General features: G+C 42.6%; 47 protein-coding genes and 2 riboswitches (1 of these 49 running past the window's edge). Of the genes, 30 read left to right on the forward strand and 17 right to left on the reverse strand.

What is annotated here, in order from left to right:
* The 4 genes from B3S92_RS00325 to B3S92_RS00340 form a co-directional block, all read left to right on the forward strand.
* Positions 1–2783: ComEC/Rec2 family competence protein (locus B3S92_RS00325; RefSeq protein WP_296201758.1), on the forward strand; the 2783-nt coding region annotated here is incomplete at its 5' end.
* A 295-nt stretch (positions 2784–3078) separates the two neighbouring features.
* The gene (gene sppA / locus B3S92_RS00330) at positions 3079–4152 is read left to right on the forward strand and encodes a signal peptide peptidase SppA (protein ID WP_296201759.1); all 1074 of its coding nucleotides are present in this window, start codon (positions 3079–3081) and stop codon (positions 4150–4152) included.
* Positions 4153–4182: 30 nt separating this feature from the next.
* The gene (locus B3S92_RS00335) at positions 4183–5037 is read left to right on the forward strand and encodes an alpha/beta fold hydrolase (protein WP_414706972.1); all 855 of its coding nucleotides are present in this window, start codon (positions 4183–4185) and stop codon (positions 5035–5037) included.
* 25 nt (positions 5038–5062) lie between these two features.
* Positions 5063–5893, forward strand: a complete 831-nt coding sequence (locus B3S92_RS00340) for a CPBP family intramembrane glutamic endopeptidase (protein WP_296201762.1) — start codon at positions 5063–5065, stop codon at positions 5891–5893.
* 97 nt (positions 5894–5990) lie between these two features.
* On the opposite strand, the gene dusA is transcribed toward B3S92_RS00340, so the two are convergent.
* From dusA to B3S92_RS00360, 4 genes are all read right to left on the reverse strand, one after another.
* Positions 5991–6992, reverse strand: coding sequence for a tRNA dihydrouridine(20/20a) synthase DusA (gene dusA / locus B3S92_RS00345; RefSeq protein WP_296201764.1), 1002 nt, complete (start codon positions 6990–6992; stop codon positions 5991–5993).
* 42 nt (positions 6993–7034) lie between these two features.
* On the reverse strand, positions 7035–8342 hold the full coding sequence (locus B3S92_RS00350) for an MFS transporter (RefSeq protein ID WP_296201765.1): 1308 nt from the start codon (positions 8340–8342) through the stop codon (positions 7035–7037).
* An 89-nt stretch (positions 8343–8431) separates the two neighbouring features.
* Complete coding sequence (locus B3S92_RS00355; protein WP_414706973.1) at positions 8432–10120, reverse strand: phospholipase D family protein; 1689 nt, start codon at positions 10118–10120, stop codon at positions 8432–8434.
* 459 nt (positions 10121–10579) lie between these two features.
* Complete coding sequence (locus B3S92_RS00360; protein ID WP_296201768.1) at positions 10580–11527, reverse strand: NAD(P)-dependent oxidoreductase; 948 nt, start codon at positions 11525–11527, stop codon at positions 10580–10582.
* Between the two features lie 187 nt (positions 11528–11714).
* Here B3S92_RS00360 and B3S92_RS00365 point away from each other — a divergent pair, with 187 nt between their 5' ends.
* The 4 genes from B3S92_RS00365 to B3S92_RS00380 all read left to right on the forward strand — a co-directional run bounded on the left by B3S92_RS00365 (position 11715) and on the right by B3S92_RS00380 (position 15583).
* The gene (locus B3S92_RS00365; RefSeq protein ID WP_296201770.1) at positions 11715–13013 is read left to right on the forward strand and encodes an O-succinylhomoserine sulfhydrylase; all 1299 of its coding nucleotides are present in this window, start codon (positions 11715–11717) and stop codon (positions 13011–13013) included.
* Between the two features lie 107 nt (positions 13014–13120).
* Positions 13121–13453, forward strand: coding sequence for a YbaB/EbfC family nucleoid-associated protein (locus B3S92_RS00370; protein WP_296201772.1), 333 nt, complete (start codon positions 13121–13123; stop codon positions 13451–13453).
* Between the two features lie 164 nt (positions 13454–13617).
* Positions 13618–14205 carry a recombination mediator RecR gene (gene recR / locus B3S92_RS00375; RefSeq protein ID WP_296201774.1) on the forward strand — a complete coding sequence of 196 codons (588 nt, stop codon included), beginning with the start codon at positions 13618–13620 and terminating at the stop codon, positions 14203–14205.
* 79 nt (positions 14206–14284) lie between these two features.
* Complete coding sequence (locus B3S92_RS00380) at positions 14285–15583, forward strand: ribonuclease D (RefSeq protein WP_296201776.1); 1299 nt, start codon at positions 14285–14287, stop codon at positions 15581–15583.
* Between the two features lie 10 nt (positions 15584–15593).
* Here the strand turns inward: B3S92_RS00380 and B3S92_RS00385 are convergent, their stop codons facing one another.
* The 8 genes from B3S92_RS00385 to gcvT form a co-directional block, all read right to left on the reverse strand.
* Entirely contained in the window at positions 15594–16322 is a 729-nt protein-coding gene (locus tag B3S92_RS00385; protein ID WP_296201777.1) for a serine aminopeptidase domain-containing protein, read from the reverse strand.
* A gap of 217 nt (positions 16323–16539) precedes the next feature.
* Entirely contained in the window at positions 16540–19434 is a 2895-nt protein-coding gene (gene gcvP, locus B3S92_RS00390; RefSeq protein WP_296201778.1) for an aminomethyl-transferring glycine dehydrogenase, read from the reverse strand.
* A 125-nt stretch (positions 19435–19559) separates the two neighbouring features.
* Entirely contained in the window at positions 19560–20366 is an 807-nt protein-coding gene (locus tag B3S92_RS00395) for a hypothetical protein (protein WP_296201779.1), read from the reverse strand.
* A gap of 58 nt (positions 20367–20424) precedes the next feature.
* Positions 20425–21210, reverse strand: a complete 786-nt coding sequence (locus B3S92_RS00400; RefSeq protein ID WP_296201780.1) for a nitroreductase family protein — start codon at positions 21208–21210, stop codon at positions 20425–20427.
* An 86-nt stretch (positions 21211–21296) separates the two neighbouring features.
* A complete protein-coding gene (locus tag B3S92_RS00405; protein WP_414706964.1) occupies positions 21297–22091 on the reverse strand; it encodes a nitroreductase family protein in 795 nt (264 codons plus the stop codon).
* 109 nt (positions 22092–22200) lie between these two features.
* Positions 22201–22581 (reverse strand): glycine cleavage system protein GcvH, encoded by a 381-nt coding sequence (gcvH, locus tag B3S92_RS00410; protein WP_077451230.1) that lies wholly within the window; start codon positions 22579–22581, stop codon positions 22201–22203.
* A 24-nt stretch (positions 22582–22605) separates the two neighbouring features.
* Positions 22606–23223 (reverse strand): hypothetical protein, encoded by a 618-nt coding sequence (locus B3S92_RS00415; RefSeq protein ID WP_296201782.1) that lies wholly within the window; start codon positions 23221–23223, stop codon positions 22606–22608.
* Between the two features lie 33 nt (positions 23224–23256).
* The gene (gene gcvT, locus B3S92_RS00420; protein ID WP_296201783.1) at positions 23257–24402 is read right to left on the reverse strand and encodes a glycine cleavage system aminomethyltransferase GcvT; all 1146 of its coding nucleotides are present in this window, start codon (positions 24400–24402) and stop codon (positions 23257–23259) included.
* A gap of 230 nt (positions 24403–24632) precedes the next feature.
* Positions 24633–24744: riboswitch (glycine riboswitch) on the reverse strand.
* Between the two features lie 99 nt (positions 24745–24843).
* A riboswitch (glycine riboswitch) is annotated at positions 24844–24975 on the reverse strand.
* A gap of 401 nt (positions 24976–25376) precedes the next feature.
* On the opposite strand from gcvT, the gene B3S92_RS00425 reads away from it, so the two are divergent.
* The 8 genes from B3S92_RS00425 to B3S92_RS00460 all read left to right on the forward strand — a co-directional run bounded on the left by B3S92_RS00425 (position 25377) and on the right by B3S92_RS00460 (position 33494).
* Complete coding sequence (locus B3S92_RS00425) at positions 25377–25697, forward strand: YcgL domain-containing protein (protein WP_296201784.1); 321 nt, start codon at positions 25377–25379, stop codon at positions 25695–25697.
* A 254-nt stretch (positions 25698–25951) separates the two neighbouring features.
* On the forward strand, positions 25952–26665 hold the full coding sequence (locus B3S92_RS00430) for a hypothetical protein (RefSeq protein ID WP_296201785.1): 714 nt from the start codon (positions 25952–25954) through the stop codon (positions 26663–26665).
* Between the two features lie 287 nt (positions 26666–26952).
* Entirely contained in the window at positions 26953–27828 is an 876-nt protein-coding gene (locus B3S92_RS00435) for an AAA family ATPase (RefSeq protein ID WP_077451226.1), read from the forward strand.
* Between the two features lie 99 nt (positions 27829–27927).
* A complete protein-coding gene (locus B3S92_RS00440; RefSeq protein WP_296201790.1) occupies positions 27928–29160 on the forward strand; it encodes a vWA domain-containing protein in 1233 nt (410 codons plus the stop codon).
* Positions 29161–29173: 13 nt separating this feature from the next.
* Entirely contained in the window at positions 29174–29692 is a 519-nt protein-coding gene (locus B3S92_RS00445; RefSeq protein WP_296201792.1) for a septum formation family protein, read from the forward strand.
* Positions 29693–29964: 272 nt separating this feature from the next.
* A complete protein-coding gene (nspC, locus tag B3S92_RS00450; protein WP_296202114.1) occupies positions 29965–31104 on the forward strand; it encodes a carboxynorspermidine decarboxylase in 1140 nt (379 codons plus the stop codon).
* 443 nt (positions 31105–31547) lie between these two features.
* Positions 31548–32816 carry a saccharopine dehydrogenase family protein gene (locus tag B3S92_RS00455; protein WP_296201794.1) on the forward strand — a complete coding sequence of 423 codons (1269 nt, stop codon included), beginning with the start codon at positions 31548–31550 and terminating at the stop codon, positions 32814–32816.
* Between the two features lie 150 nt (positions 32817–32966).
* A complete protein-coding gene (locus B3S92_RS00460) occupies positions 32967–33494 on the forward strand; it encodes a DUF302 domain-containing protein (RefSeq protein ID WP_296201796.1) in 528 nt (175 codons plus the stop codon).
* A gap of 264 nt (positions 33495–33758) precedes the next feature.
* Here the strand turns inward: B3S92_RS00460 and B3S92_RS00465 are convergent, their stop codons facing one another.
* The 5 genes from B3S92_RS00465 to metG form a co-directional block, all read right to left on the reverse strand.
* Positions 33759–34553 carry an ABC transporter ATP-binding protein gene (locus B3S92_RS00465; protein WP_296201798.1) on the reverse strand — a complete coding sequence of 265 codons (795 nt, stop codon included), beginning with the start codon at positions 34551–34553 and terminating at the stop codon, positions 33759–33761.
* Positions 34554–34606: 53 nt separating this feature from the next.
* Positions 34607–35503, reverse strand: coding sequence for an ABC transporter permease (locus B3S92_RS00470; RefSeq protein WP_296201800.1), 897 nt, complete (start codon positions 35501–35503; stop codon positions 34607–34609).
* 290 nt (positions 35504–35793) lie between these two features.
* Positions 35794–36822, reverse strand: coding sequence for an ABC transporter substrate-binding protein (locus tag B3S92_RS00475; RefSeq protein ID WP_296201802.1), 1029 nt, complete (start codon positions 36820–36822; stop codon positions 35794–35796).
* A gap of 69 nt (positions 36823–36891) precedes the next feature.
* Complete coding sequence (locus B3S92_RS00480) at positions 36892–37908, reverse strand: ABC transporter substrate-binding protein (protein WP_296202116.1); 1017 nt, start codon at positions 37906–37908, stop codon at positions 36892–36894.
* Between the two features lie 281 nt (positions 37909–38189).
* A complete protein-coding gene (gene metG / locus B3S92_RS00485) occupies positions 38190–40283 on the reverse strand; it encodes a methionine--tRNA ligase (RefSeq protein WP_296201804.1) in 2094 nt (697 codons plus the stop codon).
* 289 nt (positions 40284–40572) lie between these two features.
* On the opposite strand from metG, the gene B3S92_RS00490 reads away from it, so the two are divergent.
* The 14 genes from B3S92_RS00490 to nuoH all read left to right on the forward strand — a co-directional run.
* Positions 40573–41913, forward strand: a complete 1341-nt coding sequence (locus B3S92_RS00490; protein ID WP_296201806.1) for a short-chain fatty acid transporter — start codon at positions 40573–40575, stop codon at positions 41911–41913.
* A gap of 128 nt (positions 41914–42041) precedes the next feature.
* Positions 42042–42743, forward strand: a complete 702-nt coding sequence (locus tag B3S92_RS00495) for a CoA transferase subunit A (protein ID WP_296201807.1) — start codon at positions 42042–42044, stop codon at positions 42741–42743.
* A 97-nt stretch (positions 42744–42840) separates the two neighbouring features.
* On the forward strand, positions 42841–43470 hold the full coding sequence (locus B3S92_RS00500; protein WP_296201809.1) for a CoA transferase subunit B: 630 nt from the start codon (positions 42841–42843) through the stop codon (positions 43468–43470).
* Positions 43471–43820: 350 nt separating this feature from the next.
* On the forward strand, positions 43821–45158 hold the full coding sequence (gene mgtE, locus B3S92_RS00505; RefSeq protein ID WP_296201812.1) for a magnesium transporter: 1338 nt from the start codon (positions 43821–43823) through the stop codon (positions 45156–45158).
* A gap of 281 nt (positions 45159–45439) precedes the next feature.
* Complete coding sequence (apbC, locus tag B3S92_RS00510; protein ID WP_296201814.1) at positions 45440–46690, forward strand: iron-sulfur cluster carrier protein ApbC; 1251 nt, start codon at positions 45440–45442, stop codon at positions 46688–46690.
* Positions 46690–47790, forward strand: a complete 1101-nt coding sequence (locus tag B3S92_RS00515) for a DUF2804 domain-containing protein (protein WP_296201816.1) — start codon at positions 46690–46692, stop codon at positions 47788–47790. Before apbC ends, B3S92_RS00515 begins: the two co-directional genes overlap by 1 nt.
* Positions 47791–48047: 257 nt before the next feature.
* Positions 48048–48623: a dCTP deaminase gene (gene dcd, locus B3S92_RS00520; protein ID WP_077450098.1), complete on the forward strand. Its 576-nt coding sequence runs from the start codon at positions 48048–48050 to the stop codon at positions 48621–48623.
* 287 nt (positions 48624–48910) lie between these two features.
* Complete coding sequence (gene ndhC, locus B3S92_RS00525; protein ID WP_296201820.1) at positions 48911–49546, forward strand: NADH-quinone oxidoreductase subunit A; 636 nt, start codon at positions 48911–48913, stop codon at positions 49544–49546.
* Between the two features lie 10 nt (positions 49547–49556).
* Entirely contained in the window at positions 49557–50225 is a 669-nt protein-coding gene (locus B3S92_RS00530; RefSeq protein ID WP_296201821.1) for a NuoB/complex I 20 kDa subunit family protein, read from the forward strand.
* Between the two features lie 184 nt (positions 50226–50409).
* Complete coding sequence (gene nuoC, locus B3S92_RS00535; protein ID WP_296201822.1) at positions 50410–52197, forward strand: NADH-quinone oxidoreductase subunit C/D; 1788 nt, start codon at positions 50410–50412, stop codon at positions 52195–52197.
* 108 nt (positions 52198–52305) lie between these two features.
* On the forward strand, positions 52306–52815 hold the full coding sequence (gene nuoE, locus B3S92_RS00540) for an NADH-quinone oxidoreductase subunit NuoE (RefSeq protein ID WP_028858113.1): 510 nt from the start codon (positions 52306–52308) through the stop codon (positions 52813–52815).
* The gene (nuoF, locus tag B3S92_RS00545; protein ID WP_296201823.1) at positions 52812–54416 is read left to right on the forward strand and encodes an NADH-quinone oxidoreductase subunit NuoF; all 1605 of its coding nucleotides are present in this window, start codon (positions 52812–52814) and stop codon (positions 54414–54416) included. The genes nuoE and nuoF overlap by 4 nt, the downstream gene beginning before the upstream one ends.
* Before the next feature lie 16 nt (positions 54417–54432).
* A complete protein-coding gene (nuoG, locus tag B3S92_RS00550) occupies positions 54433–57450 on the forward strand; it encodes an NADH-quinone oxidoreductase subunit NuoG (protein WP_296201824.1) in 3018 nt (1005 codons plus the stop codon).
* Position 57451: 1 nt separating this feature from the next.
* Positions 57452–57671: the 5' portion of an NADH-quinone oxidoreductase subunit NuoH gene (gene nuoH, locus B3S92_RS00555; RefSeq protein WP_296201825.1), read on the forward strand. Its footprint extends 827 nt past the window's final position; the window shows 220 of its 1047 coding nt (coding positions 1–220); it begins with the start codon at positions 57452–57454; the stop codon falls past the right edge of the window.

The following is a 57671-nucleotide window of genomic DNA, read 5'->3' on the forward strand; positions in this document are numbered from 1 at the left end:
TTTATGGGGCTATGACTATAGCAGGGATTTTAGCAATTGCTTTAATGTTGGCCATTTTAGAGCTGGACCCGAGCCAGCTCTATGCTCTTAGCAACATCCCCCACCAAGTAGGCAGTGATCGTTGGCAGGTAGTCGCTTATGTATTACTGACGTTAATAGTCTTGTTGTGCTCCCTGTCTTATCTGACTCCATTGCTCTTAAAAAGATTAAAATCAAACGCTTCACCTCCTATAGCGTCGTCTAAAATCATCACTCAGATCTATCTTAACCCTTATGCCCAGATGCGGCAGCAAGGGTTTTTTAAGCCCCTCGTTAAGCTGGCTACGTTGCTGCTGTTGTTACTGGCCGTACTCTGTAATAGTGTCGCACAGCGCTTAGCTTTTATAGAAGCCTCTCCTCAAAAGCCCCTGTATTTAGAAGCTACGGTCAGCCCAGTGGGGTTAAGCGATAAGCGCCTAGCAGTTGAAGAGGGCGAGGTACTGCAAGGCTATCGGCAATTGGTTCAGTTGTCCGATATTCAGGTGGACTCTTTATACGATAATAAATCAGTAGCGGACTTATCTGGTCTAAGTAATCTACCAGTGACAATGAAGGTTATGCTGCAAAGCTATCAAAATAAGGACCGCGAGCTTAATCAGTTGGCTCCCAATCAACAGCTGAGAATGAAGCTGGTTTTACAGCCACTTGAATTAAAAGACAAAGCCAATGCTGATGAGTTTGATGAATACCGCTGGTTAAGTAGCCGCCATGCCACGGCAAAGGCTTTTATTGTGGAAGCGCACTATCCCTCTATAAAGCTTGCGACTGAGTTAACTCTGCAGCAAAAGATAGATGTGATGCGCTATAAGTTTCGTGAGCATTTTTTGCAGTTGATGCTTAAGCGCTCACAGCAGGCAAGTGAGGCAAATTCTCAAATCAAAAACAGCCAAGATGAAGTCGCAGTGACTTTGAGTTTACTGACCGGTGATCGCAGCTTAATTAGCGACGACATGACGGCTTTATATCAATTTGGAGGCATATCCCATCTATTGGCTATCTCTGGTACCCATGTTCTATTTTTAAGCTTATTGTGTGCCGCCTTGGTAACGGGTTTGATTAATCGATTTAGACCCAGTATTTACTACTGGTTACCGCGCTGGCAATGCGCTTTTATCATTGCTGCCATAACTGCTTTTGGCTATGCACTTTTTGCAGGATTCGATGTACCTGCATTGCGAACGGCTTGTATGCTGCTATTAGTAGGAGTAATGCGTTATTTTTTAGCTGTGCCTGCTATTTTCAAAATGTTACTGGTATTGGCAGTGGCTATGGCGTGGGCCGATGTATTTGTACTATGGCAGGCAGGATTTTGGTTGTCTTTTGTGGCGGTAGCAGTCTTGGTCGCTTATAGTCAGCGCTGGCAGCGAGTAGATAGGCAGCCGGAAAGTTTAGCAGATAAGGTTAAGCAGCAATTGATAGCTTTATTTAAAATTCAGCTTTGGATGTCGGTCGCCTTATTGCCTATTAGCTTATGGCTGTTCGGTAAAGTATCGCTTTGGGGATTTGTGATTAATTTATTTGCCATAGGCTTGTTTGGCTCAATTATAGTGCCTATCAACCTTTTGGCCAGTGTACTGTTTGTCATGAATCCAACCAATGCTTTGTCGGCTGCTCTGTGGTCCCTGCTGTTTTGGATACTAGATCAGCTACATAAACTGCTGCAGCTGTTACAGCAGACCTTTCAACAAAGTGGCTGGCTGTATAGCGAGATGAGTTTGCCAGTAATGGGGCTTTTATTTCTCATGGCATTGCCTTGGATGCTCCCTAAGTCTATGTTGAGTCGAGCGCTTTCCGCTGTGCCACTGCTGGCCATTACTGCAATGGTGTATGCCAGTGAGGAGTTACCCAAAGACTCGGTGCATATCACAGTGTTAAATCCAAAAAACTTTAATTATGCTGCCAATTTAATACAACATAAAAAGCAAGCTTGGCTGCTACTTTCAAGCTATGAAAAGCAGTATAAAACAGTAAATGAGGATTTAGCTCTGAAACAGCAGAAACAACTTTCTCAAGATTTATATGATCAGTTAAAACAGAAAAATGTTAAGCAATTAACGGGAGTCATTGTCCAAACGGCAACGACTAGCTTGGCACCAGTAGTGGCTAGCCTTAATCAATCTTTGCCTATCTCCTACTATTGGCAGGCAGGGCTTTCAGCTCATAAGCTAAGTATTGAGAAGGCTTTGGCTGGCTCCTCGCTACAAGCTCAGAGTTGTCAGATGACTAAGCGTTGGCCTAAATATTCAGAAGCTAGACCGCTGAGTGCAGAGGCACAGCTTGTCCCGCTATCACTAAGGGCGCTTACAGGTTGGGAGCAAGTAGAGGACAATAGGGTTTGGGACTGCGCGATACAGATAGCTAGCAGTCAAGCCATTTATCTTACTGAACAAGGTGAGACTGAAAAGCTGTTTGACGCTAGTGAGAGGAGAGGTAAAGACAGCATAGAGGATATAGACACTGATGTCCAAGAGCTTAATCCACTGAATAAAGCTGTGATTTATAGTAGTAGCAAGTCGCAACTGGCTCAGCTTTGGCAATTAATGTGCGACTCTGGGGAACAATTGAAGAGCAGCGAGCTTGAGTCATTAAATGTAGATAAGGGAAGTTACTGGCTAACCCCCTCGCAGTCTGTGGTACAAAAATCAATGGTAGATAACTTTGCTCCTCAGCAATGGAGAATTATAGGGGAAAGTCAGGCCTCAGCCACATTGCCCTTAAAAGAAAGTTATTTGTATTGGCAGTAGCCTTAGGGCTCTTAAGCAGATTTATAGGGTTTTTCAGTCATACCCTAAACCCTCGACTAAATAAAATTAAGATATGAATTAATATTTTACAGAATTACCGGTGACAAACTATGACCAGGTCAGGTATGGTATTAAGCTTCTAATTGACTGAGGCTTTAGGGCTTAAGAATAGGTCGAAAATTAATTTAATTTTCGACTTGGTATTTATCCAAAAGGCTTGAAAAGCTTTAACTTAAAAAAAGTAAGTCAATTAGTCAATAAACACATCAATCGATAAGTAGGATTCACATTTTATATGTCAAACTGGCCACCAGATCCCAATAAAGCTCCTGAAAACAATTCGGCTCCAAATAATTCCAATAATAAATCACCACAGACATCACGACCATTACCTGTAAGCTCTGGCGGTCGTGAGTGGCATTTATTAGAAAAAACGCTAATGGCCAGCATTGAAGAGCAGCGTCGTGCTCGTCGATGGCGTGTGATTTCTAAGGTGCTTAGTTTACTTACTTTGCTACTGCTATTTTTTATGCTCAGTCGTGGCTGTGCCCCCACTGAAAGCATTAGTAGTGTAGATGTGACTAAGCCACACCTTGCAGTGGTGGATATTAAAGGGGTTATCGGGCCTGATGACGTTGCTAATTCATACGATATCAGTGCTGCTTTAACAGAAGCCTTTAAGTCTAAGGGCTCAAAAGCCGTAGTTTTAAATATCAACTCTCCGGGTGGTTCGCCCGTTCAGTCTGATGAGATATGGCAAACTATGATGGAGCTGCGTAAAGAGTATCCAAAGAAAAAGCTATATGCGGTTATCGGTGATATGGGAGCTTCTGGCGCTTATTATATCGCTTCTGCTGCCGATGAAATCTATGTTAACCCTTCAAGCTTAGTGGGCTCTATTGGGGTTATCATGCCAGGTTATAACGTCGAAGGTCTTATGGACAAATTAGGTGTTAAAGACACCACTTTGACAGCGGGCGAATATAAAGATATTTTAAGTGTAAGCCGTAAGTTAAGCGACTACGAACAACAACACGTCGAGGGTGTTTTAAATAATACTCATAAGCACTTCATCAATGCCGTTAAGCAAGGTCGTGGCGATAAGCTAAAAGACCCAGAGCAAAACAAACTTTTCACCGGCCTATTTTGGACGGGTGAGCAAGCCATTGACTTAGGCTTAGCTGATAAAAAGGGAAGTTTAATGACGTTAGAGAAAGAGCTTAAATTAGATAATGTTGTTGATTACACTCCTGTAGATCCGATGAGAATGTTCTTAAATAACTTCGCGCTGCAATTAGGGTCTGGTATTGGCTCATCAGTGGAGTTGAAGCTATTACCAGAAGAACAAACTTCAGCTGAGATGAGATAAATGTCAACAACTTCAAATGTGTCATTAAATATGGATTTTTCAAGGCTACCCGTTTCAAAAGTGACGGGTAAGCCGGTGATTCATTTTGCCCATGCGAATGGTATGCCAAGCCGAGTTTATCAACCTATATTTGAAGTGCTACAACAGCACTTCACGGTTGAGTATATTCCAGTTTTAGGTTTTGATGAGCAAGGACAGCCTACGCACGCTATTGATAATCACTGGAAGAGTTTAACCAATCAAGTAATCGATAGTGTGCAGCAGTTGGTTAAAAAGCATAAGGTACCTGTGATAGGTTTAGGCCACTCTTTAGGGGCCTTATGTACCTTACAGGCCATTTATCGTAAACCCAAGCTATTTGTTCAGGCGGTATTGATGGATCCGCCCCTTATTTATGGTAAAGATAATTTCTTGTGGCACGCTGCTAAATCACTGTCACAAAAAACAGCCGACAAAATGTCTCCTGCTGGTATTTCTAAAAACCGCCGAGATGTTTGGGACAGTCGTGAGCAAGCTCATGAGTTGTTACGTCCAAAGAGTTTTTTCAAAAACTTTGACGACCGCACCTTTGAAGGTTATTTACAACATGGGCTACGAGATCAACAAGACGGCACAGTGACTTTAACCATTCCTAAAGAAGCTGAAGTGGCGGTATTTCGTACCAATCCCTCCCTGTATTGGCTCAAACCTAATAAGCCGCCTAAGAAACCAGTGACTTTGTTAATAGGCGATGGCAGTCGATTCTATGAAATGGGCTTTCCGCATAAAGTCAGACGTCGCCTATCTATTCCTTTTAAGTTACATGCAGGCGGGCACATGTTCCCTCTAGAGTATCCTGACTCAGTGGCTCAGTTAATCTTGACTACTATTGCTGAGCAGGCCTAACTGTTAAATAAAAGTAGTTCCTACTATGTCCAATAAACTTGTTAACAAGCCAATCCTAGAAACCGTTGAAGTGGCACAACCTTTCAAGCTATTCACTAAGCCTGGGGTTGTGCTCCTTTTTATTGGCATCATTGGGCTATTTTTGGCGCTGCAGCTGCTAGGTATCTATCTGTTTGCCCCTGTGGTTTTTAATGATTTTCCATTAACCACTGCCCAACGATTTGGTATGGGTAGCTTTGACGGGACGGTAACCAGCTATGCCATGATGTTTACCCTAGTGGCACTGTTAGCAATTATCTATGCGATAGTGAGGTGGCGTATTCATAGCGTTTCCTCTGCATCGGTAATACCAGCCAATTTCCAAAACGCTAGTATCAATTATAGGGTAGCTAATTATTTAGGGCTAAAGCCTTTTGCATTGAACGTCGCGATCGGTTTTGTTGGGTTATGGCTACTGTTCGTGATTTGCACAGAAACCTTAACCTATATTTTGGAGAAAAACCCTACTGCCTTTGTTGATGATTTATATGACAGTGCCAATCCTAAGTGGTTGCTAATTGTGACTATGGTTATTGTTGCCCCGATATATGAAGAAGTGATGTTTCGCGGTATCTTATGGAGTGCGGTACGTGAGCAATTTGCCGGGAGTAAAGGCGCGTGGGTAGCCACTATTACTACCAGTATCTTATTTTCGATCATTCATTTGCAGTACGAATTTTATGAAATGAGCGTCATCTTTATACTGGCTATGTTATTAGGCTATGCTAGGTCTCGATCAGGCTCCTTATATGTCCCCATTTTGCTGCATATCATTAATAATGGATTGGCTATGTGGATGTATCTTATGGTTAGTTAACCCTTTGTTTAATGAGCGCTTTATTTGATTTGTATCGTGTTCTATTAAAAAGACCCCGCACTATCTTAAGTGTGGGGCCTTTTTTTTGTTTAGAGGATTAATCTTGTTGTTTTGAGCTTTCTATTAGTTCTAAAGTAGCATCGCCGGCAGCTTTAATCTCAGCAACGGTTAGTTGCTGCTTGCCGCTTAAGGCCTGTCGCCATTTGCGCGCTCCTGGCAGGCCTTGGAATAAGCCTAATAAGTGGCGTGCGATAGAAGTTAGAGGCTCTCCATTGGCCACTTGCTGCTCTAAGTAAGGATAAAGCTGCTCTAAAATCTGCTCCCTACTTGGGGGGTGCTCTCCCCATAACTGCATAGCCTCAGCCAATAGATAAGGATTATGGTATGCCGCTCGGCCAATCATTACGCCATCTACCTGCTGCAAATGGGTTTTGATTTGCTCAACGCTGTCGATTCCGCCATTAATCTCAATTTGAAGCTCTGGCATTTCTTGTTTTAAGCGATACACATCCTCATATCTTAGCGGTGGAATCTCACGGTTTTCTTTCGGACTCAAGCCTTTTAGCCAAGCAATTCGTGCATGCACAATAAAACGCTGACAGCCGGCTTCGGCACTGGCCTCTACGAAGTTTTTCATAAATTGATAGCTATCGTATTCGTCAATACCAATACGGTGTTTTACCGTGACAGGAATATCTACTTCAGCTTGCATGTGGCGTACTAAGCTTGCGACGGTATCAGGCTCCGCCATAAGACAGGCCCCAATTTTATTGTGCTGTACTCTATCAGAAGGACAGCCGACATTGATATTTACTTCGTCAAACCCGCGTTTTTGAGCCTCAATCGCACATTGGGTCATCTCAGAAATGTCTGCTCCGCCCAACTGGAGTACCAAAGGGTGTTCACTGCTATCAAAACGCAGCAAACGATCGGTATTGCCATGTAAGATAGCCCCCGTTGAGATCATCTCGGTATAGAGATAAGTATGGGGGTTAAACAGACGGGCAAAAAAACGATAATCTGTGGTGGTCCAATCAATCATCGGAGCAATTGAAAGGCGTTTGTGAGTCATGATGTTTTGCAAAGCAGGTTGGCTCATATGAAAGATTAAGTCCTAAGTATACGAGTTAATGATAACTGACTACAGTTTGATCGATTCATCTAAATCTTTAAATTTTGGTAAGCGATAAATATAAAGCCCGATGATAAAGGTTACGAGACTGACAAAGATGATGTATAGCGCAGGTGAAAAGCTGACCAAATTGGTGGCATATCCCAAGCCAAAAGGTAAGGTAAGACCGACCAGAGCGTACATCAAGTTGTAGGTCAAAGACAGAGCAGTTACCCGAACTTCGGTAGGGAATAGCTGCACTAAAATTACTGAGCCTAAGCTGATAATACCGGCACAAAATCCCAAAACAGCGTACATAAACAAGATGTAACTACCGCCACCATACTCTAGATGATAAAAGAAAGCTAAGGCTTGCAGCATCAAGGCGGCTGAACCTATCATCATCGCTTTACCAGTACCACTTCTATCCGCAATTAACCCATAAAACACACAGCCAATCATCATGAATAACAAGCTTAAGTTATTTGAGAGTCTTAGCATGGAATCATCAATACTAAATCTCATAGAGACGAGATCAGGTAATAGCAGGGCGATGACCATGGTTAGACTGGCAATAATAAAGGTTATGATTAACGCCAAAAATATGGCATTAAAGCGCTTAAAGTAGGGCCCTAGTTCCGATAATTTAGGCACGAACGTTTGTTTGTTTTGTTGCCGAGTGAAAATTGGGGTTTCATTGATGGTTTGTAAAAGTAGTAGCACCACGAAGCTAAATAGGGCGGCCCAGACAAAGGGGATGCGCCAGCCACTTTCAATCAATTGATCTCTAGTGTGGGTCGAGGTAATAATCTCAAACAGTAGGATGGATCCCAGCTCTCCCAGCATAAAGCTGGCGGTGACAAAGCTCAAAAAAGTGGCTAAGTTTCGTTTATTAACGTGCTCTGCAATATAAACCCAACCTAAAGGGGTATGAGCCCCAAAGGCCATCCCTTGAAACAATCGTGCGATAAAAAAGAGAATAGGGGACAATATACCAACTTGCGCATAAGTAGGCAGGCAAGCTGTAATCAAAGCGGTTAGGGCAATACAGGACATGCTGATCAATAAAGCCGGGCGTCGACCTTTTACATCTGCATAACGACCAAGGAGTATAGCTCCGATAGGGCGAGTCAGATAGCCTGCAATGAATAAGCTTAATACCTGCATGTTAGCTAAGATCGGATCATCATTGGCTGGGAAAAAAGTGCTACTGATAATGTCCGCCATGAACAGATAAATCAAAAAATCAAAGTAAGTGACGGCGTTACTGGCACATATGATCATTAGCTTTTTTAGTGAAACTGAGCTGGATGAGTCGGATAAGGCAACAAAAGGCATAATAGTCGTATCACGTAATAAATATTAGTTGGGCGTATTATTTTGCAGTCAAAATACACAATAGTTTTATGAATTTATGGCTAACTCTACTACAAAAGCCAATCAATCGGCAGCGAGGACATAATATTTATCCATAGCGAATCTACCAGATCAATATGAGGCTCTTTATTGTGATAAATTATTTGGCTGTTCTCCAAAGTCTGCCACTGTAGACGACCTTGGTCGGTTAAAACCACTTTATAGGCTTGATTTAATAAGTCATCGCTAATGGCTTTATGCAGTTTCAGGGCCAACTCCTCATCCTCAATCACCACGCCCATCTCGGTATTAATATTGGCTGACCTAGGATCTACATTATATGAGCCAATAAACACGCTGTGATCATCTACCGCGAAAGCTTTGGCATGCAGACTGGTTGAGGACTGTGAGCGGGCACGCCATAGCTTGTTTTCTCTATCTTCTTTAGAGGCTATAGCTTTCAGCTCATATATCTCTATACCGGCTTGCAATAGAGGAATACGCCACTGAGCATACCCCGCATGAACCGCAGAGACATCGGTGGCATTGAATGAGTTGGTCAGTATTCTAACCTTTACCCCTTGTTGTGCAAGTTTGATTAAGGTATTAACCCCATCTTTTGTAGGTACAAAATAAGAAGAGACAATAGAGAGGTTCTGTGTCGGAGTCCCTAATAAGTCTCTTAATTGAGCCACCAAATGTACTTCAGGGTGTGTGTTTTTTAACAGCTTCTCAACATCATCACTTAAAAAAGTCATCTTTGCCCAGCGAAAAGGCACTTGTTGATTGATTAAATCAGAGTCTATAGTTGATCTTTCTACAGCGCGATTATACACACTTAACCCGTCAGAGTTAGCCATTGATTTTTCAGGATAAATTTTATTTAGGCTGGCAATGAAGTTTTTGGTATTGGTCTCAGGGTCGTTTGAGGCATTGACTGGTAGCTTGTGCCCTTTTTTCTTGACCAAGGTTTCTATATCGTAGGAGATGGGCGAGCGCCAATATTGCTCAAAACTTTCATTGATATCTTGTACCACATCGCCTATCAGTAGCACATCTAAGTCGGCAAACTGACTGTTTGTATTATTGCTAAGATACTCGTCTCCCACATTTCGACCCCCTATAATACTTAGGTGACGGTCGAAGGTCATGCTTTTATTATGCATGCGATGATTGATGCGCCTTAAGTCTGTAAAGTAGTTTAATGTTTGAAATTTTCTAAAAGACATAGGGTTAATTAGACGCACTGCAATATTAGGGTGACTGGCAAAGCGTATGAGATGCTTATCTAGAGCAGCATTATTATTAAAATCATCCAATAAAAAACGAACCACCACTCCGCGGTCAGCGGCTTGCCATAACTGCTTTAATAACAGTTGACCTGCTTGATCGTTATGCCAAATATAATATTGTACATCGATGCTTTCAGTGGCCAGATCAGTAAGTTCACTACGGGCGGCAAAAGCATCGGCTCCGGTCACAATGGGGTGGTAGCCTGATAGGTTTGGGTGGGAGCGTTTTTGTTGTGTAATAGACTCTACTAATGGGGCTTGTAGCGGGTCTAAAGAGGGTTGGTTCGATTTATTATCATAGTGAGCAGTAATAGACCTAGTCAGCTCAATACTTTTGGCAATATGAGGGGTCTTAGGTAAAGTACTACAAGCACTAAGAGCTACAATAAAAAGACCTGACAAAATTAGCCTAAGCAGTGATATTTTTTTATCGGTTATACGCTGCAAATGACAAAAAGTAGCCCACATACCTTGTTGAATCTTAGCCAACGTGAAATGGCTCATAAAAGATGGGCTGACTGAAATAGGGGTGTCAGGACTGTTAATAAAAAAAGGGCTCAAAGTCTTGTACCTTTATAAAAGCTCACTGTACCAAAAACTCACTGTTACTTTTCTTCTAAGGCTAAATTTTCTAAAAGCTAGGTTTTATATAAATAAATCGAAGTTTAAGAGCATTAAGTTTATGAGAAACTAGATTTAAAGCACTAAGGGTCTATGATAATTTTTGCTACAAAAAATCAATAAAAAACACAGTAAATATAATAGTATAAAATAAAAGTATTTTACCGCAGTCTAAAGCGTAATAAAGTTGCTAAAATGTTTAACCAACAATAAGGGGGAGTCGCTTTTTGTAAGCCTCCCCCTACTGGTGCTGTGATGGATACGGTGTTTACGATTTGATAGGGCTATAAAGAGCTTAAATTAAGCCTAGTTGTCATCTTTAATATCGATGCCACTCATCATCTCATAAAATTTAGCAAACTCTGAGAAGTCCGCTGCACCAGGCTCATGCTGGTTGCTAGCAGCTCGAACTAAGCTGGCGACTTGTGCCATTACTGGTGTTGGAACTTGTTTCTGCGTTTGTAAGTCAATAGCAATGCCACAGTCTTTGGCCATTAAGTCTATGGTAAAGGTTTTAGGAAAAGCACGGTTTACGATTCGATCTGGAAAGGTGGCTAAGGTAGCAAAGCTTTGGCCACTGGCCTTATTAATACAAGCCAAGGCATCTGAAGGGTTGACCCCATGTGCTTTTAGAACAGACAGCCCTTCAGCAGCAGCCCAGGCATTAATGGCAAATAAGGTGTTGTTAACCGCTTTTACCGCAAAGCCAGACCCAGAGTTGCCGACATGGACAATTAGGCCTGCAAAGCATTCAATGGCTGGTTTGGCATAAGCCAGAGCTTCAGCAGAGCCGCCGACCATCACCGTTAATGTACCACTATCCGCCCCCGAAGTTTGACCAGAGACGGGCGCATCCAAAAACTCACAGCCAATTGCTTTTAGTTTCGCTTGACTGGCTTTTGCCTGATCAGGAACTCCGCTGGTACAGTCTACCCAGACGCTATTGGCTGATAAATAAGGTAGGGCTTGCTCAATAACTTCATCTACCACATTGCTGGTAGGCAGGCATGAAAAGATGACATCTGCGGTCGCTGCTTGCTGTAAGGTAACGGCTAGAGTGCCAAACTCCTTGGCATGAGCCTCTGCTTTGTCAGAAGTTCGGTTCCAGACCATAACGGTGTCAAACTGGCGCACCAAATGTTTGGCCATATGATGCCCCATGGCACCCAGACCCAGAAAGCTGACCGACTTTGGTTGACTTGAATTAGTGGCTGACTCTAAAACTGAGTGGTTCGATGAGTTGTTTGTGCTCATAGCAGTACTCCCTAGCATGAATTGAATTTTTTATTAATTTAAAAATAGAATAGCGTTAGCTTACAATAGAAACCCGAAAACGATAAAAAAACAGTGATATATTGCTAAAATACTTTTATTTTCATAAAGTTTTAAAAGTTAAGCCAATTTCTTTTACCAATCCTTAATAACCATAATAGATAATACTATGACCCATGACAATCAAAACACCGCTCAAGCCTCTGCTACCCCTCAAACTGCAAGCAATCAACTGGATGATAACTGGACCAATGATGCCTTAGATTTAAGCCAAGACTATGCTATGCAGACCATTGCTGTCCGTGCAGGGCAGCATCGCAGCGATGAGGGCGAGCATAATGATCCTATTTATACCACCAGCTCTTATGTGTATCAGTCGGCTGCTGATGCCGCTGCTCACTTTAATGGGTTGAAGACTGGTAACGTCTATTCCCGCCATACCAATCCAACCGTGCGTACTTTTGAGCGTCGACTGGCTGCCTTAGAAGGTGGGGAGCGTGCGATAGCAACAGCCTCGGGTATGGGGGCTATTTTGACCATGTGTTTGGCCTATTTGAAGCAGGGTGATCATATCGTCGCTGCCAAACAGCTATTTGGCTCATCGGTTGGTCTATTTAATAACTTTATGGGTAAGTTTGGCGTCAGTGTCACCTATGTGGATTGCTTTGATAATAAGGCTTGGGAACAAGCGATCGAGCCCAATACCCGGTTATTATTTTGTGAGACACCCAGTAACCCATTAGGCCAGATTGCGGATATGAAAGCAATCAGTGCCATTGCCCATGCTCACGGTGCGTTATTTGTGGTAGATAACTGCTTTGCTACCCCTGCCATTCAGCGTCCTTTAGAATTTGGAGCGGATGTGGTGATTCATTCGGCGACCAAATATATTGATGGTCAAGGTAGAGTCCTTGGCGGTGCACTGGTCGGTAGTGAGGAGCTGATGCAGCAAGCTTTCGTTGTGGTTCGTTCTGGGGGCATTAGCATGAGTCCCTTTAATGCTTGGGTATTCATCAAAGGTCTAGAGACTTTAAATTTACGTATGCAAGCTCATTGTGATAATGCCAACAAAATTGCTGAGTTTTTGGTCAATCACCCCAATGTTGAAAAGGTACATTTCTCGGGCCTACCAAGCCACCCGATGCATGAGCTTGCTAAGCAGCAACACCATCGTAAAAACTGCTATGGGGCAATCATGGGTTTTGAAGTAAAAGCCGTCGGCAATCATACGCCACAGTCGGCTGCTTGGCACGTTATTGATAGCACTAAAATGGTATCCATTACCAATAACTTAGGGGATGCTAAGACCACAGTGACTCACCCTGCAACCACCACTCATTTTAGAGTTTCGGAACAAGCTCGCGCTGAAGCGGGAGTGACTGAGGCCCTTATTCGACTCTCTGTCGGTTTAGAAGAGGTGGATGATATTATTAAAGATTTAGCGCGAGGGTTAGATAGCTTAAGCTAAGTCACAAGCTTAAAACATAACTTTTTAGACAGCCCCTTAAGTTATCAGTATAATGAGGCTTATAAAGAGATTAATCTGAAATGTTTTAAAAATCTGATGAGGTAATCATGAATATTCAAGCCCTTATGCAGCAAGCTCAGGCAATGCAAAAGCAAGTGGAAGCCAATGTTGAAAAAGCAAAAAAAGAGCTGGCTGATAAAGAAGTTCAAGCAGAAGCCGGTAATGGTCTGGTTAAAGTCACCATGACCGGCCGTCATGTGGTTAAGCGTCTATCTATTGACCCAAGCTTATTGGAAGATGAGCCAGACTTAATCGAAGATTTAATTGCGGCAGCCATTAACGCTGCAGTTACCAAAGCCGACGAGCTGTCAGAGGCTACTTTGGCGAATGCAACTAGTGGTATGGGTTTACCACCAGGTATGCAAGGTCTATTTGGCTAGTCTAGTCTGAGCTAAAAATTTATTACAAAATAGTTTTATTAGATGGGGTGGTAATGACTAAATTACCCCCCATTTTTTATTTAGTAGCTTGTGGTCGTGTCTGACTCTATAAGTTGCTAAAATATAAAGTAGTAAAATATTTTGCACATAAAAAAGGTGATTGATTGTTAACCGAAAAATTTGATAATTTGGTTAAGCAGCTGCGGGTACTGCCAGGTGTGGGACAGAAGACTGCCCAGCGCATGGCCTTGCACCTGCTTAATGGAAAAAGACCTCAAGGATCGGCCTTGGCGCAGGCTTTAGATATTGCCATGCATGGTATTATTGAATGCCAGCAATGCCACTCTTTTAGTGATGATGAGGTTTGCCCGATTTGTTTAGACCCCAGACGCGATGACAAGGTACTGTGCGTAGTGGAAACGGCTGCAGATGTGATGGCTATTGAACAATCTGGCGGCTATCGCGGTCGATATTTTGTGCTAGGCGGTCATTTGTCGCCGCTTGATGGTATTAATGCCGATGACCTTAATATTGATCAGCTGGTTAATCGAGTGAAGGCCTCGCCTGTAGAGGAGCTGATTTTGGCCACCAGCACTACGGTGGAAGGTCAGACTACGGCGCATTTTATCTCTGAAGCGGTTCGTCGTCATGTGGGCAAGGTCACCCGTATAGCTCAAGGTATCCCGATGGGTGGAGAGCTTGAGTATTTAGATAGCATGACCCTTTCTCAAGCTTTGCAAAACCGCTCTTAGTAATTAGTAAAATTTCTGGTTATAACCTCTATTTAACCCAAACTCCTATTTTTTATTTATCACGGTAAAGAAGACTTCCATGACTCAGGTATCCACAGGCAGCATCCCCACTCAAGAGTCGACAGCAAAAACAGCGACTATTCACGACCCCAGTAAATTGCTTGATGTAGCAGCTATCAAAAGAGATTTGGAGGCTTCTACTGATTTACCAGTACACTGGGTATCTGACTTTGATGCTCTAGAGGCCTGTCTTGATGATTTAGAAACCCGAGATAGAGTGGCTTTAGATACCGAGTTTATTAAGCGCAGCACTTATTTCCCAATCCTTGCTCTGGTACAAATTAATACCGGTGACACTATCTATTTGATTGATGCGCCTAAGCTTGATTTGACCGAGTTTTGGGTGGTATTAGAAGAGATGCCGATGATGATTTGGCATGCCTGTGGCGAAGATTTGGGTATTTTTTACCTGTTATCAGAAAGCCCGGCATTAACCAATGTCTTCGATACTCAGATAGCGCTGTCTTATTTAACCGGTCAGTTGCAAATGGGTTATCAGCAGGCACTAAGTCAGGAGTTAGATATTCATGTTGAGAAAGGGGAGAGTCAATCAGATTGGTTGGCCCGACCACTGACCTATGAGCAAGAATGTTATGCCATTGATGATGTGCGTTATTTGCTTAATTTGTACGATATTTTACATCAGCAACTCGTCAAAAGAGATTTATTAGATAAGGTGATTGAAGACTGCCAGCTTTATACCAAAGAGTTGTATGAGGCGGCCAATATTGAAGATGATGCCACTTATTTGGCGATGGCTGATTTTCGTTATACCGGTGAACAATTGGCGGTGTTACAAGCCGTCTCTAGCTGGCGGGAAGCTTTGGCCCGTGCCACCAATCAACCGAAAACTTTTATTTTGAAAAAACAAGCGGTACGTGATGTGGTGGTGGAATTTCCGAAAAGCATCAAGCAACTGACCCAAAAAACCACCATGCATCGCAGTATGATTCATCTATACGGCGATGAATTGATTGATATTATCAATAAAGCGCGCACTTTACCCGTTGAGGAGCAGCCCGCTCTAGTATTACCGCCTTATCGCTCTAAGGATAAGACGGTTTCAAAAGCGGTAAACCAGGTGATAAAAGAGTATGAGGCCGAGACTGGTGTTCCTGCCAACGTACTGATGCGCAAAAAGTGGCTGTCTCAGCTTTATGAAGTTGTTGCTTATGATTTGCCTATTGAGGATATTCCAGAAGGGCTAAAAGGGTGGCGTAACCCCTGGGTAATGCAAACCCTAATTCCGCTACTCGAAACTTATAAGCAGCAACTAAAAGAAGGTATGCGTATGCAGCAAGAAGAGGATGAGTTATAGGCGGATGAGCTTATGGCTTTTCATTAGCAGACTTTTTGATCGTAGGTCTTTTAAACATGCCATGATCCAAAAAATAAGCGGTTTGGTCTGCTACGGTCTGATTAATTAACATTCCGGTATGCGAGACAGGAAGAATAATATGGTCGGTTGCTGACTCAAGCTTGGTTTCATAGACATAGACCGTCCCATCATGCTCACAGTGAGGGTAGCTAAGTTTTGACTTTTGGTTGTGATAGTTAAGCACTATTTGCCCCAGACCATAAGGGGTATTACCGGCGATTACTCCCAAGCTAACCCCTTTTTTTAGGGGCGCATTCTGTCCATCTAATGCATTTTTATAAGCATTACCCACCAAAGGCGATAGTAAATTATTTACATATTTAGCAGTGGTGCTGCCTTTGTGAGGGGTGCCCAAAGTAACGCAGCGTCCGATCTTCCATTGTGGATACCGTGAAATAAAATCTCTAATTACCAGTCCGCCTAAGCTATGACCCACCAGATTGATGGCAACCGAGGGGTCATGGTTGTCTAACAGCCAACTATTAAGACTATTACTGTGCTTATCGATACTATCGCGTAGGCTGTAATAGTTATGCTGATAGGTAGCAAAGCCTCGACTTTGTAGCTGCATTGCTAAAGGCTGCATAATCCAAGCTTTTTGATGTAGCCCATGTATTAATACCACAAAGGGCTTGTGAGGAGGGTTGGAGGACGCAGGCGATGACTTAGATTTTGACAAAAGTGGTTCCTAATTGTGATTATGTAGGTTTATAAAGTGATTTAGTTGTGAATATCACTTTAAAGATTATAAATAGAGCGTTAAGGTTTATAAGTTAAAAAATGTCAGTAAAAGTTAATCTGATCTTATAGATATAAAAAAACCTTCAAGTCTTAGACCTGAAGGTTTTTTGTTGTCACTATAAAATCAACAGTAGCTATAAGTTAGTAGTCGCTGATTACATATAGTTTTCGATACTTGGGCAGCTACACATTAGGTTCTTATCGCCATACACATCATCGATACGACCGACGGTCGGCCAGAATTTATGCTGACGGATATAGTCTAATGGGAATGCAGCAGTATCACGGCTGTATGGATAGTTCCACTCGTCGCTAGTGATAACGAACGCTGTGTGCGGGGCGTTAACCAATGGGTTATTGTCAGCCGTCCAGCCATCAGTGCCTTCTTTCACTTTAAGCGCTTCTTGCTTAATAGATTTCAGCGCAGAGATAAAGCGGTCAAGCTCATGCTTGGCTTCAGACTCTGTTGGCTCAATCATTAGCGTACCCGCTACTGGGAAGCTCATGGTTGGGGCATGGAAACCATAGTCCATCAGACGCTTAGCGATGTCTGCTTCAGTGATGCCAGTCTCTTCTTTAAGCGGACGGATATCAATAATACATTCGTGCGCCACACGGCCATTCTTACCGGTGTAAAGTACAGGGTAATCATCTTGTAGCTGGCTGGCCACATAGTTGGCGTTTAATAGCGCTGTTTTAGTCGCTTGTAGCAGACCATCACGGCCCATCATGGTGATGTACATCCATGAGATAGGTAAGATGCTGGCTGAACCATAAGGGGCTGCTGAGACCGCAGTGGTGTCTTGAGTGGCATTAAATACTGGAGCCACACTATGGTTGGCTTTGAAAGGCGCTAAGTGAGCCTTCATACCGATAGGGCCCATGCCTGGACCGCCGCCGCCGTGTGGGATACAGAATGTTTTGTGCAGGTTCATGTGCAGTACGTCAGCACCCACTTCAGCAGGCTGCATGATACCCACTTGAGCGTTCATGTTGGCCCCATCCATATACACTTGACCACCATGGCTGTGAATTAAATCACAGATATCACGAATACCGGCTTCAAACACACCATGAGTAGACGGATAGGTAATCATTAGCGCACCTAAGTTTTCGCTGTGCTCTTCACACTTCGCTTTTAGGTCTTCAACGTCAACGTTACCATTTTCATCAGTGGCGATTACGACGACTTTCATACCCATCATCTGCGCGGTAGCGGGGTTGGTGCCATGAGCAGATTTAGGAATCAAACACACATCGCGGTTGGTTTGACCCAGTGACTCATGGTAGCGGCGAATGGCCAGTAGACCCGCATATTCGCCTGATGCCCCAGAGTTTGGCTGCATTGAGATATCATCAAAGCCGGTGATGGCTTTTAATTGCTCTTGTAAGCTTTCAATCATGGCCACGTAGCCGGTTACTTGGTCTTGCGGTGCAAAAGGATGCACGTTAGCAAACTCGTTCCAAGTAATCGGTAGCATTTCACTGGTGGCATTTAATTTCATGGTACAGCTGCCCAGTGAAATCATACTGCGGTTCATGGCCAAGTCTTTGTCTTCAAGCTTCTTCAAATAACGAAGCATTTCATGCTCAGTGTGGTGTGAGTTGAACACTGGATGAGTCAAGATGGCGTCAGTACGTAGAACCGCGTCGTTTAAAGAAACTTTCGCTTCGCTAGGTAACGCTTCAGCTTTGTTGGTAAATAACTGAGTTAAGGTTTCGAAATCTGCTGAGTTACTGGTTTCAGAGAAAGAAACAGACAGTTTGCTGTCACCTTCACGCCACAAGTTGTAGCCCACATTTTCTGCATTTTCATAGATTTGAGTGGCCAATCTTTCAGAGCCACAGTCTACTAATACCGTGTCGAAGATTTGATCGTGAATAACGCTTAATTCACCGCCGGCTGCTTTGATAACATCGCTAAAAGCAGTGGCCATAGCATGGATACGAGTGGCAATGCGTTTTAAACCTTCAGGGCCATGATAGACCGCGTACATACCAGCTAGGTTGGCCAACAATACTTGAGAAGTACAGATGTTTGAGTTGGCTTTTTCGCGGCGGATGTGTTGCTCACGAGTTTGTAGCGCCATACGTAAGGCAGTGTTGCCTTGAGCATCTTTTGAAACCCCGATAATACGACCAGGAGCAGAGCGTTTTGCTTTATCAGAAAAAGCAAAGTAGGCCGCATGTGGACCGCCAAAGCCCATTGGGATACCAAAGCGCTGAGTACTACCTAAAGCCACATCAGCACCCATAGCAGCTGGTGATTTTAATAACACCAAGCTCATGATGTCACTGACCACTAGGGCATAAGTTTTGTTCTCTTTAACTGCGGCTATTACGTCTGTTAAGTCAACGACATCACCCTCACGGCCAACATATTGGAATAAAGCACCGAAGAAATCGCCTGATTTGGCAGTTTCAAAATCGCCAACCACAACGTCCCAACCAAAATATTTGGCACGGGTACAAATAACGTCTAAAGTTTGGGGGTAAACACGCTCATCAACGAAGAATTGATTTGATTTGCTTTTGCTAACACGCTTGGCCATTGCCATACCTTCAGCGGCAGCAGTGGCTTCATCAAGCAGTGAGGCACCGGCCAATTCCAAGCCAGTAAGGTCAATACAAACTTGTTGGAAGTTCAATAAAGCTTCAAGACGACCTTGTGAGATTTCAGCTTGATAAGGCGTATAAGCGGTGTACCAGCCTGGATTCTCTAGGATATTGCGCTGTATAACCGCTGGCATGCGTACTGGTGAATAGCCTTGGCCGATGTAGCTTTTGTTCACGGTAATGTCATCTGCCATAGTACGTAGCTTGGCCAGAGCATTGTGCTCACTCATGGCTTTTGGCAGGTCTAACTCGCGGTTCATGCGTACAGCTTCAGGCACGGTATCAGCAATAAAGCTATCCATGTCATCATAGCCAACCGCTTTAAGCATTTCTGCTTGATCGTTAGCACCTGAACCTAAGTGTCTGGCTACAAAACGTGCTTCGTCAAATAGACCGTCAAAAGATAGGTTAGAGTTTGTGTTTTGGGAGGTCATGGCAGTCCTTAGTTAAAGTTAGGGGTGGAGGAACTTAATAAGAGGGTTTAATAACAAAAATTAATTTTTAGGGATAAAGCTGCTAAGCAATTTTGATGTATGCTGATTTTTCTAAAAACTATATACTACTTCTCAAATAAGCTGCTATCCGAGCCGATCCACATTCCACTACCTAAATATACAGGCTCTCCAGAGTCGTCAATGGAAAACTGGTCATAAAGGCTTTGAGATCTGGACTTTCTATTTTCTCGTCTCTGCACTTGAAGAGTTTCATGTTTTTGTTTGAGAACATTGTCCTGTTTGTTTGAACTTCCTACAGGTATAAAATATTTGTCTAAATTAACCTCGTTATTCATAAAGCTATGACTGAATCTTATAATGCCTTCAAATAAATTGAAGGTAGTATGAGCTAAATGATGTCTAACGAACTTTACACTAACAAAGTTTCTCAGACTTTCATCTTTCTTGATATTTAAATAAGTATCGGTTCTATTGAATAAGCGTGGAAACTTTCCTGACATTAGTTCTAAATCTACACCGTTTTTTCGTATTAAAATAAAAGCTGTTCTTGAATTATTTGTATATGTTAAAACGAGTTTATATGTAGTATGACCATATGAAAGCGTTTGCCAGTTTCTAGCTTTGAGTAGGTCTATTAGAGAGTTTGAAGATACAACGCCAATTTCAATAGGTTTTATACATGGGGGATAGAAAGCTCCGTTAATACTTATGGCTTCAGATATTTTGCAATAAATTGTTTTTTTACAATCCCAATTTAAATACTTAACTCTATTAACGATGCAACGGTAAATAACATCGTTTTTATTAAGAACTAGAACTTCATCATTAGGTTTTAAATCTGTTCTAAAACATTCAACAGGGTATTCTGTATTGCCATTTAGGTCTCTTACTAAAGCAATGAGGTAACTCATGGTAATCTAAATTCCAAACATAGAAAAATATCGACATGAAAATCTGTTAACTTGTAAATTAAACGTGCTTAACAAATTGGTCGTAATCGAACCTAAATTGTTCGTTATAAATACCGTTGTCGCTTCTTTCGCCTGCACCAATCATCATGGCAATATGGTGATGACGGGTTAAGCCTAGTAGTTTTTTCATACCCGGCTCATCAAATCCGCCCATCGGGCAGCTATCAAATCCGTATGCTCTTAGCGCCAACATTAAGTTTTCAGCTGCTAAAAACGTATTGCTAAGTGCCCATTTTACTTGGTCAGCCTGAGTGTAATAAGGCGTGACTACAGGACCTTTAACTTTACGATGTACGGTGGTAAATCCCCATTTGACCACGGCTAGTGCATTAATTGGATCTTGGGTATAAACCAGTGGAATAAGCTTTTCGTAATATCTCTTAACCTTTGCCGGTACTGGCTGTTGTGGATATTCTTTAATAATTTGCTTACTGTGTTGTCGCCAGTTATCGGTACGCGCAACAACGGCTATCAATCTATTAGAGGTCTTGGCTGCGTTTTGTCCCAGGCAAAGCTTAACTGCTTTTTTCTTAACCTCTTCTGAATCAATAACATAAAACTCCCACTGCTGAAGGTTACTGGCATTGGGCGCAAGCATTGCCATGCGCAAACAATCTTTAAGAACCTCATCAGGGATAGGGGTGTCGGTAAAACGTCTTACGGATCGACGTGACTCAATCACCTGTTTAAAAGCCTCTAGGTGCGGTGCGTTTAGGCTACCTGACTCTGATTGATGGCTTTTTTGGCTTTCTATATGAGGTTCATTTTGCGACTGTTTTGTCATTTTTAGCATGTCCTTTGCAAATTAAGTGTTGTTTAATACCTTTAATATTCAGTAAGTGTTATTTGAATAGGTGTCATTGAGAAAAATTAAACCCGTTTAACGAATTTATCGTAATCAAAACGGAATTGGCTGTGATAAATACCTCTTTCGGCACGCTCACCAGCAGCTATCATCATAACCACATGGTGGTGGTCACTAAGATTGAGTAATTTTTTTAAAGCAGGCTCATCAAAGCCGCCCATAGCACAGCTATCAAAGCCGTGAGCACGAAGGGCTAAAATCAAGTTTTCGGCAGCCAGTGCTGTGTTATACATGGCCCAGTTTCTGATGTCCTCATAGGTATAACAAGGGGTTTTAATGGGGCCTTTAAATTGTCTTACCGCTTTGGTCATTCCCCATTTAACGGCAGAGAAAACCCCTGCAGGACCTCGTAGGAAATCCATGGGGACAATTTTTTCATAGTAGTCGCGTACTTTTTTTGGGGCTTTGCCATCTGGAAAGTCACGAATATTTTGTTTGGCATGGTCGCGCCAAGTATCGGTTCTTGCAACCACAGCAATCAACTTATTGGCGGTTCTTGCTGCATTTTGGTTCATACAAATTTTACTGGCTTTACTACGCTTATCTGGGGTTTCAATAACATAGAACTCCCAAGGCTGAAGGTTGCTTGAGTTAGGAGCAAGCATGGCTAAGCGCAAGCAGTCTTGTAGTACTTCATCGGGAATAGGGGTGTCAGTAAATCTTCTTACTGAACGACGAGACTCAACTACCTCTGTGAAGGCGGCTAAATTCTTTGATGATCTAATATCTTGCATAGCAACACCTTGATCTGTTTTAGTCTCTTGGGTGGGGGTAGGACTTCCTTGGTCTTGTTGTGACATAACCTATTTATCCCTAAATAGTTAATGATATAAGGGTGAAAATAACTAAGCGTCGCCTCAAAGATGAAACAACGCCGTTCACGCCTTGTTAAAGATACAAGCCCATCAATTATAGGTCAGCTTGATACTCTTCAGCTGACAGTAGTGAGTCAAAGTCGTCAGCATTGTCAGGCTTAATGCGGTACATCCAGCCATCACCATATGGGTCGGTGTTGATAACTTCTGGATCGTCTTCAAGCGCTTCGTTGATGGCTACCACTTCGCCAGTGATAGGCGCATAAACATCTGAAGCTGCTTTAACAGACTCAACCACAGCCACTTCATCATCAACTGCTACCGTATCACCCACATCTGGAAGTTCAACATAGACGATATCGCCAAGGGCGTCTTGAGCATGGTCAGTAATACCAACGGTGATGGTGCCGTCATCTTCCATGCGTAACCATTCGTGGCTAGCAACATACTTTAATTCTGATGGAACATTACTCATAAATTTCTCCTAGGGTTAAAAAAGTTAGTTAGATAAGTCGCATATAACATCAGTCATATTTGCGTTTTGTTGAGATGGATACAGTTCTAAACCTACTGCGGCCTCATCGTATTCGTTCTCATCACAAACCTCACAATCTTCGAAAGTAATTTTTGTGTTAGCTCTGAGTTTTCTTATTACTTCATCTACTGGCTTATCGATAACGAAGTAAGGGGAATATATACCATTGGCAATACCACCTGCAAAACCAATCTTTTTGATTGGCATGCCATAATAAGTACCTACCACATTAAAGTGGGCATCAAAGTAAGAAGATTTTTTGGTAAAGGTGGAGCCAGAGCTTATCCCATTTATATCATAAAACTCAGTCTTTAAGTCGCTATCTACGAAAAGTTTATAGGCACTTGGCAGTACAATTGTCCCCGGTTTAAAGGGGAGTTTATTACCTTTATATGTGCTTGATTTGTAAAAAGAATCGTAATTAGGGGTCATGCGTTTAAGCATGATGTCTTGTTTGCTTAAGTCACATGCATTTTCCCATGGCTTGAAAAATGGAGTCCAGTCCACAGTCGAGGCTAAGCTAGCTTGGTTAAATAGCAAAGAACCTAACAACAAGCCTAAAACTCTAAACGATTGAGACATACAGCACTCCTTAAAGCCAAATATGAGAATTAATTAATCAAACTGCTTTTCGCCATTACGTACGAAAGGTAGCTTTAATACACGAACATCGACAAATTTACCTTTGCCGCGCAAATCTACTTGTACTGTGTCTTCATCAGTCACTGACTCTGGAATACGAGCGATGGCGATAGACTGCTTTAGGCTAGGGGAGAAGGTACCACTGGTGATAATACCTGTGGTTTCTTTATCTGTACCTTGATTGATAGTTACTGTCATGCCTTCACGCAGGACGCCGCGGGTCTCTAATAATAGGCCCACTTGTTTCATAGCGCTGCCGTCTTCTTTGGCTTGTTTGCGTTTTGCAGTTAAGGCTTCACGGCCAACGAAATCACGGTCATCTTTAAGCGCTAGGGTCCAGCCCATATTGCACTCATAAGGACTAATAGTTTCATCCATATCATGACCATATAGGTTCATACCGGCTTCCATACGTAACGTATCGCGAGCACCCAAACCTGCTGGTTTGACACCCTGATCTAGCATTAGCTGATAAAATTCTGCAGCATTGTCGCCGGGTAGGATAACTTCAACGCCATCTTCACCAGTATAACCGGTACGGGCCACAAACCAGTCGGCTGCTTCTGTGTCTGCTAAGTCCGCACCCACAAAAGGCTTAAGGCCATCTAAGATGTCAGACCAGCTTGGCTTGGCTTGTTTTAATTTAGCCACAGCGTTAGGTCCCTGAATGGCTAAAATAGCCAGTTCAGGACGTTCAGTTAAGGTAACCTCAAAGTTTTCGGCTACTTTATTAAATTGAGCCAAATCTTTATCGCGAGTAGCAGCGTTAGAGATGATGCGGTATTGAGTCTCGTCCTCATTCATTAAATAAACGATTAAGTCATCAATGATGCCGCCCTCAGCATTTAGCATGCCTGAGTATAGAGCTTTACCTACAGTTTTAAGTTTGGCAACATCGTTTGCTAACAGTTTTTGCAACCAAGCTTTAGCTTCAGCGCCTTCCACATCGGTAATGACCATGTGTGACACATCAAACATACCCGCATCGGTGCGGACTGCTTCGTGTTCATCAATCTGAGAGCCATAATGAATAGGTAGTTCCCAGCCTGAGAAATCTACAATTTTACCGTTATTGTCCACGTGTGACTGATAAAGAGAAGTACGTTGTAAAGTGGTCATGACAAATCCTTGTGATTAGTAATAAAAGCAATTAACAAACTAGTTGAACAACTACTGTATCGTAAACGATTTAGATCAAAAATATGAGGTTATAAAATCAAGTCTAACTGCATTGTAGTAAAGTATGCTTCATAAAGGGTATAAAAAATAAAGGGCATAAAAAAAGGCAAATAAGTCGACGAGTCATTATCTTTATCAGTAAATACCGATAAAGAGTCTCGAATTACTTATTTGCCCCATCTGTCCTGTTACCTGAGATTTTCGATAGTGGCTTATTACCGCTATCTTCTCCCCTTCGGTGGGTACTTATAATATTAAGCACCACTCTCCAGATTTGTCATTGTTGTCCTAGCTTAGCTGCCCTAAATATAAATTTATAATCTATATAAAAGCTAAGACACAGACCCTTCCCTACATGATGTTATAACATGCGGTGGGTTAATGAGTTATTCAGTCCGGTTACCTGAGCGATTGGCAGGGTGCTTACGCCTTCGGTGGCAGTCGAGTTTAATAACCCTAGTTTAATAACAATATAGGGTCAAAAAGGCCACTGCGCTCTCCTGAAAAACGCCCTTATTATGAAAGGTGCGAAACTATTTTACAAGTCACAAATTCTAAGTACTGTGCTCGTTTTGATAAAACCCCCTCAATAATAGGGTTTAGGCTACAAAATAAAAGTGAAGTCTCAGGCAGTTATTTACCTAAATTATAAATTTAGCCTAAGCAGATTAAAACAAAATCAAATTTATGTTTCATCTTACATTGAGTTTAATAGCAGATTATTAGTACATTGGTTATCATAAGCAGTTATAAGCAACTTTTATTGGCATCCTGCTGTATTATATAACCTTACTTAGACTGTCTAGCCTAATTAGATTGTATAGCCTAATCTGACATTCTAATACGGGTTAAACATAAGACCCCTACATAAATAGACTCGTACCCAAATAGAAAATAGCAAAAGGTAACCTGCAATGCATTGTGATATTTACAAATTTCCTAAACACAGCGAAATGTACGTCTATATAGCCAGACCTGACTATCCTGATGACACCGATGAGATTAAAGATTGGCTAGGCGTATTACCCAAAGAGCTACGTAAAAGTTTGGGGGAAGCTAAGTTTTTAATGCATCTAGATTTAGCAGAGACCAAAAAATTAGCCCGAGTCGATAAAAATGAAGTAATAGAAAAGCTAAACTCGCAAGGTTATTTTGTACAAAGCCCACCGTCAGACGTTTTATTGGCCCAAGCGCAAGCTCGAATGAAAGAGGCACAGGATAAGCGTTACGATTAATTGTCAAAATTTAACTTTTTCAATTAATGTAGAAAACATTTAAAATAGATCCTAGTCGCTCACTATATAAGTTGAGGACTGAGATAAAGAAGGCGCTGTTGGCTATTATTGCTTGCTGTGATTTGGTTTATTATTAACTGAGTCGTGGTAGAATATGCCAACTTAAGCATGACCTATTACTGTTTGCTAATAACTAAATAGAGTACAGCAGTAAGTTTAATTTAACTTTAATTGACTAGTAGACTGAGCATTGCATGGAATGGTTACGCAATATTGTTATTAATTTGCCGCTGGATGAAATCAGCGATTCAGTGAGCCGACTGACAATTTGGTGGAGTCACTTAGTGGCTGACGTGCCAGCAGATATGTTACCAATATATGCCTATGTCGGATTTTCTGCCATTGTGCTTTTATTATGGCTGTTTATCGTTAGAATTCTGCCCAGTCCTTTAGGCGGCATGAGCTGGCTAGCTTTGTTTTCCATTTTATTGGCACCAGGGTCTGCTGCGGGTAATACCGGTGAAGTGGCTCCTGCCAGCATTGGCGTAGTCTACGGTATCTTAATGAAAGATCCGGGACTGGCACTGCGTAGTCTACTACCCATTTTAGTGGTATTTGCTGTTGGACTGGTACTGGGTTTTATTTGGCAAATGATTAGAAATATTGTTGAAAAAAGTGCGGATCAATCCCGTCAACAGGCTTTGGCCGACGAAAGAGCGAACATGCAGCTGGCCTCAGCCAATTATGTTGATCTGGTACAGGGTGATGAGGCTGTAAAGAAAGAGCCTGAGCTAATTAAACAAAAGCGTGAAGTGCCAGGGCATAAAAAAGAAGTGCCTGTGGCGAAAGAAGCGGCAACAGATAGCTCGTTCAAAGACAGTTCTGATGCTGCTCTAAGCAAAAAAACTGACCCAACAAAGCCGACTAACAAACCTACAGCCGTTGATGTTAATAAGAAAGACTCTTAGTGGGTTTGACTGTGACTCTCATATTACTTACAACATTACCTAAATAAAATTATATAGAGGTCAGCAGTAAATACTGTTGGCCTCTAAAATTTTCAACCCTCCATTCTTTCTTCCAAAAAAACAAACTCTGTAAGTAAAGTAATAACGTGATGTTAAAAAAGTAGTTTGATATTTGTTCAGCTATCTAATATGTTAATAGCAGCATTAAATAAACCCTTATAAATCAAAATTCTGCTTACTGCCTATTTTAATCTTCCATACACAATAAAATTAGCGAGATAATAATTATGACGCAATCCAATAATGATGCTCAGAATCCGAGTAAAGAGTTTACTGGTACCCAAAGCTATATTGCTACTGATGATCTGCAATTAGCGGTCAATGCGGCCATCACTTTGCAAAAGCCGTTGTTGATCAAGGGCGAGCCTGGCACTGGTAAAACCTTATTGGCTGAAGAAGTGGCACAGAGTTTGGGTATGCCACTGATTACTTGGCACATTAAGTCAACGACTAAAGCTGAGCAGGGCTTATATGAATACGATGCCGTATCACGCCTGCGTGACTCACAATTGGGTGATGACAAAGTGTACGATATCAATAACTACATTAAGCCTGGTAAGTTGTGGGAAGCGTTTACCTCAAATGAGCGCAGTGTGTTGTTGATCGATGAAATTGATAAGGCCGATATCGAATTCCCGAACGACTTGCTACATGAGCTAGATAAGATGTCGTTTTATGTTTATGAGACAGGTGAGACCATTACTGCCGATAAGCGCCCTGTAGTTATCATCACCTCAAACAATGAAAAAGAGCTGCCTGATGCTTTCTTACGTCGTTGCTTCTTCCACTACATTGACTTCCCAGACGAGCAAACCATGCGTCAAATTGTCGATGTTCATTTCCCAAATATCCAAGAGAAATTGGTCAATGATGCGTTAGATATCTTCTATAAGCTACGCAACTTGCAAGGTTTGAAAAAGCCGCCCTCAACTTCTGAATTGGTAGACTGGTTAACTTTACTATTGGCTGATGATATGGCGCAGCAAGAGTTGGAAGAGAACTTACGAGGTGAGAAGTCTATTCCTCCTTTGTATGGCGCCTTACTTAAAAATGAAGCAGATATTACCTTGTTGCAGCGCTTTGCCAATATGATGCGTCGCTAGTTAACAGATAACTAAAAATCTGATATTGATCAACTGTGATTTTGGCCCAGTAATTGGATATATCGATCTGGGCCAGCCAAATCAAAAGGCTAGGCTGCTATGTTTGTAAAACTGTTTTACACCTTGCGCACTTATGGGGTGCCGGTGAGTACGCGTGAGCTGCTCGACTTAAATGCTGCGCTTGATAAAGGGTTGATGCGTCAGCCGCACCCTGACTTTCCTGAAGATAAAGATTTATGGTATTTCGCTAGCCGCGAGGATATGTATCGGCTGATTAAGCTGTGCATGGTTAAAGATGAGCGCCACTTCGATAAGTTTGACCGAGCCATGGCTGACTATTTCGATGGCGTGGACAGCTTAGATATTGATGAATTGATGGCGAAGCTAACCGATATCCCCAAAGAGTGGTTGGAGCTGAAACTTGATCCCAAAAACTTAACCGAAGAGCAGCGCCGATTGCTGAAGAAATATGGTTCGCTTGAAGAGCTGATGAAGGCCCTTGAGGAGCGTTTAAAAGAGCAAAAAGAGCGCCATCAAGGGGGCAGTAAGTGGGTAGGGACTGGTGGTAGTTCGCCCTTTGGCGCTTATGGGGATCACCCTGAAGGGGTGCGTGTCGGGGGTGAGTCACGCAAGCGCAGTGCGGTTAAAGTCTGGGAGCAGCGCAAATACCGTGATTTAGATGACGATAAGCAGTTGGGTACCCGCCAACTACAAATGGCGCTACGAAATCTGCGTCAATTTGCTCGTACCGGTAGTGCTGATGAACTGGATGTGAAAGAAACCATAAAACGCACAGCACAAAAAGGGGTGCTTGATATTCATATGCAGCCTGAGCGTCGCAACCGAGTAAAAGTGCTTATGTTATTCGATGTCGGCGGCAGTATGGATATTCACATCGAAGCGTTAGAGAAGCTTTTCTCTGCAGCCAAGAATGAGTTTAAAACCCTAGAGTTCTACTATTTCCACAACTGTCTTTATGACTTTGTCTGGAAAAACAATCAGCGCCGGCACGCAGAGCGCACACCGACCATGGATCTTTTACAAAAGTATGGCCGTGAGTATCGTGTCATTTTCGTTGGTGATGCCTCCATGTCGCCTTATGAGCTATTTTCGGTAGGTGGTAGTGTGGAATATATGAATGCTGAGCCGGGAGCTGTCTGGCTCAAGAGGGTGACGGATCATTTTGATAAAGTGGCTTGGCTTAACCCTGAAGATCCTGCCTACTGGAATTACACCCACACTATAGGTGAGATTAAAAAGTTGATGGAGGGCCATATGTATCCGATGACTCTACATGGCGTGGAAGAAATGACCGGGTATTTAGCAAGATAACAAAGGAAAAAAATTGAGAAAGTTTAATACAGACAGACAAAAGCTAACTGTTACAGTAGCTGTAGGTGCGTTAATGATGGCTGTTTTAACGTCTGGCTGCAGCAACGCTGAAAAAGGTAGCCAGTCTGTTTCGCAAGACTATGATGAGGCGTTTGTGGGGATGTGTTTTAATGATGCCAATCCTGAAGATACTGGGATCGATGAGAGTTCAAATGTAGCCATTACCCATCTTGCTTTAGAACCTTTGTCGTGTGAAGTGCCACATGATAATGAAGTTTATTATATCCATCGACTGCCTGCCAATGCTGAGGCTCAGCTTGGAAAAGATGAGTTCTTTGAAGATATGCTTGATGTCTGTGAAGATGAGTTTGAGGACTATATCGGTAGCAGCTATCAAGACTCTTATTATGAAATGTCGGTTTTATTTCCTACTACCGAAAGCTGGAAGTTAGGACATAGAAACGCCATATGTTACGCTTTTCATCCTGCGGCGAAAAAATTAGATTTTGAGTTAAAAGGCGTTGATGAATAGCGGGCTTAGACTCTGTTAAAAGCTGTAACAGCTCATAAATTATTAGCTGAACTATTTAAGCCAAATCATTTGCTAAATTGGACCACTGTTCTTATAATTCGCTCCTTTTTTATAAGTTCAGTGACGTACTATTGTTTAAACTTGTACTTAAATCAGTACTAAAAATCAATCACTTCCGCTATTGTAATTAAGCAATAGCTGCCATATATAACTGTAGACGCTTGCTTCATATCAGCTACTTAATATAGGACGCTCCTATGCAAAAAGAACCTATGCTAAAAACCCCTTATTATCAAATCGATGTTGCTGCGCTTAAGCAAAACTTAAAAATTGTTAAACGCCTGTGTGACTTATCAGGGGCGAAAGCTTTGTTGGCACTTAAGTGTTTTGCCACTTGGGGGGTATTTGATGAAATGAAGCCTTACTTACATGGCACCACTTCATCTTCATTAAATGAAGTACGCCTCGGTAAAGAAGAGTTTGGCGAGGACAAAGAGACGCATGCTTATAGCGTTGCTTACAGCCAAGATGAGATTGATGAGGTATTAACTTATGCCGACAAAATCATCTTCAACTCATTCAATCAGCTACATGCGTTCAAGGACAAGGCTAAAGAGCAAGGCATTCCTGTTGGCCTTCGTATTAACCCCAAAACCAGTAATTCCTCGTTTATCATTGCTGACCCAGCACGTCCTTTTAGCCGCTTAGGGGAGCACGATATCGAAAAGATCAAGCCAGTGCTTAATGAGATTACTGGGGTTATGATTCATAACAACTGCGAAAATGACAGCTTCGAGGCTTTCAGTGCCAGTTTGGCGGACATTGAAGCTAAGTTTGGTGAGATTTTTTATGAGCTTGAGTGGGTAAGTTTGGGCGGTGGCATTCACTTTATTGCCCCTGGTTATCCGCTTGAAGCCTTGGCCGAGCGACTAAAAGCCTTTAGTGAAAAATATGGGGTGCAAGTGTATTTAGAGCCAGGCGAAGCATGTATTCATGATGCGGCTAAGTTGGTAACGACTGTATTAGATACACTGCATAACGGTAAGCCTTTGGCTGTGGTAGATGCTTCGATTGAAGCACATATGTTGGATCTTTTGATTTATCGTGAAACCGCACCCTTAGTACAAATCAATGAGCAACAGTGTCATATGACCTCCCAGCAGACTGATGACAGTACCATTATCTATGGTAAATCTTGTTTGGCGGGTGATATCTTTGGTGAATATGCTCTAGATAAGCCACTGGCCATCGGCGATAAAGTAGCATTTGGTAATGCTGCCGGTTATACCATGGTCAAAAAGAACTGGTTTAATGGCGTGGCCATGCCTGCTATCGTGATTTGCAATGAGCAAGGTGAGCTAAAGGTGCAAAAAACCTTTGGTTATGAAGACTTCAAAGCTAGCTTGTCTTAATATTGAAAACCGGACACTTAAACTTGGGATAACTAGGCTAACTGTCTGTGATTAGGCTGTGATTTGTTTGCTGATTGGCTTTAATTCCCCCAATCTAGTCTATCCATGGCATTATAGAAGATAGATATTGAATAGGCTTCTCATAAAAGGCTTTTCATAAAAAAGGTAAGTGGTAACAGTTAGCAGCTAAAATCATCGAAAATAGCACAAATTACAGTCGCATAAATATCAGTTTGACATTATAATGCTGCGTTTTTAGTGGCTCGGCTTTTGTGCGTTTTTTTGGTCATTAGCCACTAAAGAAAGTTGTTTTATTTTAAGACAGTTCTACCATTCATTTCGGGTGCGTGGGTTTTCCCAATTCTTCCTTTTTAATTCACGCACAACACTCACGGTGTCAATTCTATTTTGATTAAATTGACCCACTAAGGAGGATTTTCAGATTGACTACTAATGCTCAAACCCCTAAACGCAACGTCTTAATCATAGGCGCTGGCGGCGTAGCCCAAGTTGTGGCTCATAAATGTGCAATGAACAATGATGTGTTGGGTGAGTTACATATCGCCTCACGCACCAAAGAGAAGTGTGATGCCATTGCAGCGAGCGTTGAAGAAAAAGGCAGCTTTAAGCAGCCAGCAGTGTTACATACGCATGCGGTTGATGCCATGGACTCTGAAGCTGTTGCTGAGCTAATCAAAGAGACAGGCACCCAGATCGTTATTAACGTGGGTTCTGCTTTCGTTAATATGACGGTACTTGAAGCTTGTATTAATACTGGTGCTGCTTATATCGATACGGCCATTCACGAAGATCCTCGTAAGATTTGTGAGACGCCGCCATGGTATGCAAACTATGAGTGGAAGCGTAAAGAGCGCTGTGCTGAAAACAACATCACTGCCATCCTAGGCGCAGGCTTCGATCCAGGCGTAGTGAATGCGTATGCTCGTGCCGGTTATGACATGATGGATAAAGGCTCGGTCACCGATATTGATATTATTGATATCAATGCTGGTAGCCATGGTAAGTACTTCGCTACTAACTTTGATCCAGAGATTAACTTCCGTGAATTTACCGGTACCGTCTATTCTTGGCAAAACAGCCAGTGGCAATCAAACAAAATGTTTGAGGTAAAACGTACTGATGACTTGCCTGTTGTGGGTGAGCAAAACAGTTATTTAAGTGGTCATGACGAAATTCACTCGTTATCTGCCAACTTAGATGTGCCAAATATCCGCTTCTGGATGGGCTTTGGTGATCACTACATCAACGTATTTACCGTACTACAGAGCCTAGGTTTATTGTCTGAGCAACCTGTGGTTACTGCTGAAGGCCAAGAAGTTGTGCCTCTTAAAGTGGTAAAAGCAGTACTACCTGATCCAAGCTCATTGGCACCTAACTACACCGGTAAGACCTGTATTGGCGACAAAGTAAAAGGTAAAATTAACGGCGTAGATACTGAAATCTTCATCTATAACGTGTCTGATCACAAAGAAGCTTATAACGAAGTGGGTAGCCAAGGTATTTCGTATACTGCGGGTGTACCGCCAGTCGCAGCGGCGATGTTAGTCGCTACGGGTGAATGGGATGTGGGCCACATGGCTAACGTTGAAGAGTTAGACGTTAAGCCATTTATTAACCTGCTTAATGAAATCGGTCTACCAACCCGTATCCAAGACAGTGAAGGTGATCGTCCTTTACAGTTTGAGATTTAATTATTGACGATTCAATTTGTAAGTTTGTAGATTGAATGGGGACTTAGCTTCGGCTAGGTCCTTTTTTTTATCAAAAGTTTGAATTCGGGCTAGGATTGTGTGAAGCTATAGCAACCATTAATTAATACAATCTATAAAACTGAGGGAATTATGAAAAATAAAATGAGTTTAGCGGTTTCAGTATTGGCGGGCACAGTGTTGTTAGGTGGCTGTCAGAACCTGGGACTATTTGAAAAAAATACCTCAAATACTGAAAACAACTCTCAAAAAGCAGTCACAGCAGCTGCTAAAAATGTAGAAAAAACTAAAACCGTTAATAGTAAATACAGCTATGAGGAAACGCTACAACGTTTGGAAAAGGCTATTGTTGGTAAAAACATGACAGTGTTTGCCAAAATTGACCACACCAAGGCTGCGCAAAAGGCCGATCTGAGTATGCAGCCAGCCACTGTGCTGATTTTTGGTAATCCAAAAGCGGGCACGCCTTTAATGAAAAAAGACCCAAGCTTCGCTTTACAGCTGCCGCTTAAAGTTTTGGTGACTGAAGTCGATGGCAAAGTGCAGGTCGTATTCAATACAACAGAAGCGTTGATCGAAGATAGCGGTATTGATTATAGTGATGTGGAAAACACGCTGGCTGGCGCTGAAAAGCTAATTACTAAGACAGTTACTGAATAGAAGTTGTGACATTAACAGGATTGAGTAGAAACCAATAAAGACTGGCCAGATTCAATAAAACCAGTTAAATACGAAGCCCTAAATACACGATACTAAGTACAGCTTACTAAGCATAAATTACGAGCTAAAATTAGCAGGGCAGTGTAACGTTACAAATTAAAAAAGCCTCTCACTAAGTGAAAGGCTTTTTTATTGTTAACTATTATAGGGCGAGAAGTAACTATTGGATCTACTTTTAACTTATCTGCTTTTAGCAGATTAAAATTAGCTTAGAATCAGACTGTCATCTTCTACTTTTTCACCACGTGTTTTTTCAAACATATCCAGTAAGTCATGTACGGTCATGTCTTTGCGCGTATCACCTGAAACGTCTAAAACCACTTGGCCTTGGTGTAACATCACCGTACGGTCACCGTGGGTCAGAGCTTGCTGCATAGAATGCGTTACCATCATCGTCGTTAAGTTATTCTCAGTGACAATCTTGTCGGTCAGCTCTAATACGAAAGCCGCTGTCTTTGGATCTAGCGCAGCGGTATGTTCATCTAGCAGCAGGATTTTGGAAGGCTGTAATGAGGCCATAAGCAAACTAACCGCTTGACGTTGACCCCCTGACAGCAGTCCCATTCTATCAGTAAGACGGTTTTCTAAACCCAATTTTAAAATAGACAGTTTTTCTTTGAACAACTCACGGTTTTTATTATTTAGAGCAAAATTTAGGCCTCGTTTACCGCCTCTTTTATAAGCCAGCGCCAGGTTTTCTTCAATGGTCAGGGCTTCACAAGTACCTGCCATAGGGTCTTGGAAAACGCGGGCTACCCAGTGTGCTCTTTGGTGAGCCGTCTTTTTGGTCACATCAATACCATTTAATAGGATTGAGCCACTGTCAACTCGAGTGGTGCCACTCACTGCGTTTAAAAAGGTAGACTTGCCCGCACCGTTGGTACCGATAACAGTCACAAACTCGCCTTCAGCAATATTTAAACTAATACCACGTAGAGCGGGGTTTTCGATAGGGGTGCCTCGGTTAAAGGTTAACCTAAGGTCGTTGGCTTGCATCATAGGGCGATATCCTTATTGGTTCAATGGGGCTAAAAGTAACAATTCAACTGCGGTTAAGCTCGACGACCTGATAACAGTTTTGACTTAATGGTTGGTAATTGAAGGGCAATTACGACCAATAAAGCTGTGATTAAGTTTAAGTCTTGTGAGCCAAAGCCAATGCTACGTAGGGTGTTACTTGATAAAGCCACTTGAATGAAGAGCTTATAAATAATGGCACCTATAACCACAGCGAAGGTAATCAACCAAATACGCTTAGCAGGAATAATGGTCTCCCCAATAATAACGGCAGCCAAACCAATAACGATGGTTCCGATACCGATTGAAATATCAGCACCGCCTTGGGTTTGAACAAATAGTGCGCCTCCCAAAGCCACCAAGGCATTAGAGATTGCCATACCAATAATGGTCATCCAAGAAGTATTAATGCCCTGTGCTTGAGCCATACGCAAGTTCGAGCCCGTTGCACGCATTGACAGTCCTGCTTCGGTACTAAAGAACAAGTCTAGTACTAATTTGGCAATCAATACCACGCCGCCGATGATAACACAGCGCATCCAATAGCCATTTTCATTAGTCACTAAGTTACTAAATACAGTCTCTTCACCCAATAAAGGTAAGTTTGGCGCGCCCATAATGCGTAAGTTGACTGAATACAAAGCCACCATCACCAAAATACTGGCCAATAGTTGCAAAATACCCAACTTCACATGTAAAAACGCGGTAACCATACCCGCTGCCGCACCCGCCAACATGCCCAGGCCACAAGCAATCCAAGGGTCAATACCAGATACAATAGAGATACCAGCAATAGCGCCGCCCAACGGGAAACTTCCGTCGGCAGTTAAGTCTGGAAAATCAAGAATTCGAAATGAGATAAGTACGCCTAAAGCCACTAAGGCATAAATTAGACCACTTTCAAGGGCACCAAAAAAAGCAATGAGAGACATAAGAGATTTAGACACCGCTTTGAGTTTGACGGGCTGCTACACAGCACAGTCCGGCAAAGTTTATTTAACAGATTAAGCAATCTGCACTTAGGGTAAACCAATGAGTATTATGATTGCGAAAACGAACAACCGATAGCATAGCACCCACCAATATCAATTGACCATAACTTAATACGCAAGATGTGGTCATAGAAAAATATTTATTCTAGCAAATATATTAAATTCTAAACAATATAAAAAGCACATGAGATTAATCATGTGCCTTTTACAGGGAAAATTAAACGACTGCCTTAGTCTTGTACTTCTTTAGCTTTTGATAGAAGATCTTGTGGTAGCTCAATACCTTGCTCAGCCGCATGGCTTCTGCTGAGATATAAATCTAAAGACTCTGCTTTATAAACAGGAATAGTCCCTGGATTTTCGCCTTTTAGGATCTTAACTACAATTTTTCCGGTTTCGCGGCCTAAGTCATGATAGTTCACGCCCAGTGCTGCTACCGCACCACGTTCTACAGAGCCTGTATCAGAAGCAATTAAAGGTACTTTGCTTTCTTTGGCCACTTGATACAACGACTCATAAGCAGAGACTACGTTATTGTCTGTAGAGGTATAGATAACATCCACTTTGTCAGCGATACTGCGTGCCGCCATAGCAATGTCATTACTTTTTTGCGCAGGCGCTGAATGAACCGTAATGCCCATTGGCTTTAACTTCTCTTCTAGATTTTTTAGAACGATAGTTGAGTTAACTTCACCTGGGCTGTAAACATAACCCACATTTTTTAGACTTGGAATAATCTGTCTCATTAACTCAATTTGTGGCTCATAAGGTAGGACATCAGACGCGCCAGTTACGTTGGTACCTGACCCTTCCCAATTTTTTAGTAGTTTCGCTTCAACAGGGTCAGTAACCGCAGAGAATACGATAGGGATTGAGTTGGTAGCCGCAGCTACAGACTGCGCTGAAGGGGTAGCAATAGCCACGATAACATCTGGATTGTCTCCCACAAACTGCTTAGCAATCTGACCCGCTGTGGCCGTGTTACCTTGAGCGCTCTGGAAGTTGATTTTTAGGTTTTTACCTTCTTCATAACCTTCGGCGGCAAGCTCTTCAATAACGCCTTGGCGAACCGCATCTAATGCAGGATGCTCAACAATAGCAGTAATGGCTACTTGCTTTACTTCTGTGGCAGCAGGGGCATCTGCATTATTATCTGCTGCTGCAGTGTTATCATTAGCAGGTTGGTTACAGCCGGTTAAGACAGCTGCTGCAACGCCGCCCCACATTAGGGTTTTCATAAAGCGATTTTTATTATACATGGGTCAATCTCCTGGGGTGTTTTATTCTCTTATAAATTTCCGTCTATAAGAGGCATGAGTTTACTGCTTTTATTTAGCCTCATTGCTTGGCTTGGTTTCATCCACATTAATGCCATCGGCTATAACAGAAGAATCCAGAGTAACGCCTTGCTGCTTGGCATGTTTTGGGCTGACATATAAAGTCAGTTTGTTCATAACGTCAGGTTTAATATCAGTAATGGCTTCTCCGTTTAATACTCGGTATACCATTTTGCCAGTGACACGGCCAAAGTCATAGTCGTTAACCCCTAATGCAGCGGTCGCTCCACGGCGCACACTGAATTCATCTGAGGTAATCACTGGGATTTTCATCTCATTAGCCGCGCTTGCCATGGCTTCAAAGGCGCTAATGACGTTATTGTCTAAAGAGGTATAAATAACATCAGCACGGCCTTGTAAGCTACGTGTTGCCATAGCCACATCGGTAGGGCGGTTGGCCGTTACTTCTAAGATTTTTAGACCTCGTGCCGGAGCGGCTTCTTGCAGCTGCTTCAATACGGTCACTGAGTTGGCTTCCCCTGGGCTATAAACATAGCCAATGGTCTTAGCATCAGGAACAATCTTTTGAATTAAATCTAAAGGCGGCTCAATAGGCAACTGGCTTGACAGACCGGTAATGTTGGGCTGAGTTGGAATGTTGTTTTCATTGATTAACTTGGCCGCCAATGGATCTGAGATAGCAGTATAAATAATAGGAATAGTGGTAGTCGATGCCGCAATAGTCTGTGCAGAAGGGGTGGAGATGGCGACGATAGCATCTGGCATATCTCCGGCAAACTGCTTAGCGATTTGTCCTGCAGTTGCGGTATTACCTTGGGCACTTTGGAAGTTAACCGTTAAGTTTTGGCCTTCCACATAATCATTAGCTGCTAGCTCTTCGATAATACCGCGGCGTATCTCATCTAATGACGGATGCTCAACGATTTGAGTAATGGCCACTGTCTTAGCTTCTTTAGTTGCTGCAGCGGCCTCATCAGCTTCTGCTGCTGGCTTATCAGTACAGCCACTTAACGTCGCTAAGCCAACCCCAAGCGTCATGGCCATCATACTGCGCCAAACAGTCTTAGTTTTTACAGTTGAGTTAACAATAGAAGTTGGCTTGGTAGAGGGAAACAATGAGAGGGTATTTGACTGTTTTTGCATTTGATAATCCATTTAAGTTTAACAGTGTAAGTCTATATTACAATAATGTAACACAACTGGGAAATAAAAAAAGTAGCCAGTGACTATAAAGGCCAATAAAAAAGCCGATGTTAATAACATCGGCTTTTTGAAGACTAATCACAAGCTATTAATTAGTCTGAATAGTCTTCTATTTCGGATAGCTTTTAAGCCAACTTATCACCTACTTTGCACTCATCTGGTAAAGTAATTACCACTAACCCGGTTTTTGGGTCACCAGAAGATAAAATCATACCTTCTGAAACGCCAAACTTCATCTTACGCGGAGCAAGATTAGTCACACAGATAACCTTCTTATTGGCCAATTGTTCAGGCTCATAAAACTTGCGAATGCCACTAAAGACATTGATGGGCTGATCTTTACCCACATCAAGAGTGAACTGAAGCAACTTGTCAGCGCCTTCCACATAATTACACTCAAGGACTTGAGCCACAGTCATCTCGACCTTCATGAAGTCATCAAATTCAATGTAGTCGCTTGCCGCGGTATCCGCTTTTTTATTTGACGAAGATTTTTTATCTTCAGCTGCAGGAGCTGGTGCGGCTGCAGCTTGTAAATCTTGCTTAGAATCTTCAATCATGGCATCAATCTGTGCTTGTTCGATACGCTGCATTAATGGCTTAAACTTATTAATTTGATGGCCTAATAACAGCTCATGACGGCTAGCGAAACTTAAGTCATCAATGTTTAAGAATGCTTTGGCATTGTCAGTAAGCTCTGGCAATACGGGAGCCAAATACACCATCAATTGACGGAAAATATTAATAGCCACGGTACATACGTCTTGAACTTCTTGCTCACGGCCTTCTTCTTTGGCCATAGCCCAAGGTTTTTTGCTATCAATGTATTCGTTGGCTTTGTCCGCACACTGCATAATTAGGCGCATGGCTCGGCTAAATTCACGATTTTCATAAGCCGTTGCAATTTCCTCTCCGGCACGAACAATCTCATTCAATAGCTCAGGCTCAGCACAGTTTTCAGAAAGCATACCGTCGTATTTTTTAACGATGAAGCCGGCACTACGACTGGCGATATTGACTACTTTTCCGACCATGTCAGAGTTTACTTTTTGCATGAAGTCAGCGAAGTCTAAGTTAATATCCTCTACTTTTTCAGACAGCTTACTAGCAAAGTAGTAACGTAGATATTCTGGATGCAAGTGTTTGGCGAACGTTTCTGCTTGAATAAAGGTACCACGCGACTTACTCATCTTATCGCCGTTAACCATTAAGAAGCCATGAGCGAATACACCAGTTGGGGTGCGGTATTGAGCACCGGCCAACATGGCAGGCCAGAACAATGCATGGAAATAAACAATGTCTTTACCAATAAAGTGATAAAGCTCAGTTTTATGCTGATTTTCTTCTAGCCAGTAGTCATCAAAGTTTAAGGCAGGCTTAGCAGGATCAGTGGAGTTCTTACGCTGTTCACATAAGTTCTTGAAGCTGGCCATATAGCCCACAGGAGCATCTAGCCAAACATAAAAGTATTTATCAGGTTCATTCTCTGGGGTATCTGGGATTTTAAAACCGAAGTAGGGGGCATCACGAGAAATATCCCAGCTGGCTAGTCCGGCCTCAAACCACTCTTGTAACTTATTGGCCACTGAAGGCTGTAATCGACCTTCATCGGTAGTCCATTGCTGTAAGAACTGCTCAAACTCTGGCAAGTTAAAGAAGTAGTGCTTAGAGGTTTTTAGAATTGGTGTCGCCTCTGATAGAGTTGAGTATGGATTTTTTAGTTCGGTGGCGTCATAGGTGGTACCACAAACCTCACAGTTATCTCCATACTGATCTTGTGCTCCACACTCAGGGCACTCACCTTTAACAAAGCGGTCGGCTAAAAACAAACCTTTTTCAGGATCAAATAACTGTTTAACGTCTTTAGTTGAGATATGACCTTCATTATTTAAACGGCGATAAATTCGTTCAGATAACTCACGGTTTTCTTCTGAGTGAGTTGAATAGTAGTTATCAAAATTAATTAAGAACTTACTAAAATCCGCTTCGTGAGAAGCTTTTACGTTTGCGATTTGCTCTTCTGGACTAATGCCATTGGCTTCAGCCTTTAGCATAATGGCGGTGCCGTGAGCGTCGTCAGCACAAACATAAGTTACTTGATGACCCTGAGCCTTCATAGCTCTTACCCAGATGTCAGTTTGAATGTATTCAACCAAGTGGCCTAGATGGATAGGGCCGTTGGCATAGGGAAGGGCACTGGTAACAAGAATTTGACGCACAAAATCACCTATAAAGTTTATTAGTTTTTAAGAAGATTATCTGAATATAAGATGTGTGCCTATGATACCGCAAATGGCATAAAAATGGGAATTAACCTCTATTTAAATAGGCTGATTTAGAAAAAGTTAACTTAGGGATAAGAGGGTCATGAGGCTAGGTTAGCTTCGCATACAAAAAAATTATTAGAGTTGATTCGGGGGATTTCAAAAAATATAAGATTCAGATAATATGAGGGGCATAGTGCGTAATGTTTAAGGATTAAACAATTGTTTTTAACAAGGATTTGTTATGTTCCAACTTCTCACCAACGCCAGTGTACAGCTGGTCAATAGATTTCTACCTTCTCCTTTTGTTTTCTCGATTATCTTAACGTTCATTGCCTTACTAGCAGGCATGATACTTACTGGTCAAAATGTGTTAGAAATGGCGGGTCACTGGGGGAATAGCCTGTGGTCTTTACACAGTTTTGCAATGCAAATGGCTCTGATTCTGGTAACCGGTTATGCCTTTGCTAATGCACCAATAATTCAGCGTTTTTTGGATAATTTAGCCAGTAAGGTCACATCACCGGGGATGGCGATTGTTATTTCTACCTTGGTGGGGTTGGCAGGCTCATGGATTAACTGGGGATTTGGATTAGTGGTAGGGGCTATCTTTGCCAAGTCATTGGCTCGTAAAGTCCCTAACGTTGACTATCCATTATTAGTAGCTGCTGCTTACTCAGGATTTGTGATTTGGCATGGAGGTTTTTCTGGGTCAATCCCACTTACTTTAAGTTCGGGCGGTGAAAACTTACAAAAATTATCAGGGGGAGTGCTTACCGAAGCAGTGCCTTTATCAGAAACTATCTTTGCTTCCTATAATCTTATTATACTAGGTGCTTTAATTGTTATCTTACCTTTGATAAACCGTTTAATGCATCCCAAGAACCCAATAACGGTAGATCCTTCACTGATCAAAATTGAAAGATTAGTCGTTCCTGAAAAAAACACACCTGCCCAAAAGCTTGATGATAGTCGAGTAGTGGCTTGGGTTCTATTTGCATTTGCTATCTTGTATTACATTAATTACTTTACTAACAATGGCTTTAACTTAAGTCTTGATATCGTAATTGGCTTGTTTTTGTTTATTGGTTTAATGGCTCATGGTACTTTGGAGAGGTATTACCGAGCGGTAAAGTCTGGTATTGGTGGTATAGCAGGCATCGTATTACTCTTCCCATTCTATGGAGGGATTATGGGTATTATGACGGGAGCAAACGCTCAAGGTGTATCTATAAGTACGGAAGTCACTGAATTTTTTATCAATAACGCTACAGCTGATAGCTTCCCAGTTTATGCCTTCTTAAGCGCAGGTTTGGTTAACGTATTTGTTCCCTCAGGTGGAGGACAGTTTGCAGTACAAGGTCCGGTAATGATGCCGGCAGGGATGGCACTAGGGGTTTCTCCCAGCATTACAGCGATGGCAATCGCTTGGGGAGATGCGTGGACCAATATGATTCAACCATTCTGGGCACTGCCCCTATTAGGTATTGCTGGATTAGATGCCCGTGCCATCATGGGCTACTGCTTAATCATTTTGGTAGCATCAGGAGCAATAATCACAGCTGGATTCTGGCTGTTGGTATAGAGGATAATACAGATAACTTTGTTTTATATTTGAAACCAGTTAAACTGGGTTGGTTAACATTTGTACTTTTATTTCGATAAATTAGCATTAAGCTATATTCTTAAGTTGATTCAAACAGGGAGAGAATAATGAGTCAATCGAAACTTTATGACAGCGCTGAGTCTGCTTTAAAGGACATTATCAAGGATGGGCAAACTTTGGCTATTGGCGGCTTTGGACTGTGCGGTATTCCTGAAGCCCTTATTTTAGCCTTAAGGGACAGCGGGGCAAAAGAGCTGACCTGTATTAGTAACAATGCTGGGGTAGATGATTTTGGCCTAGGGCTACTATTAAAAACTCGTCAGATTAAAAAAATGATTTCCTCTTATGTGGGCGAGAACAAAGAGTTTGAACGTCAGTTCTTAGGGGGTGAGTTAGAGGTTGAGTTAACACCCCAAGGCACTTTGGCAGAGAAGCTACGTGCAGGGGGTGCAGGTATCCCAGCATTTTATACAGCAACAGGTGTGGGCACACAGGTGGCCGAAGGTAAAGAAACTCGTGAATTTAACGGCCGCACTTATATCCTAGAGCACTCACTGACTGCTGACGTAGCGTTAGTAAAAGCCCAAAAAGCGGATAAAGCGGGCAATCTTATTTTTAATAAAACCGCACGTAACTTTAATCCAGACTGTGCCATGGCGGGCAAAATCACAGTAGCTGAAGTAGAAGAAATTGTTGAAATTGGTGAGCTGGATGCTGATGAAATTCATCTGCCAGGTATTTTTGTACAACGTTTAATATTAAATAGCACCCCAGAAAAACGCATTGAAAAAATTACTGTGAAAAAATAAAGCCATAAAATCAATGCTAATAGCTACTAACTACTAACTAATAGCTAATTGGTAAAAGATATTTTGTAAAAATAAAAAGCACACAAGGAGTATTAACATGGCATGGACTAGAGAGCAAATGGCTCAACGCGCCGCTAAAGAGTTACAAGATGGTTTTTATGTGAATTTAGGAATCGGTTTACCTACGATGGTGGCAAACTATATTCCTGAAGGTGTGAATGTTTGGCTACAATCAGAAAACGGCCTATTGGGTATTGGCGAATTTCCGACAGAAGATAATGTTGACCCAGATTTAATTAATGCCGGCAAGCAAACAGTAACTGCTAAGCCTGGTGCTAGCTTCTTTGGTAGCTCAGAATCCTTCGCTATGATTCGTGGTGGCCATGTGAACCTAGCTATTTTGGGGGCAATGGAAGTCTCTGAACAAGGTGACTTAGCCAACTGGATGATCCCAGGAAAAATGGTAAAGGGCATGGGCGGTGCAATGGACTTAGTGGCTGGCGTGCAGCGAGTTATTGTGCTTATGGAACAAATTAATAAACACGGTGAGCCCAAAATATTGGCCGAGTGTCAGTTGCCATTAACCGGAAAAAAAGTAGTTGACCGTATCATCACCGAGTTTGCAGTAATGGATGTCACTGATAATGGTCTTAAACTGGTAGAGTTAGCTGACGGCGTAAGCTTTGAAGAGCTACAAAAGCATACTCCCGTCACCATTACTCAATAAGAAAAAGTCGGCAGTTTAAACCTAGAAGTCGTTCTTTTAACAATCAGACCCTTGTTAAAAAAACGACAATCGCTTAGCATCTCTTTTAGTTAGGTTTAAACCGTATTTACGGCATAAAATAGCAAAACAATGAGTGCTATGGCTAAGTTCAGATACCACAAAATCTAAATTTATATATAAATGTTGTTATATGAATGACTTTTTTAAACTGCCACTTATTTCAACTGCCCTAATAAAGCTAGTATTTAGAGTCTAAATAAGGAGCCAATAAGATAACTATTGGCTCTTTTTTTATTATTTTATTTCTATGGTTACTTGCAACAAAGACTGGGCTGCAAGGAGTACAAATTATGGATCATAAAGCGACCGCATTATTATTAAAAAATGCCATTGAAAATCAAAAATTTGACCAAGCCGTAGATCAATTAAAGGATTTGCGCCCGATCGACATTGCCGACATATTGGTTTTATTAGATCCCGATATGTCGTGGAAATTACTAGAGAAGCTACCGGATAGGGCCACAGTCTTTTCTTATCTTGACCCAGAAGATCAAGTTGAAATGGCCTTCTTATTTCCAAGAGCCAGCCTTGCCAAACTAGTGGGCGAGATGCCATCGGATGAGCGAACCGACTTATATAAGCGTTTAGACCAAACTCAGCGAGATGCCTTATTACCCGCTTTGGCTCAAGCTGAGCGCGAAGACATTAGACGACTTTCTGCCTATGCTGAAAAAACAGCTGGGGCCTTAATGACCTCGGATTACGCCACCTTAAAGGCACAAATGACGGTGGCTGAAGCTTTGGCTGCCTTGAGATTAGAGGCTCCTGATGCTGAGACTATTTATCATGCTTACGTTATCGATGAACAGCGCAAGCTACAAGGGGTTGTCTCGTTAAGAACATTAATCTTGGCCTCACCAGATCAGCTGATCGGCGATATCATGCTGACCAAAGTAGTGGCAACCAATGTCCATGAAGACCAAGAAGATGTGGCAAAAACCATTGCCCGTTATGACCTAATTGCACTGCCTATTATTGACAATAACGGAGCGTTGGTAGGTATTGTCACCCATGATGACGCGATGGACGTGGCCAGTGATGAAGCCACAGATGACTTCCATAAGTCAGGGGGTGTTTCAAGTTTGGTCGGCAGCTTTAAAGACACCAGTATTCGAATATTATATCGTAAACGTGTGTTTTGGCTGGTTTTTTTAGTATTTGGTAACCTAATTTCAGGCGTGGGAATTGCTCACTTTGAGGATGTGATTGCTGCTAACCTGGTCTTGGTATTCTTCCTACCTTTATTGGTTGATAGTGGTGGTAACGCGGGTTCTCAGTCTGCTACCTTGATGGTACGCGCCTTGGCGACTGGAGAGGTAGTTATGCGTGACTGGTTCTCACTATTAGGCCGTGAGGCAATGGTTGCTTTATTGCTAGGTATCACTATGGCTGCGGCTATTTCAATCATTGGTTATTTCCGTGGGGATGCGGTGGTATCATTAGTACTCGCCTTGAGTATGGTGTCTGTGGTCATGATTGGCTGTGTGATTGGGATGAGCTTGCCGTTTGTGCTAAATAAACTGGGCTTTGACCCTGCCAGCGCTAGTGCACCTTTAATTACCTCAGTGTGTGATGCTTCAGGTGTGGCCATCTATCTGTTTATTGCTTCTAAGTTTTTAGTGCTTTAATAGCTCAAACTAACTAACAGTAGATAAATAAAAATAGAAAAGTAAGCTTAAGCCTCAGACTAAAGAAAAGGGCGATAGTCTTAAAGTCATTGTGGTTTTTTTCTGTCATAAATTGAGCTAAACTGATTTGTTATATCATAAGTTTACTTATTAGTAGGCTATATCATAAAGGTACATACTGATACATACTACAGTGCGGGGCTTCACTAAACCCTAAAGCTCAAGTGTTAATCGAAAATGTACTGTAGCAGATAGTCTTGATAAGTTACTAAGGGGCAATAATGTTTGATTTTATAAAAAAAACGATTCAGAAAAATACCCTAAAAAATGAAGATTCTCAGCAAACCGAAAAATTAGAAGTGGCGGCTAAAGAGGTCATGGCCAATTATCCGCAGGGCCGTGGTAGAAATGAGTTAATTAAGTTTCAGTATCATGGGGATACGGTGACTTTAGATTTGCGTTTAGATGAAAAGGCAGATCCTGAAGAAGTGCAAAGACAGCTTGGCCTAAAACTAAAACCTTATGGCGTAGAAGAAGTTAACTTAAATATTACCCTGCTACCGAAAGCCACCGGAGTCGATACCATGTCTGATAAGAGTGCTATGCCTGTCAGCTCTACCAAAGGTGGCGCCAAGACTTTGCCAAAAACCATCGATGCTGCTGCCAAAAAATCTACAGACGCTGAGCCACCAATTACCAAACGTGCTCCAACTCAATCGAGCCTGCAGCCTCATCCCCGTATTAAGCATATTTTAGTAGTGGCCTCAGGCAAAGGGGGTGTAGGAAAATCTACCACCACGGTTAATATTGCTTTGGCACTACAAAAGCTAGGGAATCGTGTTGGGGTGTTGGATGCAGATATCTATGGTCCTTCTATGCCCAGTATGCTTGGCGTGGAAGGAGTGAAGCCTCAGTTAGAAAATGAGCAGTTTGTACCAGTAGAAGCTCATGGTCTAGCCATGTTATCTATTGGCAGCTTACTTGATGGCGATAATACTCCTGTGGCTTGGCGTGGTCCAAAAGCCACCGGAGCGCTGATGCAGCTATTTAATCAGACCAACTGGCCGATGCTGGATTACTTGGTGATTGATATGCCGCCAGGTACAGGGGATATCCAGTTGACATTGGCTCAGCGTATCCCAGTCACAGGGGCAGTGATTGTCACCACCCCGCAGCATATTGCCCTAATGGATGCCCAAAAAGGCATTGAGATGTTCAATAAAACCAGCATCCCAGTGATAGGCGTGGTGGAGAATATGGCACTACATACTTGCTCAAACTGTGGCCATACAGAAGCCATATTTGGAGCAGGCGGTGGAGAGTCAATTGCCAAAGAATATCAAGTGCCATTATTAGGTCAACTGCCCCTAGCTAGTGACATCCGAGCTCAAGCTGACAAAGGCGTGCCTAGTGTTATTGCCAATGACGGCCAGGGTGATGATTATGCCCCGTTCTACCTTGATATCGCTACTAATATCGAAGCCAATATAGAGAGGTTTGCTAAGAAACGTGATGATGGTCGTATATTCTAATGACAAATAAAACTGCTTATGACTTGCCCTGTATTGATAAGCTTATAGAGCAGGGCCAACCTCAATTTGGGGTATTCTCCCAAGTAAATCAAATAAATTATTTGGATTACCATAGCCATTTAATTTCACAAAAGCCTGTTGCTCAGTGGCGCAAACAACTAAAAGCCAATCAGTTTGCCTTTATTCAAATAGTACATGGGTCTTATCGAATCTGCCTAGCAGTTGCTACGATTAAACTGGCAACGACGGCTTTTGCTTATATTTATCATGAAGACACTAAGCAATTTGAGATAGTTGAAGCTTTATTGCCTCTGACTATAAATACTCAGTTTATCGGTGATCACCAAAACGGTGAGATGGTCTTTGAGCACGATAAACTAACGGTAAAAATGCACTTTTCGCCAGAGTTTGTCAGTGTCAGATTAAATAGTGAAGCCTTCACCGTGGACGCCGACTTACAACGTGCTCAGCAGCCACTTGCCGTGTGCTCCCCATCGGGTAGAAGAGGCTGGACCTTTACCCAAAAAGAACCATTTGTTTCCACTTCTGGCGAGTTAATCCTACAAAGTTCGTCCAAGCATTATGCTAAGACCGATAACAGTGAAGGGGACCATAATAATCCGACTCTAATTAAGTTTGATTCTTTAACCCGTGCCAATTTAGATTGGACCTTAGGATTTATGCGCCACGAGACCAACTGGTTTTGGAGCTGTATTAATACCCAGCTTGAAGAGAATCGGGACTTTATGCTCAATTTGTCTATGGGCGTTAATGAAACTGGAGTCAGTGAAAATGCATGCTGGCTAGACGGTAAGATCTATCATTTACCACCAGTGATGTTCCGAAGAGACAGTCTAGATGGTGAAAAGAGTACTACTTGGAGCATAAGCCATCAAAATCTTGGCTGGAGTAAGGTTGATATTGAGTTGACCTTTACCCCGATTAAAGTCTATAAGAAAACAGATAACTATGCTTTAGTAGCCAGTATCTTTGAGCAGTGGATAGGCTATTACTCAGGCCATATCAAGCTTGACAATGATGAAGTGATAGTTCTAGACCAAGTGATGGGCCTAGCAGAAGATCATTTTGCTAAATGGTAAAGAGCGCATGCAGCTAAGCTAATTAAGATATAAAACATAAGCTGGTAGGGGTTGTTTACATTTTTAATGAGGGAATACTGCACAGTATTAGCACAAAGTTGTTAATGAGCGTAAAATAGCCCCACTAAATGATCTGATTCGACAGCACAATCAATAATGCGGCTGTAAATAAAAAGTTGAATCTTATATAATTGAACTTTTTTTATAATATATTATTTTAAATTAGTAGTTTTAAATCAATAGCTTGAGGGTGTAAAATGTCAATTAAATCTGACCGCTGGATTCGTAGAATGGCTGAAGAACATGGCATGATTGAGCCATATGAACCAGGCCAAGTCCGCTTTAATGAAGCTGGCGATAAGCTGGTCAGTTATGGTACTTCTAGCTATGGCTATGATGTGCGCTGTGCCCGTGAGTTTAAAGTTTTTACCAATGTGCATTCAGCCATAGTAGACCCAAAAAACTTTGATGAAAATAGCTTTATCGACATCGTTGGCGATGAATGTATCATTCCTCCTAACTCTTTTGCTTTAGCACGTACGGTAGAATATTTTAGAATTCCACGTGATGTTTTAACTATTTGCTTAGGGAAATCTACTTACGCTCGCTGTGGTATAATCGTCAACGTTACCCCGCTTGAGCCTGAGTGGGAAGGTCATGTTACTTTAGAATTTAGTAACACCACCACTTTGCCAGCCCGTATTTACGCCGGTGAAGGCGTGGCACAAATGCTATTTTTCCAAAGTGATGCGGATGATGTTTGTGAAACCAGTTATAAAGACCGTGGGGGTAAATACCAAGGTCAGGTAGGGGTGACTCTACCTCGCACGTAGTTGTTAACGGTGATTTAACAACTAGCTGTGATGTCTGATAAATTATTTAATAATTAAGCGTTTACTGAAAGGTGTTGCCTTAAAAAGCCATAAATATCAATGCATGTAAAGGGGAATCTTATTTTGAAGTATGACCCTCTCATTCAGTATTAAATTGGCATTTATAGTTTAAAAAAAGTATAGTAGCACCTTAATTTTACCAGCCGATGTATCCTATATATAACTGCTCTTATCCTATGAGTAAACTAAGAGCTTCAAAGGATACGTGCCAGTAAGGAGATATACAAATGAGTTCCGCCTTTAATTGGTCAGCATTAGCCTTCATTTTGGCAGCTATTGGTTTGGTTGTATTCATGCTGGTAGTACCCCGTTTATTAGGCGGACGCTCGCAAGGTACAGAAAAAGAAGAAGTATTTGAATCGGGTGTTGTCGGAGCTGGCAATGCCCGAATTCGTATGTCTGCAAAATTCTATCTTGTGGCCATCTTCTTTGTTATTTTCGATTTAGAAGCTTTATATCTGTATGCTTATTCCGTATCCGTTAGAGAACTGGGTTGGATAGGCTTTGCCACTGCTGCAGTCTTTATTGGTATTTTGTTTGTTGGTCTAGTTTACGAGCTTAAATTAGGAGCAATGAACTGGGCACCTTCAGATAAACGCCGTAAAAAAGAGCGCTTAACCCAGGCTCCTGCAGGTTTCGATTTGGCCAGTATCACGCAGTTTAATGGTATTGATGAGTTACATACCGACCCTACAGGCAAAGTGCCTGCCCAATCTTCTGGTCAAGTTAACGTCTCTAATGACATTGAAGCCAATAAACGCCACTTAGCTAATATCGACCGCATCAACGTGACGGGTAATGTCACTACGGTTGATTTCAGTAAAGCTTCTGCTCCTTCATCATCTACTAAATCGTCTTCTTAAGGGTTATATCATGAAATATACGCTAACCCGTGCAAATCCTGACGCCGATACTTATCCAGCGCAGACACGTCAAACCGTTACAGATCCTCTTGAGGACGAAGTAAACCGTAACGTGTTTATGGGTAAGCTTGAGGATATGGTGCATGCCTCAGCCAACTGGGGACGCAAACATTCACTTTGGCCATTTAACTTTGGTACTTCATGCTGCTACGTTGAATATGCAACGACCTTAACAGCGGTACATGACTTATCACGCTTCGGTGCTGAGGTTATTCGTGCCTCTCCTCGTCAGGCTGACGTGATGATTGTGGCCGGGACTTGCTTCGTGAAAATGGCTCCGGTTATTCAACGTCTATACGAACAAATGCTTGAGCCAAAGTGGGTGATCTCAATGGGATCATGTGCCAACTCGGGCGGTATGTACGACATTTATTCAGTGGTACAAGGTGTGGATAAAATTATTCCAGTCGATGTTTATGTACCTGGCTGTCCGCCTCGCCCTGAAGCCCTAATTCAAGGTTTGATGCTATTACAAGATTCTATTACCAAAGAACGCCGTCCATTAGGCGCTTATGTAAATGAGAAAGGGATCTATCAGCCACAGATGCTTCCTGAGCGTGATCGCAAACAAGCCGATCGTATCGCGGTGAAAAATTTACGCAGCCCAGACAGCATTTAAAACTAGGCTCATCAAATTTTTATTGATAGCCAGTTTTATTGATAGCCAGGAAAGTTAGAGCTAGACAGTTAGTTAAAGTTAGACAGTTAAAAGGGTTTTGTGCCCGAGGTACAGAGCCCATCATAAAAATATTCACCCTTCCGTATTCGCAATAATTGCAATGACTCTGAGGTAAGCGGTAACCATGGTAACGGATAATAGCAACGCGACTAATAATAGCGCCAATCCAAATATGACACAGCATCCTGTGCTGCGTGAACTTGGACAAAAATTTGCGGGTAAATTTACAGAGCAATTTACTTTTGATGGCATTCCTACCATTTGGGTTGCACGAAGTGATTTACTTGAAATCCTAATGTTCTTACGCACCCTGCCTAAGCCTTATGTGATGTTACTAGACTTATCTGCAATGGATGAGCGTTTGCGTAAACATCGTGATGGGTTGCCTGCTAGTGACTTTACAGTCTTTTACCACTTAATGTCTCTTGAGCGTAACAGTGATATCCGAGTTAAAGTGGCCTTATCAGAAGATGATCTTAATGTCCCAACCGCCACTAAGATTTGGCCCAACGCCAACTGGTATGAGCGCGAAGTATGGGATATGTTCGGTATTGTCTTCGAAGGGCATCCACATTTAACCCGTATTTTATTGCCTAAGTATTGGGAAGGTCATCCGCTACGTAAAGAGTATCACGCCCGCGCCACAGAGTTTACCCCTTACTTCCTAAACGCTGCTAAGCAACAGTTTGAGCAAGAAAACCTGCGCTTTGTCCCTGAAGAGTGGGGCATGAAACGTAGTGGTCGTGATGAAGACTTTATGTTCTTAAACTTAGGGCCTAACCACCCTTCAGCTCACGGTGCATTCCGCTTGGTGCTTCAGCTTGATGGGGAAGAAATCATCGACTGTATCCCAGATATTGGTTATCACCACCGCGGTGCTGAAAAAATGGCAGAGCGTCAAACGTGGCACTCATACATTCCTTACACTGACCGTATCGACTATCTTGGCGGCGTAATGAATGAGCTGCCTTATGTGATGGCGGTAGAACAATTGGCTGGCATCACAGTGCCAGAGCGTGCTCAAACCATCCGTGTGATGATGAGTGAGTTCTTCCGTATTACCAACAACCTATTATACTTCGGTACCTTTATTCAAGATGCGGGTGGTATGACCCCAGTCTTCTATATGTTTACCGACCGTCAAAAAGCTTACGATGTGATTGAAGCAGTGACCGGCTATCGTATGCACCCAGCTTGGTTCCGTATTGGCGGGACAGCGGCTGACTTACCGCGTGGTTGGCAACGTTTGGTGCGTGAGTTCTTAGATTGGATGCCAGAACGTTTAGACGAATATGTCAAAGCGACTATGCAAAACTCAGTATTAAAGGGCCGTACCCAAAACGTGGCTCAGTATGATGCCAAACAAGCTCTAGCTTGGGGCGTAACTGGAGCAGGTCTACGTGCCACAGGCGTTGAATTCGATTTGCGTAAAGCACGTCCTTATATGGGTTATGAGAACTTTGATTTTGAAATCCCAGTAGGCTATAACGGCGACGCTTATGACCGCTGTATGGTTAAGATTGAAGAGATTCGTCAGTCATTACGCATTATTAGACAGTGTATGGATAACATGCCATCAGGTCCTTATAAAGCGGATCACCCACTGGCTGTGCCACCACCAAAAGACCGTACCTTAAATGATATTGAGACCTTAATTAACCACTTTATCTCCGTTTCATGGGGTCCAGTGATGCCAGCAGGTGAAGCCTCAATGATGGTAGAAGCCACCAAAGGTATTAACAGTTACTACATTACCTCAGATCGCTCAACCATGAGTTATCGTACCCGTATTCGCACCCCAACATTTGCTCATTTACAGCAAATGCCTTCTGTGATTAACGGCAGTTTGGTATCAGACGCGATTATTTACTTAGCCTCAATTGATATTGTGATGGCCGATACGGATAGATAGTAGTACAGACAGATATAAGATAGCGGATAGTTTTCAATTTTCTAATATATCAAGCCAGCAGGTCAGACAGTCGACTTAGCTAGCAGTTAAAGAGAAAATAATACAATGATTAAGATTGTGACCGATAAAACCCCAACCGTAGATGTTGCTAGTATCTTGACTGCTCAAGAAATTGAGGGAATTAATGAGTATATTCATCATTACCCTCAAGCTCGAGCGGCCTCTTTAGATGCGCTAAAGCTGGTACAGAAGCGCAATGGTTGGGTAGATGATGCTCAGGTAAATGCTATTGCTAATTTACTTGATGTACCAGTAACCGATATTGAAGGGGTAGCCACCTTCTTCAACCGTATTTATCGCTCACCAGTAGGTCGCCATGTTATCTTGGTTTGTGACTCTATTGCTTGTTATTTGACCGGTTATGAAGAGCTGGCTGCTGAACTAAAATCACAGCTAGGTATCGAATTTGGTCAAACCACAGCCGATGGCCGTTTTACGTTACTGCCAATCTGCTGTTTAGGTAACTGCGATAAAGGCCCTTCTGTGTTAATTGATGAAGATACTTTTGGTCCGGTTACGCCGGATCAGGTTGCCGAGTTATTGGAGTATTATCCATGAGTCAGAATGAACAAGTATTAGCTGCCGAGACGCCAAGACTAAGCATTGCTGAACAGTTTGCTCGTCGTAAGCAAGGTCAAGCGCCGAGCCAATTAAACAATCAGCGTGTGCCTATTTATGGTGATAAAGCTACCGCGACCATTGAGACTAAACCATTAACTTGGCGTTTGGCCCATCATGACGCTATTTTAGATTTAGAAACTTATCAATCTTTACGTGGCTTTGAAGGTTTAAAGACCGCTTTAAATAAAGCGCCAAAAGAAGTGGGCGATATGATTAAAGCGGCCAACGTTCGTGGTCGTGGTGGTGCAGGCTTTAACGCTGGTCTAAAGTGGTCATTCATGACCCCGCCAGATGGGGGGCCGCGTTACCTAATTTGTAACGCCGACGAAATGGAGCCGGGTACCTTTAAAGACCGCTTGCTTATGGAGCGTCTGCCATTCCAGCTAATCGAAGGTATGCTCATTACTGCTCATGCTATTGGGGCAACGGATGGTTATATCTTTATCCGTGGCGAGTACATCGTTGCTGCTGAGCGTTTAATGGCAGCCATTGATGAGTGTTTGGCCAATAACTTATTGGGCGATAACATTTTAGGCTCAGAGTTTGGTTTTAATTTACACGTGCATACTGGGGCAGGGCGTTATATTTGTGGTGAAGAGACTGCATTGATTAACTGTCTTGAAGGCCGCCGTGCCAACCCACGTACTAAACCACCTTTCCCACAAGTTTCAGGGGCTTGGGGTCGTCCAACTGTTGTTAACAACGTTGAAACCTTAAGCAACATGCCGGCCATTTTGATTAATGGCGTTGAGTGGTATCAGTCACTGCCAAATGAGAAAGGCAACAGTACTACGCCAGGAACGAAAATCTTTGGTTGTTCAGGTCTAGTCAATGATCCTGGTCTTTGGGAATTGCCATTTGGCTATACTGCCCGTGAAATTATTGAAGACTTTGCTGGGGGCATGAAGCAAGGCAAGCGTCTAAAAGCTTGGTTACCTGGTGGGGCTTCTACCGACTTTCTAACCACAGATCATTTAGATCTACCTATGGACTTTGACAGCATCCAAAAAGCGGGTAGCCGTATGGGTACGGGTTTGATTATGGTAGTCGATGAATCACAAGACATGGTGCCCTTACTGAAAAACTTGGAGATATTCTTCCAACGTGAGTCTTGCGGATTTTGTACCCCTTGTCGTGATGGTTTACCTTGGGGCGTGAAGCTATTGACTGCCATCGATGATGGTCATGGTCAAGTGGGTGATGTTGAAAAATTAGAAGGCTTAACCCGTGATTTATGGTTAGGTAAGACTTTCTGTGCGCACGCACCTGGGGCTATGGAGCCATTAATGAGTGCGCTGAAGTATTTCCGTCATGAATTTGATAGCAAAATCGTGGTGCCAGCCGTCGAAGTAGACGCTGAGACCTCGGAGTGGGCTGAGTCGGAAATTAAAAAAGTAATGTCATCTATGGGAAGCGGCAGTCCTGCGGCATCGTCTAACTCAGGCGCAGATACCGGTAGCAACGTTAATTCGGATACAACAGCAGGCGCAGAAGCCGGGAATAAGACCCCAACTTCTAACCCTAGTGATGTGAAGTAGAGGAGTAGAAACAGGCATGGCGGTCATACATATTGACGGTAAGCAGGTCGAGGTAAACGGGGCAGACAACTTATTAGAAGCATGTTTGTCACTGGGTATCGATGTGCCTTATTTCTGCTATCACCCTGCACTTGGTTCAGTCGGCTCATGTCGTCAGTGCGCGGTAAAGCAGTTTAACAATGCAGAAGATGCAGCAGCAGGTAAAGGTCGATTGGTCATGTCATGTATGGTAGCACCTACCGATGACATGTATATATCAGTGGATGATGCTGAGGCGAAAGCATTTCGAAAATCTATTGTAGAGTTTTTAATGACCAACCACCCTCACGATTGTCCAACGTGTGAAGAGGGCGGTCACTGTCATCTACAAGACATGACTTATATGTCAGGTCATAATAAGCGTCGTTATCGCTTCACTAAGCGGACTCACCATAACCAAGAATTAGGTCCATTTATCGCCCATGAGATGAACCGCTGTATCGCGTGTTATCGCTGTGTGCGTTATTACAAAGACTATGCGGGTGGTGAAGATTTAGGTGTTTATGCCTCAAATAACCGAGTTTATTTTGGTCGTGATAAAGACGGTCAACTTGAAAGCGAATTCTCTGGTAACTTAACCGAAGTGTGCCCAACGGGGGTATTCACTGATAAAACGCATTCAGACCGCTATAACCGTAAATGGGACATGCAGTACGCCCCAAGCATCTGTCATGGCTGTTCTGCAGGCTGTAATATTTCAGCAGGTGAGCGCTATGGCGAGCTTCGTCGTATCGAAAACCGTTATAACGGAGAAGTAAACCGTTATTTCTTATGTGACTTAGGTCGCTTTAGCTATGGTTATGTCAATCGTGAAGATCGTCCGGTTCAAGCCATTGAACACATCAACGACAAGCACGTCAAAATCAATGTTGACTATGCCTTAGATGAGACTGTTAAGCGCTTAACCGGTAAGAAGGTCATCGGTATTGGATCACCAAGAGCCAGCTTAGAGACCAACTTTGCGCTAAAAAAACTGGTTGGGTTTGACAACTTCTCCACCGGTTTAAACAGCCACCAACAAAGTTTGGTTGAGAAATGTGTTGAGGTGTTAACTACTCAAGGCATTTATAACCCAACTATGGCTGAAATTGAAGAGCATGACGCGGTATTTATTTTGGGTGAAGATGTTACCCAAACCAGTCCACGTATCGCTTTGGCCATTCGTCAAGCGGCAAAAAATAAAAAAATCAAAATGGCTGAAGCGCTAAGAACAGAATCTTGGTTAGCAGAGCCAGTGCAGCGTATTGGTCAAAAAGAATTAAGCCCAGTCTACATTGTAGATACGGTTCAAACTAAATTAGATGACATCAGTAAAGTCAGCTGTGTGGCAACACCAGAAGACATTGCCAGCTTAGGCTTTGCAGTTGCCGATGCTATTAAGAGTTTAGGTAATGACCTTGAGCAAATTAAGCAAGCTTCACCGCAAGAGCAACAAGCAGATGCTATGCAAGAATTGGCTCAGCAAATCGCTTTAGATTTGGTGACGGCTGATAAACCCTTAGTGGTGTCAGGTACCGGTCAGTTCAGTGTGGCCATCATCGAAGCTTCTGCTCAAATTGCCCAAGCTTTAACCGATAAACGTGACCAGATTAAAGCTTATGAGCTGGAGCAAATTGAAGTTCATAATGCTAAAGTACGTGCGCAACAGGCTGAGCAGCAGCCAAGCGAAGACCAAGAGCTTGATGCTAAGCCAGATCAAGCGGGTCAATCAAAAGCTGCTGATAACTTAGAGCGTCAGCCAAGCCAAGAGCCTTTAGAATTAAAGCAAGCCAATGAAAAATACAGCAAGCAGGCGGGCTTATACTTAAGCGTGCGCAATGCAAATAGCTTTGGTGTTTGCTTATTAGGCGGCAAGTCGGTTGAAGAATTATTAGCAACAGACTTTGATGCGGTTATTGTGGCAGAAAACCAACTAACTGATGCCCTAGATATTGACAAGTTAGCTGAGCTATTAAGCGACAAGACGGTTATTGCTTTAGATCATCAAAACCTACATTGGCATAAATTCGTTGATATTGTGTTGCCAGCAGCGAGCTTCGCGGAAGCAGATGGTACTTTGATTTCTGCCGAAGGCCGTGCTCAGCGCTTCTTCCAAGTCTATGATCCAAGCTATTACGATCATAAAAACTGTATTAAAGAAGGCTGGCGTTGGCTACATGCGGTTGAAACCAGTCTAAATCAGTTACCCCTTGATTGGACTCAATTGGATGATGTTATTAACGAATTGGTTAAGACTCATCCTAATTTAGAAGGCATTAAGCAGGCAGCACCGGATTCAGACTTCCGTATTTCAGGTCTAAAAATTGCACGTGAACCAAGACGTTACTCAGGCCGTACCGCTATGCGCGCTAATATCTCAGTGCATGAGCCCATGCAGCCAAAAGATATTGATACCGGCTTAACTTTCTCGATGGAAGGGTATAGTGGGACACAGACTCCTGGCTCGATGATTCCTTTTGCTCAAGCTCCGGGTTGGAACTCACCACAAGCTTGGAATAAGTACCAAGACAAAGTGGGCGGTAGCCTAAAACAAGGGGATCCCGGTATTCGTCTATTTGATTTGATGGATGAAACCAAGAAACGCGCAAAACGCGAATATATTCGTCCAGAATTGGCTCAGCCTGTTAAGACGAGTATTTTCCAAGGTCAGGCCAAGTTGGTTCCGGTCCATAATATCTATGGCAGCTCTGCTATGGCACATAGAAGCCCAGTAATTGCAGAACAAATGCAGCAGCCTGCATTCTATATTGGGGCAGAAGATGCTGAGCACTGGCAAGTAAGTAATAACGACTGGTTGGCCATCACCGTAGAGGGTCAGCGTGTTGAGTTGCCAGTCACTATCGTAGCTTATCTTGCAGAAGGCTGTATTGGCTATCCAGTCGGTCAAGTGCCCATTTTACATGGTCACCTACCAGCCTCTGTGCTAAAAATTGATCCACCAAAAACGTCAACAGTCATAAGTAACAAACCACAGTTAGAGGGTCAGGGAGGTTAATATGGAATCTATTCGAATCATCCCTGAGGTGCCAGGCTTTCTAAGTCAAAGCTTATCGGTAGACGCTTGGAATACTTTATTCCTAGTCGGTCAAGCTTTGGTTATTTTCCTAGTCGTGGTTATTGTCGCTGCATTAATGATTATTTATGAGCGTCGTATGCTGGCCTTATGGCAAGACCGTTATGGTCCAAACCGAGTAGGGCCTTGGGGATCATTACAGC

Origin of the sequence: Psychrobacter sp. UBA3962 (assembly GCF_002385225.1) — a bacterium.
GTDB lineage: Bacteria > Pseudomonadota > Gammaproteobacteria > Pseudomonadales > Moraxellaceae > Psychrobacter.

What these genes read in the sequence shown, in the direction of transcription:
- dcd (WP_077450098.1), top strand. Translation starts at nt 48,048, where the DNA reads ATGTCAATTAAATCTGACCGCTGGATTCGTAGAATGGCTGAAGAACAT.
- nspC (WP_296202114.1), top strand. Translation starts at nt 29,965, where the DNA reads ATGCTAAAAACCCCTTATTATCAAATCGATGTTGCTGCGCTTAAGCAA.
- B3S92_RS00335 (WP_414706972.1), top strand. Translation starts at nt 4,183, where the DNA reads ATGGATTTTTCAAGGCTACCCGTTTCAAAAGTGACGGGTAAGCCGGTG.
- B3S92_RS00480 (WP_296202116.1), bottom strand. Translation starts at nt 37,908, where the DNA reads ATGATGGCCATGACGCTTGGGGTTGGCTTAGCGACGTTAAGTGGCTGT.
- nuoF (WP_296201823.1), top strand. Translation starts at nt 52,812, where the DNA reads ATGAGTCAGAATGAACAAGTATTAGCTGCCGAGACGCCAAGACTAAGC.
- dusA (WP_296201764.1), bottom strand. Translation starts at nt 6,992, where the DNA reads ATGAGCCAACCTGCTTTGCAAAACATCATGACTCACAAACGCCTTTCA.
- B3S92_RS00340 (WP_296201762.1), top strand. Translation starts at nt 5,063, where the DNA reads ATGTCCAATAAACTTGTTAACAAGCCAATCCTAGAAACCGTTGAAGTG.
- ndhC (WP_296201820.1), top strand. Translation starts at nt 48,911, where the DNA reads ATGAGTTCCGCCTTTAATTGGTCAGCATTAGCCTTCATTTTGGCAGCT.
- B3S92_RS00380 (WP_296201776.1), top strand. Translation starts at nt 14,285, where the DNA reads ATGACTCAGGTATCCACAGGCAGCATCCCCACTCAAGAGTCGACAGCA.
- B3S92_RS00515 (WP_296201816.1), top strand. Translation starts at nt 46,690, where the DNA reads ATGACAAATAAAACTGCTTATGACTTGCCCTGTATTGATAAGCTTATA.
- B3S92_RS00490 (WP_296201806.1), top strand. Translation starts at nt 40,573, where the DNA reads ATGTTCCAACTTCTCACCAACGCCAGTGTACAGCTGGTCAATAGATTT.
- B3S92_RS00405 (WP_414706964.1), bottom strand. Translation starts at nt 22,091, where the DNA reads ATGTCACAACAAGACCAAGGAAGTCCTACCCCCACCCAAGAGACTAAA.
- B3S92_RS00530 (WP_296201821.1), top strand. Translation starts at nt 49,557, where the DNA reads ATGAAATATACGCTAACCCGTGCAAATCCTGACGCCGATACTTATCCA.
- B3S92_RS00425 (WP_296201784.1), top strand. Translation starts at nt 25,377, where the DNA reads ATGCATTGTGATATTTACAAATTTCCTAAACACAGCGAAATGTACGTC.
- B3S92_RS00495 (WP_296201807.1), top strand. Translation starts at nt 42,042, where the DNA reads ATGAGTCAATCGAAACTTTATGACAGCGCTGAGTCTGCTTTAAAGGAC.
- B3S92_RS00360 (WP_296201768.1), bottom strand. Translation starts at nt 11,527, where the DNA reads ATGAGCACAAACAACTCATCGAACCACTCAGTTTTAGAGTCAGCCACT.
- gcvH (WP_077451230.1), bottom strand. Translation starts at nt 22,581, where the DNA reads ATGAGTAATGTTCCATCAGAATTAAAGTATGTTGCTAGCCACGAATGG.
- sppA (WP_296201759.1), top strand. Translation starts at nt 3,079, where the DNA reads ATGTCAAACTGGCCACCAGATCCCAATAAAGCTCCTGAAAACAATTCG.
- B3S92_RS00415 (WP_296201782.1), bottom strand. Translation starts at nt 23,223, where the DNA reads ATGTCTCAATCGTTTAGAGTTTTAGGCTTGTTGTTAGGTTCTTTGCTA.
- mgtE (WP_296201812.1), top strand. Translation starts at nt 43,821, where the DNA reads ATGGATCATAAAGCGACCGCATTATTATTAAAAAATGCCATTGAAAAT.
- gcvP (WP_296201778.1), bottom strand. Translation starts at nt 19,434, where the DNA reads ATGACCTCCCAAAACACAAACTCTAACCTATCTTTTGACGGTCTATTT.
- B3S92_RS00460 (WP_296201796.1), top strand. Translation starts at nt 32,967, where the DNA reads ATGAAAAATAAAATGAGTTTAGCGGTTTCAGTATTGGCGGGCACAGTG.
- B3S92_RS00370 (WP_296201772.1), top strand. Translation starts at nt 13,121, where the DNA reads ATGAATATTCAAGCCCTTATGCAGCAAGCTCAGGCAATGCAAAAGCAA.
- B3S92_RS00435 (WP_077451226.1), top strand. Translation starts at nt 26,953, where the DNA reads ATGACGCAATCCAATAATGATGCTCAGAATCCGAGTAAAGAGTTTACT.
- B3S92_RS00365 (WP_296201770.1), top strand. Translation starts at nt 11,715, where the DNA reads ATGACCCATGACAATCAAAACACCGCTCAAGCCTCTGCTACCCCTCAA.
- B3S92_RS00440 (WP_296201790.1), top strand. Translation starts at nt 27,928, where the DNA reads ATGTTTGTAAAACTGTTTTACACCTTGCGCACTTATGGGGTGCCGGTG.
- B3S92_RS00470 (WP_296201800.1), bottom strand. Translation starts at nt 35,503, where the DNA reads ATGTCTCTCATTGCTTTTTTTGGTGCCCTTGAAAGTGGTCTAATTTAT.
- B3S92_RS00350 (WP_296201765.1), bottom strand. Translation starts at nt 8,342, where the DNA reads ATGCCTTTTGTTGCCTTATCCGACTCATCCAGCTCAGTTTCACTAAAA.
- B3S92_RS00500 (WP_296201809.1), top strand. Translation starts at nt 42,841, where the DNA reads ATGGCATGGACTAGAGAGCAAATGGCTCAACGCGCCGCTAAAGAGTTA.
- B3S92_RS00400 (WP_296201780.1), bottom strand. Translation starts at nt 21,210, where the DNA reads ATGACAAAACAGTCGCAAAATGAACCTCATATAGAAAGCCAAAAAAGC.
- nuoG (WP_296201824.1), top strand. Translation starts at nt 54,433, where the DNA reads ATGGCGGTCATACATATTGACGGTAAGCAGGTCGAGGTAAACGGGGCA.
- gcvT (WP_296201783.1), bottom strand. Translation starts at nt 24,402, where the DNA reads ATGACCACTTTACAACGTACTTCTCTTTATCAGTCACACGTGGACAAT.
- B3S92_RS00475 (WP_296201802.1), bottom strand. Translation starts at nt 36,822, where the DNA reads ATGTATAATAAAAATCGCTTTATGAAAACCCTAATGTGGGGCGGCGTT.
- nuoC (WP_296201822.1), top strand. Translation starts at nt 50,410, where the DNA reads ATGGTAACGGATAATAGCAACGCGACTAATAATAGCGCCAATCCAAAT.
- B3S92_RS00355 (WP_414706973.1), bottom strand. Translation starts at nt 10,120, where the DNA reads ATGTGGGCTACTTTTTGTCATTTGCAGCGTATAACCGATAAAAAAATA.
- B3S92_RS00430 (WP_296201785.1), top strand. Translation starts at nt 25,952, where the DNA reads ATGGAATGGTTACGCAATATTGTTATTAATTTGCCGCTGGATGAAATC.
- B3S92_RS00395 (WP_296201779.1), bottom strand. Translation starts at nt 20,366, where the DNA reads ATGAGTTACCTCATTGCTTTAGTAAGAGACCTAAATGGCAATACAGAA.
- apbC (WP_296201814.1), top strand. Translation starts at nt 45,440, where the DNA reads ATGTTTGATTTTATAAAAAAAACGATTCAGAAAAATACCCTAAAAAAT.
- B3S92_RS00465 (WP_296201798.1), bottom strand. Translation starts at nt 34,553, where the DNA reads ATGATGCAAGCCAACGACCTTAGGTTAACCTTTAACCGAGGCACCCCT.